Here is a 57671-nt window from a genome sequence, read left to right as displayed (position 1 = left end):
GGACCGTCCCGGACGCCACGGAAAAAGCGACGTCGTGCAGCGCGGTGACGCCGCCGAAGCGGAGGGTGATCCCCTCCCCGCTGAAAAAGGGTGCGGAAGAGGTCACGCGTCCTCCCTTCCGGCATCAGGCAAAACCGCGGCGTCGGCCTTCTTCCCTCGGAAGAGGCGCCGCACCCGCGACAAAAGTCGGCACGCCCCCTCGGCCAAGCCGCCCGGCAGGAAGCGCATGGTCAGGATGAGGATGGCGCCGTAGATGAGGATGTCGTAGTTCTCGATCGCCCGTAACCATTCGGGCAGCACGGTCAGGAAGACCGCGCCCGCCAGCGCGCCCCAGAGCGACGCCATTCCCCCCAGCACCACCATGGTCACGATCTGCACCGAGGCGTTGAAGCTGAACGATCCGGGCGATACGAAGGTGACGAAGTGGGCGTAGAGCGCGCCTGCGATCCCTGCGTAGACCGCCGACAGCACGAAGACGAACGCCTTGTAGCGGGGCACGTCGATCCCGAGGACCGACGCGGCCGACTCGCTCGTATGGATCGCCCGGAGCGCGCGCCCCATCCGCGAGTGGACCAGGTTCTGCGCAAGGACGAACAGCAGGAAGGCGATTCCCCAGACGATGAAATAGTATTCCCGGTCGGAGGTGAACGTCCGGCCGAAGGCGGAGAGGCGCGGGATCCCGGTGAAGCCCGACGGCCCGGCGGTGAGCCCGACCGCCTCATTGAGCACGATATAGACGATGACGCCGAAACCCAGCGTTCCCATCGCGAGGTAGTGTCCCTTGAGCTTGAGCGTGGGAATGCCGATCAGCGCGGCGGTGACGCCCGAGAGCAGGACGCCCGCGGCGACCCCGGCCGGCACGGGCCAGTGATAAGTGGCGGTGAGGATGCCGCTCGCATAGGCCGACAGCCCGTAGAAGGCGGCGTGCCCGAGCGAGATCTGCCCCGCGTATCCCAGGAGCAGGTTGAGCCCCATCGACAGGATGGCGAAGAAGCCGGCGACGATGAGTACCGACTGGTAGTAGTCGGGCAGTAGGAAAGGGGCCAGGACTATCGCGGCCGCGAACGCCGCCAGCCCGGCCAATGCCCCTTTCGACCCGATAGAGGACATTGCGCGGTCGCTCCTTAGACCCGGTCCGCCGACGCCTTGCCAAAAAGGCCGGAGGGGCGCAGGAACAGGAGCGCCAGCAGGATGACGAACGCGATCGCGTCCTTGTAGCCCGAGGACAGGATGCCCGCGCCCATGGATTCGAGGACGCCGATGATCAGACCCCCCGCGACCGCCCCGAAGGGATTGCCGAGGCCGCCGAGAATGCAGGCGGCGAACCCCTTGATGCCCAGCAGGACGCCGACATCGTAAGCGGTCAGCGTGATCGGCGCCAGGATCACGCCTCCGAGCGCCCCGACCAGCGCCGAGAAGGCGAACGACAGCGTCACCATGACGTCGACGTTGATCCCCATGAGCGATGCGGCCCTTCGGTCGCAGGCGCAGGCGAGCATCGCCTTCCCCGTGATGGTCCGGTCGAAGAACATCTTCATGGCCGCCACGACCGCGATCGTGATCCCGACGACCCAGAGCGTCTGGGGCAAAAGCGAGGCGCCGGCGATCGGGATCGCGGCCCCCTCGGAAAAGGGAGGAAGGGAGTGGGTGTCCTTGCCGAAGACGAGCATCGCGCCGCCGCGAAGGAGGATCGAGATCCCGATCGTGACGATGACCAGCGTGACGGGCGGGCGCCCGCGCATCGGCCGGATGGTCAGCCGGTCGACCGCGACGCCGATCGCGGTCACCAGGAGCACGGCGAGAGGAACCGCCGCCGGCAGCGGCAATCCTCCCCAGGTCATCGAAAACACGGCCAGCATCCCCCCCAGCATGACGAACTCGCCCTGCGCGAAGTTGATGATGCCGGTCGTGTTGTAGATCATCGTGAAACCGAGGGCCGTGAGCCCATACGTGGCGCCCACGGTCACCCCGGACACGAAGAACTGGAGCAGCGAGGAAAACGGCACTTACTTGAGCATCTCCCATCCGCCCTTGGTGATCCGGACCATCACGAAAGCCTCTTCGGTCAGCCCGTTGTGGTCGGCCGGCGTGAAGGTGAACTCGCCCGTCGTGGCCCAGAAACCCCTGGTCTTCTCGAGGGCATCGCGGACGGCGGCCGGCTCGGCCGACTTGCCCGCCTTGATGGCGTGCGCCAGCAGCGACAGGGCGTCGTAGGCGTAGCCGCCGAACGAGGAGACCGGCGCCTTGAAGCGTTTCTCGTAGTCGCCGGCGTATTTCGCGAGCAGCTTCTTCTGCGGGTGCTTCGCCGCCACCTGCTCGTCGACGATCAACCGACCGGCGGGGAGCAGGATCCCTTCGGCGTTTTCCTTGCCCGCCAACTCGATGAACTTGTTGGAGGCGACGCCGTGGCTCATGTAGAGCGGCATCGCGATGCCGAGCTGCGTCCGGTTGCGGGCGACGACCGCAGGGCCGGGGTTGGTCCCCCAGCAGACGATCGCCTGCGCCGGCGTCCCCTTGATCTTGGCGAGCTGCGCGTTCATGTCGGTGTCCTTCGGTCCGAACACCTCGTCCGCGACGATCATCATGTCGAACTTGCCCGCGAGCTCCTTGAGCTCCTTGCGCCCCGCCGCACCGAACGCGTCGGAGGCGGTCAGGATCGCCATCTTCCGGATGCCCGCCTTTTTCGCATGCCTGTAGATCTGCCGTACCGCGAGGACGTCGCTCTGCGGCGTCTTGAACACGAACTTCCGGACGGGTGAGACGATGTCGATCGCCGCAGCGCAAGAGACCAGCGGCACCTTCGCCTCCTCGGCCTTCGGCGCAATGGCCATCGTGCTGCCGGTCGTGCTGGGCCCGATGATCGCCGAGACCTTGTCCTTCTTAAGCAGCCGGTCGACCGCGATCACTGCCTTGGTCGGGTCGCTCTCGTCGTCGTAGACCACGAGTTCGATCTTGCGGCCCAGGAGACCACCCTGCCTGTTGATCTCCTCCTCGAGCATCCGGGCCGTGTTCCGTTCGGGCTCGCCGAGGAACGCCGCCGGCCCGGTCACCGAAAAGATCGCGCCGATCCGGATCGGCTCGGCGGCGAATGCGGCCCCCCCCGTCAGCAGCGCCGTCCCCAACAGCGCCGCCATGACCTTCCTTATCCCCCTCATGGTCCGTCTCTCCTCCCGGATACGGCTCTCCTTGCGGAATCGCCGTTTATTTCAACAGTTCCCAGTCCCCCTTGACGATCTTCACCATGACCATCGAGTCCTCGGTCAGCCCGCTGTGATCGACCGCCGACAGGTTGAACTCGCCGCCGATGCCCCAGAAGCCGCGGATTTTCTCGATGTTGTTGCGGATCGAGGCCGGATCGGCGGACTTGCCGTTGCGGATCGCCATCTCGATCAGTTTCATCGCATCGAAGGCGTGGCCGCCGAACGCCGAGACCGGCTGCCGGCATTTCTTGTCGAAATCGCGGCAGTAGCCGGACAGGACCTTCTTCTGCGGGTGCTTCGGATCGACCTGGTCCTCGACGAGGATCCGCCCCGCGGGCAGGAAGATCCCCTCGACGTTCTCCTTTCCGGCCAGTTCGATGAACTTCTTGGAGGCGACCCCCTGGCTCATGTAGAGCGGTGTCTTGATGCCCAGCTGCGCCCGGTTTCGGGCGACGACCGCCGGCCCCGGGTTGGTGCCCCAGCAGATGATCGCCTGCGCCGCGGTCCCCTTGATCTTGGCGAGCTGCGCGGTCATGTCGGTGTCCTTGGGCCCGAAAACGTCGTCCGCCACGATCGTGATGCCGAACTTGGGGGCAAGCTCCTTGAGGTCTTCCCGGCCCGCGGAACCGTACGCGTCGGAAGCCGTCAGCAGCGCCACCTTCGTCCAGCTGTTCTTCTTCGCATGCTGGTAGATCTTTTTCACGAAGATCGCGTCGCTCTGTGCGGTCTTGAACACGTACTTCTTCACCGGCAAGTTGATCTTTTTGGCTGCCGCGCAAGAGATGAGCGGAATCTTCGCCGCCTCGACCTTCGGGATGATCGCCAACGTGTTGCCGGACGTGCTGGGCCCGATGATCGCGACCACCTTGTCCTTCTTGATCAGCCGGTCGACCGCGGTCACCGCCTTGGTCGCGTCGCTCTCGTCGTCATAGACGACGACCTCGACCTTGCGTCCCAGGAGGCCGCCGGCCTTGTTGATCTCGGCTTCCATCATCTTGGCCGTGTTGCGCTCGGGCTCGCCCAGGAACGCGGCCGGGCCGGTCACCGAGAAGATCGCCCCGATCTTGATCGGCTCGGCGGCGAACGCCGTGCCCCCCAACAGCAGCGCGCCCCCCAGCAGCGCCGCACAAATCCCTTTCCTTCCCTTCATCGCCGTCTCCTTCCGTGCATTCCTGTTCGCGTTAAAGCGCGTAGACTTCCTCGCCCTTGAGCACCCGGACGCCCGCTCCGATCAGCGTCTCGATCGCCTTGTCGATGTCGTCGAAGCGGAAGATGATGATTGCGTTGTCGCCGGAGCGCTGGACGAAGGCGTACATGTACTCGACGTTGATGCCCGCCCCGTCGAGCAGCTTGAGGATGCCGGAGAGGCCGCCCGGGTTATCGGGCACCTCGAGCGCGACCACCTCGTTCTTGCCCACCGTGAAGCCGCCCGCCTTGAGCACTTCCTTCGCCTTCGCCGAATCGTTGACGATCAGACGCAGGATGCCGAAGTCGGCCGTGTCGGCCAGCGAGAGCGCCCGGATGTTCACGCCCGCCGCCGCCAGCGTCGCCGTCACCTCGGCCAGCCGCCCGGACTTGTTCTCGAGGAATATCGATATCTGCTCGACCTTCATCGCGCCACCTCCGTCATCATATGGGATCGTCACCGCTCCATTTTGGCTCGGCCTGTAGCTTCCCGGCTAGGCGCCACGCGGGGGCGCCCTTCCCGGGGGACGTCTTGTCGGCCCATCCATGGGCCGCCTGCAACTCCCTTCGGCGATCCTCCGGCATCCATGCCTCCCGGATCACCTTAGAGGCCCCCGTCCAGGGCCCCCGCTTTGGCGTACGCCGTGGAGCGTGAAGCCTCGGTAAAATCCACCCCGTTCCCCGCGCGACGGACATCCACAATCGGCGATCGGCTCGCCGGCGCGGAAGCGACCGTTGGCCGATCGCCCCCCGGCACCCTACAGCTTGCGGTTGTCGATCACGCGCTTGGCCTTGCCCTCGCTGCGCTGGATCGCCTTCGGCTCGACGAGCTTGACCTTGCACGAGATGCCGAGCAGGTCCTTGATCGTGTGCTCGACGCGCTTCGACAGCCCCTCGAGGCTCTTGACCTTGTCGGAGAAGATCGACTCGTCGATCTCGACCTGCACCTCGAGGACGTCGAGCGCCTCCTCGCGCGAGACGATGAGCTGGTAGTGTGGCTCGACGCCCTCGACCGCCATCAGCACCGACTCGATCTGGGACGGGAAGACGTTGACGCCCCGAATGATGAGCATATCGTCGGTGCGTCCGGAGACGCGCTCCATGCGCATGTGCGTGCGGCCGCAGCGGCACGGCTCGGGGATGAGGCGCGAGATGTCGCGGGTCCGGTAGCGGATGACCGGGAACGCCTCCTTCGTCACCGTGGTGAACACGAGCTCGCCGGTCTCGCCCCACGGGAGCACCTTGCCCGTCGCGGGGTCGATGACCTCGGGGATGAAGTGGTCCTCGAAGACATGGAGCCCGTGCTTCTCCTCGAGACACTCGGACGCCACGCCGGGTCCCATCACCTCGGACAGGCCGTAGATGTCGATCGCGTCGATCTTGAGCTTCTTCTCGATCTCGAGGCGCATCGCCTCGCTCCAGGGCTCGGCGCCGAAGAAGCCGACCCGGAGCGCGAGCGTCGCGGGATCGATGCCGTCGTCGGTCATCAGCTCGGCCAGGTTGAGCGCGTAGGAAGGGGTGGACATCAGCACGGTGGAACCGAAATCCTGCATGAGCATGATCTGGCGCTTGTTGTTGCCGCCCGACATGGGGATGACGGTGCCGCCCAGCATCTCGGCGCCGTAGTGGGCGCCCAGGCCGCCGGTGAACAGGCCGTAGCCGTAGGCGACCTGGATGATGTCCTTGCGGGTCGCGTGGCCGCACGACAGCGTCCGGGCCATCAGCTCGGCCCAGGTGTCGATGTCGCGCTTGGTGTAGCCGACGACCACCGGCTTGCCGGTCGTGCCCGAAGAGGCATGAACGCGGACCACGCGCTCGAGCGGCTCGGCGAACAAGCCGAACGGGTAGGTGACGCGCAGGTCTTCCTTGGTGGTGAACGGCAGGGCGGACAGGTCGGAAAGCGAGCGGATCGATCCCGGGGCATAGCCCGCGTCGGACAGCTTCGCGCGATAGAAGGGCACCGCGGAAAAGACGCGGTCGACCATGGCGCGCAGCCGCTTTAGCTGGAGCGCCTGGAGCGCCTCGCGGGGCAGCGTCTCGAACTCGTCGTTCCAGATCATGCGGTCCCTCCTTGCGAAGCCGGCAGCTCGCGCCCCGCCCGGAAGGCGGCCAGGTTGACATCGAGGATCTTCGGCGGCAGCCGCAGCCGGAGCGCGTCTTCGTAGGCCTCCGCCGGCAGCGGCAGGAAATGCGATGCGGCCCCGACCAGGGCGACGTTGACCGCGCGGACCTCCTTGAGCGCCAGCGCCGCGGACAGCGCGTCGACCAGATAGACCCGCCCGGCCGCGGCGCGCAGCCGCGCCTCGACGTCGGCGGGATAGGGCTCGATGCCCCGGAGCACGGAAGGGGGCTGGATCTCCTGCGTGTTGGCGACCACGACGCCGCCCGGCGCCAGAAAATGGACGAAGCGGAGCGCCTCCATCTTTTCGAATGCGATCAGCAGATCGGCTGTTCCCGCCTCGATCAGCGGGGAATACACCCGCGCGCCGAACCGGATGTGCGTGGTCACCGCGCCGCCCCGCTGTGCCATGCCGTGCACGTCGCTCTTCTTCACGTCGTAGCCGGAATGCAGGAACGCCTCGGAGAGCAGCTCGGACGCCAGGAGCGTCCCCTGCCCGCCGACGCCCGCCAGGAAGATGTTTCCGCTGGTCATGCTCACGACTTTTTCCCCACGATCGCCTTGAATTTGCACAACGGCGGACACTGGTTGCATCCGTCGCACATCAGCGGATTGATCCGCGTCATCCCCTGCTGCGTCGGCTTCTTGCCGGCCAGCGCCGCGTCCTCCGGGGTGAACGGCACCCACTCGATGGCGGGGCACCCGAGCTTCGAGCACGCCTTGCAGCCCACGCACAGGTCGGGAAGCACCTCGTAGACGTGCTTGACGCGGCGGCGGTGGTCGGGAAGCAGGACGCACGGCGCCTGGGTGATGACGACCGACGGCGCCTCGCGCGCAATCTCGCGCCGCAGCACTTCCTCGGTGGCCGCCATGTCGTGGGGGTTGACGGGGTAAACGTGCTCGACGCCGATCGCCCTGCACAGCGCGACGAAGTCGATCTCGTGCGTCTTCTCGCCCTGGAGCGTCTTGCCCGTCGACGGGTTCTCTTGCGCCCCGGTCATCGCTGTGATGTGGTTGTCGAGGATGATGACCGTGGAATTGCCCCGGTTGTAGACGATGTCGATGAGGCCCGTGATGCCCGAGTGCAGGAAGGTGGAGTCGCCGATGACCGCGACGACCTTCCCGTGCGCCTCCTTGCCCAGTGCCTTCTCGATGCCGTGCGCGGCGCCGATCGAGGCGCCCATGCAGACGCACAGGTCCATGCCGTTCAAGGGTGGCAGCGCGGCCAGCGTGTAGCAGCCGATATCGCCGGACACGACGGCCTTGAGCTTGTTGAGGACGAAGAAGAGCCCCCGGTGCGGGCAGCCCGGACAAAGGTTCGGCGGGCGGCCGGGCACGGTCTCGGGCGCGCGGAGGGCGGTCTTCACGCCGGTGATCCCCTCGCGGACGATCTTCGGGTCGAGCTCGCCGCAGATGGGGATGAGATCTTTCCCCTGCGCCTCGAGGCCCAGCGCCTTGACGTGCTGCTCGATGTGCGGGTCGAGCTCCTCGACGACGACCAGGCGGTCGACGGTCGACGCGAAGTCGCGGATCAGCTTCTCGGGCAAGGGCCACGCCATCCCCAGCTTGAGTACCGACGCCTCGGGGAACGCGTCCTTGACGTACTGGTAGGCGACGCCGCCGGTCACGATGCCGAGCTCACGGCTGCCGGGCTCGACCCGGTTGATCCCCGACGTTTCGGCGTATTCGACCAGCGCCTGCGTCCGCTCCTCGACGAGGACGTGGCGGCGCTTGGCGTTCATCGGCAGCATCACCCACTTGGCCGGGTCCCGGACGATGCCCGGCACGACCGGCGGTACCACCGGCAGGCCGAGCTTCACCGCCCCCTTGGCGTGGGCGATGCGCGTCGTGGAGCGCAGGAAGAACGGCGTGTCGAAACGCTCGGACAGTTCGAAAGCCAGCCGCGTGAACGCGAGCGCCTCGGCCGAATCGGACGGCTCGAGCATGGGGATCTTGGCGGCGACCGCGTAATGGCGGCTGTCCTGCTCGTTTTGCGAGGAATGCATCTCGGGGTCGTCGGCCGCGACGATGACCAGCCCGCCCCGGACGCCGGTGTAGGAGACCGTGAAGATCGGGTCGGCAGCGACGTTGACGCCGACGTGCTTCATCGTGGAAAGCGCCCGGACGCCCGCCATCGAGGCGCCGATCGCCACCTCGACCGCCACCTTTTCGTTGGGGGCCCACTCGGCGTAGACGCCTTCGTAATTCGCGAAATTCTCGAGGATTTCGGTGCTGGGCGTTCCGGGGTAGGCCGAGGCGACCTTGACGCCCGCCTCGAAAGCGCCGCGCGCGACGGCCTCGTTTCCCGAAAGCAGCACGAGATTTTCCCTGGACGGGACGGACACTCCCATTCCCCTTTCATGCCACAGATATTGTAAAAGCCTTAAACTATCATAACTTCCGAGCGCCTTCCAGCATCCGGAGCGCCATTATGGACCGGGCCTGTGCGATAATTCCTCTGAATTTTCGACACGGTAGTGCCGACCAGTTATTATGCGATTTTTACGTCTCGAAGGGAGCAATGCATGAAGATCGGCGTTTTGACAGGGGGCGGCGACTGCCCCGGGCTGAATGCGGTCATCCGGGCGGTGGTCCGCAAGGCGCACCGGTCCGGATCGCAAGTGATCGGGGTCCGGAACGGGTGGCAAGGTCTTCTCGACAATTCCTATATCGAGCTCGACAGCAAGACGGCATCGGGCATCCTGCATCTGGGCGGCACGATCATCGGAACTTCGCGGGCCAACCCCTTCAAGGATCCGGACGGCGCAGATACCGTCCTGCGTAATTTCCGGCTGATGGGGCTCGAGGGGCTCGTGGTCATCGGCGGCGAAGGGACGATGGGGTGCACCGCGCGGTTCGCCGAGCTGGGGCTGCCGGTCGTCGGCGTCCCCAAGACGATCGACAACGACTTGTTCGGCACTGACTTCACCTTCGGGTTCGATACCGCGGTCAGCATCGCCACCGAGGCGATCGACCGGATCCACACAACTGCCGAGGCGCACAACCGCGTCATGGTGGTCGAAGTGATGGGGCGGCATGTCGGCTGGATCGCGATGTACTCGGGAATCGCGGGCGGGGCCGACCTCACGCTCATCCCGGAAAAGCCCGTCGACATCGAGGTGGTCTGCGACACCATCCGTCGGCGCCACGCACGCGGCAAGAGCTTCAGCGTCGTCGTCGTGGCCGAGGGGATCGATTTCACCGAGGGGTCGGGACTGGAGGCCTCCAAGAAGGAAGTGGACGAGTTCGGCCACATCCGGCTGGGGGGCGTCTCGCAGATACTGGCACGGGAGATCGAACGGCGCACGAAGTTCGAGACGCGTTGCGTCGTCCTGGGCCACACCCAACGCGGCGGCACCCCCACCGCGCACGACCGGGTGCTGGCCACGCGTTACGGCGTCTTCGCGACCGAGATGCTTCTCCGGGGGGAATTCGGCAAGATGGCCGCGCTTCGAGGGAACGAGATCATCGCGATACCGCTTTCGGAGGTCGCCGGCAAGCTCAAGACGGTCGACCCGGCGCTATACGCGCTGGCCGAGACCTTTTTCGGCTGAGGACGACAGCGGCGGAATTCCGCCGTAGCGGAACGATCAAAGGGCCGACATCCGATCCGGATGCCGGCCCTTCCTGTTTCCGAAGAGGGCGGCCCGGGATCGGGCCGCCCTCGCGTTTTCGATGCGGAATGCGTGGGCGTCCTACTTGACCGCCTCGTGCGCGAAGTCGGGCCCCAGCAGCAGCCCGGTGCTGTGGCAGTTGGCGCACAGTTCGGTCGGGTTGGAGGCGCTCCCCGTGGTCTGCAGCAGGATGTGGGGCAGCGGGAACGTCGGGCTGTCGTGGCACGGGACGCAGGACGCCCGGATGGGGCCGATCTTGGTGTCGTCGGCGCTGTCGTTCTGGATCGCCCCCCGGGAGACGGTCACGGGGAGCATGCCCGCCTTCAGCGGAACGCCGAACGTGAGGGGCAGCGAATCGACATGGCAGAGGAGGCAATTGCGCGTGTCGCCCGGGAATCGGACGCTGCTCCGCCCCGGCCCGACCATGTACGGTTGCGTGGCGAGCGTCCCCCGGTGGATCCGCATGATCATGTACCGCAAGACGGCGGGATATTCCGGATACGTGGGCACGTCCACGTTGTCGGACAGGTTGGGGTTGTGGCAGACGACGCATTCCTCGACGTTGTAGCGGCTGCCGCTATGCCCGCGCAGGATCCCGTGGCAGTTGCGGCACTTGTTCGTATCGACCACCTGGCGCCGCATCCGGGCCGAGTCGGTGACGTGCGTCCCGGTGGCAAGATCGAAATACCATTGCGCCGCCGGGCCCGAGAAGCGGGTGTTGGCATTGCTGAGCGTCTTGCGGGGCGTCGTGATCGTGCCGGGCAATCCCACGCGCCCTTCGAGGGTGACGATGCCGACGCCGGCAGAGGCAGCCGCGGGCAGAACGCTCCCGATGCTGGAGAAGCGGGCGGTGTACGTCCCGTTGCCGTTGTCGACGAGATTGTCGACCGCCGTCGTGGACCCGGTGATCGCCAGCGACATCGCCTCGCCGGGCTTCGTCGGCGTCACCCCCCCGTTGAACATCAAGTCGTTCGAGAAGTCGATGGCGCCTGCCGGGATGTAGCCGAGCTTGAGCGTCAGGTTCGTGACGTTGGCGACGGTCGAGGGCGCGATGGCGGCGCCGTTGTCGTAGGCGACCTTGAAGGTGACCCTCGGCGACCGGTTGACGGCGTCGACGTTGTCGACGGCCAGAATCTGGAAGTGGACGGTGAAGTTGAAGCTCGACTCCTCGACGAGCGTGTGGACGCCCTGGATGTCGCCGAGCTTGTACTCGGTGCCCGCGAGCGCCGTCTGGACGTGGCATGTGCTGCACACGGCCGTGTTGTCGGCCTGCGCTCCCGTGACGTCGAGGTTGCGCTGCGCGTAATTGTAGTGCTTGACAATGTTGGGGTTGGTATCGGGCACCGTGACGTTGTCCTGGCCGGCGGCGCCGCCCTTCACCACGACCGACGCGTTCGCGCTGTCGAAGATCATCGTGTCATGGCAGGACATGCACTTGGCGGGCGTCGGATTGGCCTTGTAGCGGCTGGCATCACGGCCGAACGGCCGCCCCGCAGCGTCGGTTCCCGCCTTGTGGCACTTGATGCACTTGATCGGGGTGTTGGTGACCAGAGGGTCGCCCGAATTGAGCGGGAACTTGACGTCGGCAAAGCTGTCGCCGCCAATCACGAACTTGCCCCCTGCCTTGTTGCTCGGCAGGTTGACGCCATAGTGGATCTTGTGGACGAGGTCGCGCAGGTTGATCGAGTTGCCGGTCGCGGCCGCGCCCTTGATGTCGCGGACGCCGGCATAGTGGCACATGACGCACAGGGCGACGTCCCGCCGGGTGCCTCCGTGCGGAGCCAGCTTCCCGTGGCATCCGTTGCAGTTGGAGACGGCGACGATCTCGCGCGATGTGGTTACGGCGCCGCCGTCTGGGCGGAAGTGCAGGTACGGGTTGACCGCCTGCTGGAACGTCTTGCCCGTCGACGTGAGGACATTGCGGGCAGCGGTGAAGGCCACGGTGTGCGTGAGCGCCTCGTTGCCCGCGAGCACGATGCCGCCGAGCGTCTGGGACGCGTTGTCGATCGCGTTGGCGAACTTGTAGGTATAGACGCCGCCGCCGAGCGCGGCGAACTGCGACGCGGACGGAATCGCCACGTCGTAGCTCGGGAGCCCGCTGGCATTCTTGATGTAGTTCTCGTAGTAGCCGTCGGCCTTGATCCTGGCGATCTGGAAACGGAGCGATCCCCCGCTGCTTGCCAGGAGCACGGCCGGGTCGAGCGCGGCGCCGTTCTCGTCGTAGAGAGAGAAGGTCACCACCGGCTTCCCGTCGGCCGGGATGGAAACGGACGTGATCGCGGCATTGAGATTCCCGGTGGCCGCGGGCGCCGCTACGGGCGCGGTCGCGCCGATCGTCCGGTCCGATCCCCAACAGCCCGCAAGGAGAAGCGATGCGGCGAGCGATGCGACAAGGAAGAGCGCAGAGTGCCGTTTCATTCGGATGAATCTCCTTTCGGGCTGCGAAACTCGAAACGAATGGGCTACCACGGGATGACGTCGTGGCACTTGAGACAGGAGCGCTGCCCCGATGCCCGCTGGAGCTTGCCCTTGATCGAGCCCCAGTTGCCGGGGTGGATCTTGACCCGGAGGCCCGACCGGGCGCTGTGGCATTTCATGCAGACGTCGCCGTCGGGGTGGCAGGCCTGGCATGCCGCCAGGTTCCGGCGGGCCTCCTGGCGATGCGACGAAGTCCAGCGGTGGGTGGACAGGAGCGAATTGGGATGGCACGACCGGCATGAGCTGTCCGGGAAGGTCGCGTGCTTCGGGCCCACGGCGGAGGTCTGCAGGTCTGAGAATCCTTTCCGGTGGGACTGGAACGCAAGGTCGGCGGGCTGGTATTGCCGATGGCAGTCGGTGCAATAGGAAACCGGATGGCATCTTGTGCAGGAGGCCGGCTTTTCGGCCGCCTGGATGGGGTGCGTCTCCCGGAAGTCGGAGCGGTGGGAGCGGGGCATGTAATCGCGGCCGTCCCGGGTCGTGGGCGTTTGCAGCGTCGCGTTGACCCCGCCGCCGAAGTGGCAATCGGAGCAGAACGCCTGGGCGTGGCAGTGCGCGCAGTTGGTCCCGGAATCGGGCTTGACCGCGACCCGCCGATGGTCGGCGTTCCAGCCCGCCTGATGGTTGGGGACCACGCCGGAGTCGCGGTGGCACTCGTTGCATTCGTTGAGCTTCATGTCCTTGTAGTCGGCGTGGTTCACGAGCGCGTACAGCGGCTTCGCGCCGATCGCGGCCAGGACGACGAGGAGCATGGGGATGATTTTCTTCACGTGCCCTCTCCTCCTAGAAGTTGGCGTTCAGCGTCAGCCGCGCCCGAAGATCCTTGCTCGCGTCGGTCGAGATCGTGTCCTCGACCCGTGCCGAGAGGGACAGGTTCTTCCGCAGCTTCGACTCGACCCCGCCCCAGAACCGGGTGGCGTGGCGAGAGCCGGTCATCATGTCGGTCTGGAAGGCGTCCTGCTGGATGCCGCCGACGAGCAGCAGGGTCGGGGACCAGGCGTATTCGCCGGACAGCTCGAATCCCAGCAGGTCTCCGCCCGCGCCGGTCCGCCAGATCATCCCGCCGAAGACGGAGCCCAGCGAACCGTCGAACGGCTTGTAGCGAACGCCCAATTCGGCGCCGTTGCCGGTCCCGCCGTCGCCGTATTTCTCGCGGCGGAACTCGGCCGTGAAGGAAAGGTTCGAGTTCCAGTCGTACTGGCTCGTCAGCGAGGCGTAGTCGTACTTCTCGACGGCCATCGTCGCGTAGATCGAGGTGGTGTCGAATTCGGGGACGGTGCGCAGGAACTCGGCGCCGACCGTCAGGTTGGGCAGCGGCGTGGTCCGGATGCCCGCATCGACTTCGGTGAAGGTCTCGGTGACGAGGTCGGCGCGAAGCTGGGTAAAGACCTCGGCGTTCTTGCCGAGCTGCTTGGCGCCCTCGAACCCGACCGCGTCGCGGGCCAGGTCGCTTTCGTCGGTGGCCCTGTACCAGGAAATCGCAGCCGACCCGTCGGGAATAGAGTCGAAGCTGAGCTGTAGCGCGCCCGCGTAGTCGCCCCGGCGCGTCTCCTCGCCGGTCAGGTCGAACACGACGTGGCGCCCCCCGACCGCGGTCAGCGTCATCAGGCGGTACGGGTGGACGTCGACACGCCCCCCGTCGACGATCGCGGAGCCTGCGGCGTTCCAGAAAAACTGGCGCCCGACCCGCACGTCGGTGGCCGGAAGCATCTCCCGCTTGTCGAGATAGAGGTAGTAGAGCCGCCCCTCGAACGCTTCGCCGTTCCGGATGTCGCCCGACAGTCTCCCGTATCCGCTCACGGTGAGCGTTCCGTCGTTGTCGAGCCCCCGCACGAGCGCGCGCAGGTATTGCTGGGCCAGAACCCGGTCCTTGCCGGACTCGTCCGAGAACGCCATGATCTGCGTGGAGGATCGCCCGCTCAGGACGGGGCCCTCGGCGGCCGCGGGCGCGGCGACGAGCAGGACGAGCAACAGCGACGCCAGGCCCTTGCCCAGTTTCATCCGGATCGACTCCCTTGAGATCCCGGCCATCAGGCCTCCGCCTGCGCAGTTTGATCGGCCCGTTTCCGGAAGGCGGCGGCTTCCTGGCACAGCCCCCCGATCAACTGTGACAGCTCGCCTGTCGCATCCGACAACCCGTTCATCCCCCGGACCGAGGATTGCGCGATCTCGGCCACGTGGCGCATCGACAGCACCACCTGCTCGTTCGCGCTGGTCTGCTGGTTCGTGGCCATCGAGATCTGGGCGCTGGCCTCGGATGTGGTCTCGATCCGGTGGATGATCTCCTCGAAGGCGGAGGAGATCTCCTGCACCAGCTGCTGCCAGGATTCCATCTCGACGGTTCCCTCGCCCGTGACCCGCGAGGAATCGCGGGCCGCCGACTGGATTTCGGACACGATCGAGCGGATCGTCTCGGTCGATTCCCGCGTCTTCTCGGCCAGCCGCCGGACCTCGGAAGCGACGACTGCGAAGCGGCGCCCGTTCTCGCCCGCCGCCGCCGACTCGATCGCGGCGTTCAGCGCCAGCAGGTGGATCTCGCCCGCGATCTCCCGGATGATCGTCACAACTTTCCCGATCTCGACGGACTTCTCGTTGAGCAACGACGTCTTCTCGGAGATATTCAGGATCTTGTTACGGAGGCTGTCGGTGGCCGATACGCCCGCCTTCCCGAGCTGCGTCCCTTTGCGGGCGACGTCGACCGAGTCGGCCGCGGTCTTCTGGACGTCGCCGGCGTTCCGGGCGATCTGGTGCGAGGTCCGCGACAGCTCTTCCATCGTGGCCGTGATCTCGGAAACCGAGGAGGCCTGGGTCGTCGTGTTCTGCGCCTGGTCCCGAATGACCCCGGCGACTTTCTCGCCGAACGACCCGAGGCGGTCGCTGCTCTGGCCGATCCGGTCGAGGATCCCGCGCAGGCCGCCGGTCATGGCGTTGAACGCATGGGCCAGCTCCCGGATCTCCTCGATCTTCCCGTCGTCCTCGGGTACCTGGACGTCGAGATCCCCGGCGGCGATCTGACGGGCCGACGCAGACAGGCGCGACAAGCCGGCGCTGATCCGCTGCGACATTTTGTAGGCGACCAGCAGCGCCACCAGGAGCATCACCAGTCCGGCCAGCGCGATCTTGCGGGCAAGGTTCGCGAGGCTTGCCGTCTCCCGCGTGTAGTTGATGCCGAGCTGAAGCGTGCCGAGTTTCTTCCCTTCTTCTTCGACGGGAACGGTGAACTCGAGGACGACGCCTTTCTTCCAGGGAACCGTCCGCTCGATGATCTTCATGGTCCCCGTCCCCTTGCCCGGGGGCGGGGTCCACTTCTTCCCGTCGAGCTCCTGTTCGCTGTGGGCGATCACGGTGTCTTTGGCGTCGATGACGGCCGCGTAGGACACCGAAGGGTCGCGCCAGGCGAGATCCTGGAGGTACTTCGAGAAGTAGGCCTTGTCTCCTTCGGCGAACCGGTCCGCCGCATCGCCTTCGAACGCGGTGAGCAGCCCCCGTCCCCGCTCCCGGATCGACTCGACCAGCGTCTTGCGGGCAAGGTCGTAGGCCGCCCAGGACAGGAAGACGGTAACGCCCAGGATCAGGAGGGCGAACGCCGCCATCTGTCGTGCCGCCAGCCGGTTCCAGTATTTGCTGCTTGCCATGGTTTATCCCCGCATCGGCCGCTATTCGCCGCTGACTTTCCGGAAATAACTGCAGTAGTTCTTGCCGTCCCTGAACTCGTACTTCGCCCGGATTTCCGCACCCGCGGCGAGCTTGCCATACCGGAACTTGTCGATGACCAGTTCGTTCGTGACGTGCAGCTTGATCTCCTTGTCTTTCCGGAGATCCTTGACGGTGGCCTCGACCGATTTCCCGTCGGACGCGATATCGAAACGGACGACGACCCCGACGATCTTCTGATCCTCGAGGGCGGAAACCGTCCGGACGCCGCCCAGGAGAAGCGCAACGGACAGGAGGGCACACGCCAGCGGGGATTGGAAGGAGCGTTTCATCAGTCCGGATCCCGCCCTTCCACCATCACCTTGCGGATGACGTCGCGCCACACGACCGGATCGTCGACCGCTTTCGTGGAGCCGAAGGGAAGATAGACGAGCTTCGCCTCGACCTCGATCTCGCGCCGCCCATCCCCGGGAACGAGAATCTCGTAGCTCTCGGCCACCTGCCGGAGCGGGGGCAACGCCGTATCGATGATCATGGCCGCCTTCTGGAAGGGGCCCCTTCCCATCTTGTCGCCCCGCGCATAGTTCTGGGGGATCGGCATGTAGCTCTTTTCGCTGAAGAAGAATTCCTTGCCGTCGGGCGTCTTCGCCGTGACGTCGAGGATCAGCCGCGTCGTGGTCGGACAGCCATCGGGAATGGGGTGCCCGGCCCTGTTGGTCATCCGCACCGAGACCCGGATCTTCGGGGTAAGCTTTCCGCCGGTCCCGGCCTCGGCCTTCTGGTCCTCGACCATGAGCATCGGCGTGGCGTCGACGGCGAAATCAAGCGCAGCCTTGATCATGACGGGATTCCGGTAGCTCGAGATGTCGTGCCCGAGTTCGGAGCGCCGCATGTGGCAATCCTGGCAGCTCTCGTCGCCCCCCCGGGCCTTGTAGTCGAAGAGGTAGGAGCCGTAGACCGTGGGGCACTGGGTCGGGTTGTCGCGCTCGAGTTGCGGCCCGAGCCCGTGGCACTGCCCGCACTGGAGCGAATCGTCCTGGATCGGGCTCTGCTTGATGTAGGGAAATTTCCCCGCGGGGTGCGGCTTGTCGGCCGCCGCCCCGTAGATGGCCCGGGCAGGCGCATACCCGTCGGTCCACTTGTGGACGATGGCGTTCCGGTTATGGCAGATGAGGCAGTTGACGGACAACTGGGAAAGTTTGCCCTCGATGGCCTTCGCCTTCCGCTCGTCCTTGCGCTTGTTGGCGTCCCGCCAGGCGATGATATCGCCGACGAGCTCCCGCGCGACGCTGTCCTCGGCATCGGCGAGCTGGGGAAGGTGGCATTTCGCGCAGCCCATGAGGTGCTCGACCTTGACATCAGCGGGGCTCTCGAGCTTGGTGTAGGGCCACTCCTCCCGCGCGATGTCGAAGATCGTCATGATCGCCAGCGCCTTGCGCCCGACCCGCCTTTTCCCGAGGATCGGCTCGGAGTGGGCCGACCGGTCCCACGCGTGGTAGACCTTCGCGTGGCAGTCCTCGCAATGGCGCGAGTCGTACATCGCCGAAAGCTCGGCGATGGTCTTCGCCTTCCCCTTCCGGGCAACGAGCGTGTTGTCCCACCCGATCCCGGCCGGCTCCGGCCTGCCCGGCGCAGGCAGGAGGAGCAGAACGAGGCCGGCGAGAAGCGCCAGCTTTGCGATGCGTCCCGACAAAGACATGGGGCTACCGCTCCTCGATGGTCACGTCCCGGTTCGTCTCGTAGAGCAGGATGCCGCCGGTATCGGGCGAGTCATCGGCGCTCAACTGCCGAAGCGTCACATGCACCTCGAGCTCGGACAGGAGCTTGGCGCCCTTCCCCCTGCCGCCGGTATCCGCGTCGAGCGTGAAGTCGAATTTCTCGCGGATCTGGTCGTTTGGAGGCAGGGCGGTGTCCTCGAGGATGCCGGTCTTCTCGAAGGCCGCGCGTCCCATCTTGCCGCCCCGGCCGAAGCGCTGCGGGACCTGCATGTAGATCTTGCGCTGGGAGAAGAGCTGGTCGCCGTCGCTGTTCTTCGCCGTCACGGTCAGCACGAGCCGGTGGTTGGAGGAGATGCTGTCGGGGAGGGAATGCCCCGTCCGGTTGGTCATGCTCACGTCGACGACGACCCGCGGGACGTCCTGACGGCCGTCGCGCCAGAAGAAGCCGTGCGTCTGCGTCGTCACGTCGAGCGTCTGCTTGATCATTTCGGGATCGGACAGCGGCTTGGTCTCGTGCCCGATCTTGTTCTTCCGCATGTGGCAGTCTTGGCAGGTTTCCTTGCCCCCGTGCGACCGGTAAGCGTAGATATAGCTGCCGTAGAGCGTCGTGCACTGGTTGGGGTTGGCCAGGTCGAGGTTGGGGCCGAGCCCGTGGCACTGGCCGCACAGGATCGACTCTCCCATGATCGGGCTCTTCTTCAATACCGTGAATTCCTTGCCGGGGTGCACCCCGTCCTTGGTGCCGTAGATCTCGTTCGCCTTGGCGTACCCGTCGGCCCACTTGTGGATAAGCGCGTTCCGGTTGTGGCAGATCGTGCAGCCGACGTTCAGCGACTTGAGCGTGTCGGACGCCTTGTCGGCCGCCGCCTGGTCCTTCCGGTCGAGCGCGCCTTGCCGTTCGGAAAGCGCGGACACGATCTCCTGCGCCACGGAGTCCTCGGCTTCGGCCAATTGGGGGAGGTGGCACTTGGCGCATTCCATCAGGTGCTCGATCCGGACGTCGCCCGTTCCCTTGACGCCGGAATAGCGCCACTTCATCAGGCCGTCCTGGATGTAGGCCCAGAAGCCGTCAGCCGTGCGCCCCGAACCGAAGATGGCGGAGAAGTGCGACGACTTCCGCCACTGGTCGTAGATTTCCTTGTGGCACTCGGCGCAGGGGGCCGAGTCGTACATCGCGGCCAGCTCGGCGATCGTCCGTGCCTTGCCCTTCTTCGCCGCGATGCCCTCGTTCCACCCGATGCCCGCCTTTTCGGCATGCGCGGGCGACCAGCCGATGAGCCCGAAGGCAATCAGGGAGATAAGGACGATCCTTCGCGTCATGGCGCCATGCTCCTCGTCGTGTTCTTTTCGAATCCTGTCGGCTAGCATCCGTCGATCCCCTCCGCGGCCGTCGCCTGCTCCACCTCGACGGCGGTCCCGGCGGGAAGGCCGGTCGCCTTCCCCCTGATGATCGCGAACGTCGCTTCTTCCGGGCTCGAGGTCATCACCCGTCCGCGAACCACGACGACCCCGCCGGAGCGGATCTCGACGTCGCGCATTCCTGCGGGGAACGCAGACCCTTCTCCGTTTTCGAATCGGACAACCAGCTTTTCGGGCTCGGAGGAAATGACCTTGGCGGGAATCCCCCCGGCCAGAGCCGAACCGGGCGTCCAGGTGAATGCAAGCAACAGACTAGCAAACAAAACCGCAGCTCTTCCCATCGGCGTGCCCTCCCGATCGATTGCGCGACGTCCCGACAGGGGTATACATCGGACACGATCGTAATAAACTTTAGTGGGATTACAATAATGAGAACGCGGGATAATTATGCCAAACAATGAGGTTTATAGCACTTTGCCCCGGGCATCGAATGCTCCTTGGAAATGCCGGAGGGCGGGCGTTTCGCCGCCCTCGACCGCGACGACATCGAAGCGCGCCTCGGTCCAGCCCGAGGGTCCGATCTCGGCCAGGTAGCGACGCGCCGCCCGGGCGACGCGCAGCCGCTTGAGGACGCCGACCGAGTCCTCGGGCGTCCCGAACGCATCGCTTTCGCGGTAACGCACCTCGACGAAGACGAGCGTCCCGCCGTCGCGCGCGACCAGGTCGATCTCGCCCCCGCCCGTCCGGACATTCCGCCCGACGATCGTCATGCCGAGCGATTCGAGGTAACCTGCCGCCGCCCCTTCGGCTTCCCGTCCCGCGGCGTGGCGCGGATCGGGCGGCGCGCTCATGCGACCACCCCCCGGAAGGTGCGTCGGTGGATCGGGCAAGGTCCCAGGAGGCCGATCGCGGCGTAGTGATCCCGGGTCGGATAGCCCTTGTGGGCGGCGAAGCCGTATCCGGGGTAGAGCCGGTCGAACGCGCACATCGATGCGTCGCGCGTCACCTTGGCAAGGATGGAAGCCGCCGCCACCGACCGGCACCGCGCATCCCCCTTGACGAGCGGCTGTTGCGGAAGATCGAACGGGACGGGAAAGGTGCCGTCGACATAAAGGAAGTCGGGCACGACGGAAAGCCGCTCGACCGCCCGCCGCATCGCGAGCAGCGACGCCTGCAGGATGTTGATCGTGTCGATCTCTTGGGGGGAGGCTTCGGCGATCGCATAAGCGACCGCGTCGGCAACAATTATGGAAAAGGCCCTTTCCCGCGCTTTGGGGGAAAGGGCCTTGGAATCGCGAATCGCGGGGTGGTCGTACCCCTCGGGGAGAATCACGGCGGCGGCGACGACCGGTCCCGCCAGCGGCCCGCGACCGGCTTCGTCGACTCCGGCCGGCGCGAAAAAACCGTTCGCGCGCGCCCGGGCTTCGAAACCCTCGGGCAAGGAGCTTATGCTATTCGGCGCTTTCGGGAGCGGCCGGCTCGATCGTCTCCGTGGCGGTGCCCTGCGACGGGACGGCGACGTGCTTCTTGGAGAGCCAGTCCTTCTTTTCCTTGATGCGCGCCTTCTTGCCGGACACCTCGCGGAGGAAGAACAGCTTGGCGCGGCGGACGTCGCCCCGTTTCTTGATCTCGATCTTCTCGATCAGCGGGGAATGCATCGGGTAGGTGCGCTCGACGCCGACGCCATAGGACTCTTTCCGCACCTTGAAGGTGGAGGAGATGCCGCCGCGGTGGAAGCCGATGACGATACCCTCGAAGTACTGGATGCGTTCCTTGTCGCCTTCCTTGATGCGCGAGTAGACGCGAACCGTGTCGCCGGCGTTGAACGCCGGGAAATCGGTGCGCAGATTGGCCTGTTCGAGTTCCTGCAGGAGATTCATTGTCTTCACCTTCCTAGATTCGGTCACCATTCAAAATGAGACCTGTCAATTTATTACAGGCGGCTGGGAGTGTCAAGAGACAGAATGTATTTCCGGACGGTCCGGCGGTCGAGCCCCGTCTTGCGTGCGACTTCCTCGTAGCTCCCGAACCGGCGATGGAGCATCGCGCAGTAGCGCGCGAGAAGCGTCCCCGCATCGAGGGCCGCGTCCCGGACCCCGGCGAGGAGCGCATCGTCCTCCGTCCCGGCGGAGGGAACCGCCTCGCGCCCCTCGTACCGCCCCGTGAGGATCACCCGCTTCACCGCCTGCTCCAGCTCCCGGACGTTGCCCGGCCAAGGGTAATCGGGCGAAATCCCGTCCCGCAAGGCCGCCATGACCAGCCGCTCCTCCCGGCCCGACGCCGCCGGGTCCAGCCGGGACAGGATGCTCGACACCAGGCGCCCGAGCTCACCGGGATCCTCCCGAAGCCGCTGCCGGAGCGTCGGGAGCGTGATCTCGTCGGAGCAGAGCCGGTAATAGAGGTCTTCCCGGAAGCGCCCTTCCCGCATGAGGTCGCCCATCGGCCGGTTGGTCGCGGCGACGATGCGCCCCTCGAACCGGCACGTCTCGTGGCTGCCGACGGGGAAGTACGTCCGGTCCTGCAGGACGTGGAGCAGCTTGATCTGGACCGGCACGGCTGCATCGCCGATCTCGTCGAGGAAGATCACCCCGTTGGGCTGGCAACGTCCGAACAGCCCCTCGTGCGACTCGATGGCGCCGGTGAACGCCCCCTTGCGATGCCCGAACAGCTCGGACTCAAGGACGCTTTCCGCATACTGGGACAGGTTGATCGCCACGAAGTTGCGAGTGAAGCTTTCGGCGAAACGGCCCCGCGCGGCGTCGAACGGGATGAACCCAGAGCGACCGATCGCAGACGCCGCCGCCCCTTTCCCTGTCCCGGTCTCCCCGAGCAGGAGGACGGGAAACTCGGTCATCCGGTCGCGCAGCCCGGATTCAAACCAGCGGATATCGTGCGTGAACACGCAGTTCCAGAGCCGCTCGCGCAGCTTCCGCATCGCGGGCGATGAACCGACCAGTCCGTCCCGGACGAAGTGGAACGCCCGCCGCATCTGGTAGAAGAGCGCCAGGTGCCGCCCCGCCTCTTCCGGGTCGAACCCGAATCCCGACAACTCGCGCATCGCCTCGCCTGCGAACGGGGCGGCGACCGGCGCATCGCCCTTCCCGGACTGGGCGCGGATCAGGGCGTCGAATGCGTCGGCATGACGATGGAACAGGTGGAACAGGACCGCGGTCCGGATCGTCTCCCCGCGCGTTCTCCCATAGCCGCGAACGTCAGCGCACCCGGCCCGCTGCAGGCGGCCGATCCGCTCCCCGACCCGGGCAATCGCCGCGTCGAGCACCGCGCCGGGCGTCGCGCCGGGGTCCGCGCCGCCGATCCTGACGTCGAGGTCGTCGCGCGCCTGCCCGAAGGGGTTGGCGAAGGCCGCCTGCGCGACCATTTCCAGGAAGCGCCAGTCGTCCGGATCGAGCGGGTCTCGCAATGACATGCATTTCATGTACATCGCCTGGACATTCCATGTCAACCCGTTCTCCGGGTTGCAGGAGGCCCCGGCGGCTGCCAAAGACGATATTTCTTTGATAACAGATGGTTGCCATCCTCACGCACGATCCGGCACGTTCCGTGACTTATCCGGGACCAGAGCCCCGATCACGGGCTCCACCCTGGAAGCCGAGGAGACGAAACCGATGAAACGAGCGATCGCCGCGATCATGGCCGCCACCACGTTCGCGGCCCCCTGGACGACATGCACGGGCGCGGAGGCCGGGGCGTTCGGGGGGCTGGTCGACTTCCACTGCCACGTCGCCGGCATCGGCGCCGGCGGCAGCGGATGTTTCGTCTCCCCGCGGATGCGGCGCAGCTGGAAATACCGGATCTACCTGAAGGCGTTCGGGATCACGCAGGCGGATCTGCTCCGGGAGGGAGACGGCCTCGTGCTCCGGCGGCTCTCCGAAATGCTCGACGGCTCCCGCCGGGTTTCCGCTGCCGTGGTGCTTGCGCTGGACGGCGTCGTCGACGAACGCGGGGAGCTCGACCGCTCCCGGACCGAGATGTACGTCCCGAACGACTTCGTCCGGGACGGCGTTCGCCGCTACCAGAATCTCCTCTACGGGGCGAGCGTCAACCCGTACCGAAAAGACGCCATCGCGCGGCTGGAGGAGGCTTCCCGGGACGGCGCCGTCCTGGTCAAGTGGCTACCCTCGATCCAGGGGATCGATCCGGCCGACCCGCGCCTGATCCCTTTCTACCTCCGGATGAAGGCGCTCGGCCTGCCGCTCCTGACGCACACCGGCTCGGAAAGCTCGTTCACTTGTTCCGACGACCGGCTGTCCGACCCGGAGCGGCTCCGCCTCCCCCTCCGCCTGGGCGTAACCGTCATCGCCGCCCACGCCGGGGGCGGAGGCCGCAACGGCGGCGAGAAGAACGTCGACCGATTTCTCCGCCTCGCCCAAGAATACGCAAACCTGTACGCCGACATCTCGGCGCTGACCCAGGTCAACCGCGCTTCCGCGATCCCCCACCTCATGTCCCGGCCGGAGCTGCGCGGACGACTCGTCTACGGGTCGGACATGCCGCTCCCAAACACCGGGATCGTCACGGCCTGGGCCTTTCCGCTCCGGCTATCGCCCGCCCGGATTCGCGCGATCGGGCGCATCGAAAACCCATGGGACCGGGACGTCGCGCTCAAGGAGGCGCTCGGGATGTCTTTCCTTTCGGTCAATTAGGCAGGGGCGAACATGACTGCTTTCCGTTATCATTCCCCGATGGACGCAACGATCAATCAATCTTCCGCCAACCCGCGCGGCGCCTTCGCCGCGATGGGCGGCGCCTATTTTCTCGGCACCTATAACGACAACTTCTTCAAGCAGGCGGTCATGCTGATCGCCGTGGGGGCGGGGCGCACCGAGTTCCAGGGACGGGCTGCGCTCGCTTTCCTTCTGCCGTTCGTCCTGTTCGCCGCGCCGGCAGGCTGGGCGGCCGACCGCTTCGAAAAACGCAGCGTGGTCGTCATCGCGAAGGCGACCGAGCTGCTCGGCGCCGCGGTGGGCGCGGCCGGCCTGATCACGGGCAACCTTTGGCTGATGTCGGGCATGGTCGGGCTGATGGGGCTGCAATCGTGCTTTTTCAGCCCCGCGCTCAACGGGTCGATCCCCGAGCTGTTCGCCGGAGAGCGCGTCACGCGCGTCAATGCCGTCTTCCGGCTGCTCGTCACCATGGGCATCCTCGTAGGCACGGCGGCGGCGGGGATCGTGCTCGACCTTCCGGGCGCGCCGATCCTGGGTGCGGCCTTCGGGCGCGGGGCGCTCGCCGCCGCCATCATGGCCGTCGGCGCCATCGGTCTCGCCGTCAGCTTCGGCGTTCCCCGGCGCCCGGCTGCAGATCCGGCGCGTTCCTTCCCGTGGACGGGTCCGATCGATACGTTGCGCGAATTGCGGCGGGCGTCCGCCGACCGGCTGCTCGGCACGATCATCGGCGCCGACGTCTTCATCTGGTCGCTCGGCGCGCTCCAGCTTCTGCTGATCAACCCGATGGGGCTGCTCCAGTTCCACCTGTCGAAGCAGCACACGAGCTTCCTCGTCGCTTCCCAGATGATCGGCATCGGCCTCGGCGGGATGCTCGCGGCACGCCTCGCGAAAGGGGCACGCTGGCACCGGGTACTCGCCCCGGCTGGCCTCGCCATGGCGGTCTTCCTCGGGGGCATATTCTCGCTCCCCTCGCTGCCCGCCGGCTGGCAGCTCCCGCTGCTCTACCCGCTGCTCGCGCTCGTCGGCGCCGGCGGCGGCCTCGTCATGATCCCTTGCGAGAGCTTCCTCCAGGTGCGGCCCGCGCCCGAGCGCAAGGGCGCCGTCTGGGCCAGCGCCAACTTCGCGGTGTTCCTCGGCATGGCGATCGCCAGCGGCCTGTCCAACCTCCTCAACCGGGTGCTGCTCCCCACGCAGTCGTTCGGGCTCCTGGCGATTTCGGCGATCCTCTTCGCCCTCCTGATCGCCCCGGCGCTCCGGAAGGGGGAAGCCCGATGAATCGCCTGCTGCTTGGGCTCGTGCGCGCCATCCTCTCCCTGCGCTACCGGGTCCGGGTCGAGGGGCTGGACGCCTTGGAAGGAAAGCCGTTCCGCGGCTGCCTGATCCTGCCCAACCACCCGGCGCTGGTCGACCCGCTGATCGTGCTGTCCAACCTTTACCCAGCGCTGGAACCCGCGACGCTGGCCGACCGCGACCAGATGAAGGGGCGCCTGCTCGGGGCACTCGCGCGACGGCTGCGCATCCACACGATTCCCGACCCCGCGGTCTACGGCGAATCCTGCCGGGCCGATGTCGAAGCAGGGCTGCGCGCCTGCGCCGCCGACCTCAAGAGCGGCCGGAATGTCCTGATCTACCCCGCCGGACGCATCATGCGGAGCAAACGGGAAGAGCTTCGCGCCGCAAGCGCGGTCGACACCCTCCTGGCCGAAGTCCCCAACGCCCGGCTTCTCGTCGTCAAGACGACGGGCTTGTGGGGCAGCGGCTTCAGCTTCGCCGGCGGGAAATACCCCGACTTCGGCGCCGCCGTCTCGCGGGGGATCAAGGGCGTGCTCGCGGGCGGCCTCTTCTTCGCCCCCCGCCGCCCCGTCACGATCGCCGTGACCGAGCCCCCCCTCCTGCGCACCGAGGGGCGGCTCGCGCTCAACCAGGCGCTCGAAGCGATTTACAACCAGGACATTCCCCCCGCGACCTACGTCCCCTACTCGCCTTTCGAGAAAGGGGGCGTCCGGGAGATGCCCGACCTCGAAAAGTCACGGACGGCAGGCGACGCGAGCGGCGTGGCGACCGACATCCGGGAGAAGGTTCTGGAATCCCTTCGCGAAATGTGCGGCGTCGACGCTATCCGAGACGACCTGTCACTCTCCCGCGACCTCGCCATGGATAGTCTCAAGAAGCTCGAGCTGCTGCTCTTCATCGAGGGGGCGTTCGGGAAATCGGTACGCGACCCCGAATCGCTCCAGACCGTCGCCGATGCCCTGCTCGCCGCGGCGGGTCAGCTGGTCGAGGCGCCGCCGGAGCTTTCGCTCGTGCCCGGAAGCTGGTTCGCCAACGGCGACCGCGCCCCGGCCATCCCCGAGGGCGACACGATCCCCGAGGTGTTCCTGCGCATGGCCGCGCTTGGCCCGGACTGCCCTGTGCTCGCCGACCAGACCTCCGGCGTGAAGCGCTATCGCGACCTCGTCCTGGGCATTCTTGCCCTGAAGCCCGAGATCGAGAAGCTCGAGGGCGATTACCTGGGGCTCATGTTCCCGGCCAGCGCCGGCGTCGGCGTCCTCTATCTCGCGACGCTGTTTGCGGGCAAGACGCCGGTGATGCTCAACTGGACCGTGGGCGAGCGCAACCTGGCGCACGCGCTCGACCTGCTGAAGATCCGGCACATCCTGACCGCCGGTGCCCTCCTCCGGAAGCTCCGGGAGCAGGGGATCGCGCTCGACGGCCTGGCGGACCGGTTCCTGACGGTCGAGAGCCTCGCCCCGCGGATCGGCAAAGGCGCCAAGGTCAAGGCACTCCTTCGGAGCCGTCTCTCCTGGCGCTCCCTGCGGCACGCCAAGATCCCGGCGACGGCCGTCGTGCTTTTCACCAGCGGCAGCGAAAACCTGCCCAAGGCCGTCCCGTTGACGCACGGGAACCTACTCGCCAACCTGCGCGACGTCCTTTCCATCGTCGAAGTCACGCCGCAGGATCGGCTCCTTTCCATGCTGCCTCCCTTCCACAGCTTCGGGCTGACGGGCAACCTGCTGCTGCCGCTCCTCTCCGGCCTCCCCGCCGCCTTCCACCCGAACCCCACGGAAGGGCCGGCACTCTCGAAGCTGTGCGAGGCTTACCGGGCAAGCATCCTGATGGGAACCCCCACGTTTTTGAAGGGCATCGTCCAGGCTGCCGGCGACGCGCAGCTGGCGACGCTTCGCCTGGTCGTCACCGGCGCGGAAAAATGCCCTGAAGCGCTTTACGAGACGATTTCACGCCGCAAGCCAGATCTCGTCGTGCTCGAAGGGTACGGGATCACCGAGTGCAGCCCGATCGTCAGCGTGAACCGGGTCGAGGATCCGCGTCCCGGCACGGTCGGAAAGCTGCTCCCAGGCGTCGAGGGGGTGCTGAAAGATCCGGAGGGGAGCGGCCGGGCGCCCGAAGGAATGCCGGGGATGCTGCTCGTCCGCGGGAAGAGCATCTTCGGAGGATATCTGTTCCACGACGGCCCTTCCCCGTTCGAACGGTTTGAAGGCAAGGATTGGTACCGTACGGGCGACCTGGTCCGCAGGAACCCCGATGGCAGCCTCGTCTTCGCCGGGCGCCTGAAACGGTTCGTCAAGATCGGGGGCGAGATGGTGAGCCTGCCGGCCATCGAGGAAGTGCTGGTCGCCCGCTTCCAGGGCGCCGAGGCGTCGGAGCCGGAGATCGCGGTGGAATCGGACGGAAGCGAGGAACAGCCCGAGTTGATCCTGTACACGACCCGCAACGTCGATCGGGAAACCGCCAACGCCGCGATTCGCGAGGCGGGATTGAGCCCGATCCATCATGTGAGGAAAGCTGTGCGGCTCGAAAAAATCCCGCTGCTGGGCACGGGGAAGACCGACTACCGGGCCTTGAGGACGCAAAATTCCTGATGGAGACCGGCTCCGGTTACCCCCCCACGGGAAGCGTAAGGGAAATCGGCGGCGAATCGCTTCCGAAATATCGGTTCGCGAAGTCCGCCCTCCCCCGGGGAAGCCATCCGGGGACTGCGTAGTACCGGTCAAGGACCTGCCTGAGGACGACGTCCCGGTACCGATCGTAGCGAAACCCCCGGCCCATCACGAGGTGGAACATCGCCCCTTCCACCGAGACATCCGCCAGGGCAACCGAATCGAAATACGGGAGATAGTCCTCCCGCTTCTGCGGCCCCTTGCACACGACCAGGACGTTTCCGTGGTTGATCGCCCGGAAGTCCATCCAGAGATCATCCTGCCGCCCGTGGATCGACCCCGGTCCGAAAACGAACACGTAACACTTCATGTGGCTCCCGAGGATATTCGCAACTCCGTAGCTGGTGCTTGCCAGCCGGTAATCCCGTTCGAGCGGAGCCAGCCGCTTCCCGAGTTCGTCCGTGCGCAGGAGGAACACCATGTCCTGGTAGAAGGGCGCTTTTTCCCACGCCTGCAGGGGGATCGCCAATGCCACCGCCAGGATAACCAGGTGCAATGCGGTGAATAGCGCCACCCGTTTCGACATGCGGGAGAGCTCCTCCTTCTCCGGAAGCAGGAAGAGCAGCACAAACAGGAACGGGTAGAAGGCGAGCGCCCAGTGGAGGCCGACGCTTTGCGCGGTCGATACGCCCAGAAATACCGCCATGGCCGACAGGTAGAGCACCCCGAAGAGCGCCAGCCGGTCTTCCCGCACCCGGCGCGCCCAGCGCCCTCCCTGCCGAAGGAACACGGACACAACGGGCGGTGTCATCAAGTAAACCTGGATCAGCAGATGTGTGCCGATGGTCTTCGCGCCGAAATGGGCATCCCCGTTGCGGTTGAACAGATTGAAGACCAGGTTGTTCCAGTCGTGCGCGTGGTTCCACCAGAGGTTCTGGGCGACCGCGGGCAGCAGTCCGACTCCCATCATCAGCATCCCGGGCAAGCTGGGGCGGTCCTTCCGCGCCAGGCACCAGTAGGCCAGGTATCCGAAGCCGAGAAGGACGGCGATGTACTTCGACAGGAATGCGCCGCCGAGCGCGAGCCCGGACAGCAGGTAATCTTGGAGGGTGCCCCGCGTCAGCGCCCGGTAGAACAGGAATGCGGACAGGAACGAGAAAAAGAACAGCGGCGTGTCGGTCGTCACGATCACGAAAAGGACGTTCAGGGGGGAAAGCAGATAGAAGATCGTCACCAGGCATGCGCGCTCTTCGTCGCGGCCGCGCAGGAGCAGGTAGATCATGGCGCCGACCGCGCTCGACATCAGGATCGCGGGAAGACGGACCGCCAGCGGTCCGTCGCCGAGCATCAAGGCGAGCGACATCACCCACCCGATCATCGGCGGATGGTCGTAATACCCGGCGGCGACGACCTTCCCGAACATCCGATAGTACGCTTCGTCGGTAGTCAGCGGGACGACGTAGCCCAAGACGCACTTGACGACGAGCGCCCCGAGGAAGACCAGGAGAAGCGACGACTTTTTGCCGGACATTCCGACCTCCGCCGGATTCGGATGGCACGGCCTGCTTCACGACGTCTTGGATGCAGAATGGAGGAAAAGGTTCAGCGATGGTGGAGCGAGGTCAGGTCGGGGCGTTTCAGCGCCGTGCGGCGGGCGCTCTCTTCCGCGCGCCATTTCCGGATCGCCTGGTGGTTGCCGGAAAGCAGCACCTCGGGAACCGCATGCCCCCGGAAAACGGGAGGGCGAGTGTAGTGCGGCGCCTCGAGCAGGCCGTCGGAAAAGGAGTCGTTCAGCGCCGCCCCGGGATCGCCCAGCACCCCGGGCAGGAAGCGGGTCACCGCGTCGATCAGCACCAGCGCGGGAAGTTCGCCGCCCGTCAGCACGAAATCGCCGATCGAGATCTCCATGTCGGCCAGGTGGTCGGCCACTCGCTGGTCGACCCCCTCGTAGCGGCCGCAAATCAGGATGAGGTGGCTTTCCTCTTCGGCCAGCCGATTCGCGAGGGCGGGCGACAGCCGTTCGCCCGACGGGGACATCAGCACGACCTTGCCGGCGCCGAACCGCTCGCGGACCGACTCGACGGCCGCGAAGATCGGCTCGGGCTTCATCACCATCCCGCCGCCGCCCCCGTAGGGCGGCTCGTCGGTCACCCGGTGCTTCCCCTCGGCGAATTCGCGGATGTCGTGGAGATCGACGGTCAGCTGCCCCCGCTCGCGCGCCTTCCCGAGGATGCTGCAGTCGAGCGGCCCCGAAAAGATGGCGGGGAAAAGCGTCAGGACGTCAAACCGCATCGATCCACCCCTCGGGCGGCGACACCCGGATGCGCCGACTCGGGATGTCGACCTCCCGGACGAACGCCTCGATCAGCGGAAGGAACGCTTCGCCGCCGTCCGTGCGCCGCACCTGCAGCCAGTCGTGCGCAGGACCCGGCATCACGTCGGCCACCTTGCCGATGACGCCGCCGTCCTCGCCCACCATTTCGCATCCGATGAGGTCGTTGACGTAGTATTCCCCCGCGTCGGGCTCGGGCAGCTCGTCGCGCGGAACGGCCGCCTCGGCTCCCATCCAGCTTTGCGCCGCCTCGACGGAATCGATGCCTTTCAAATGAAAAACGGCGCAGCCGCGAACGCGCTGCGCCGAAATCACTTCGAACGTTTGTTGACGCCGGGCAGCCCCTTCGGTGGCGGGGGCGGACAACCGGACGTTCTTCACCTGCCGCATCCCGGACGGGTCGCCGGAAAACAGGTTGACCTTCAACTTGCCCGAGACGCCATGCAGCCCGACGACGCGCCCGACGGCGATCAAAGCATCGGTCACGGCGTCACGCGGGCGGGAATCAGGCCGACTTTGCCGCCGCCTTCGTCGCCAGCTTGGCGTCGATGTATTTCTTCCAGATGCCGGCCTTCTGCATCAAGGACTTGACGGTCTCGGTGGGCTGCGCGCCTTCGTTCAGCCACTTGAGGGTCGCCGCCTCGTCGATGAGGAACCCGGCAGGGTTATCCTGGGGGGTGTAGGTGCCGAGCCGCTCGATGAACCTGCCGTCGCGCGGCGAGCGGGAGTCGGCAACGATAACACGGTAGGAAGGGGACTTGGTGCGCCCCGTACGGGTCAGACGGATCTTGACGGACATGAAACAACCTCCTGGTTCATTTGAGAGTTTTCCAATCTATCACAAAAGCTACCGAAAGAATGGCATGTGACGGCCCAGGCGCCCCTTGGGCACCTTGGAGAGCCGCTTGATCATGTCTTCGGCCTGCTGGAAATTCTTGAGCAGCCGGTTGACGTCCTGGACGGTGGTGCCGCTGCCGGCGGCGATCCGCTTGCGGCGGCTGCCGTTGATCACCTTGGCGTTGGCGCGCTCTTCGCGGGTCATCGAGTCGATGATGGCCACGGTGCGCTTGAGCTCGTTCTCGTCGGGGGCGGCTTCCTTGAGCTGCTTGATCTTGCCGCCCAGCCCCGGGATCATCCCCATGATCTCTTCCATCGACCCCATCTTGCGCATGCGCTGGAGCTGGTCGCGGAAGTCCTCGAGCGTGAACTGGTTCTTGCGCAGCTTGCGCTGGAGGTCGCGTGCCTCTTTCTCGTCGATCTGGTCTTGCGCCTTCTCGACGAGCGTAAGGATGTCACCCATGCCCAGGATGCGCGAGGCCATGCGCTCTGGGTAGAACGGCTCGAGCGCGTCGAGTTTCTCGCCCACGCCGACGAACTTGACCGGGGCGCCGGTGACGGCCCGGATCGAGAGCGCCGCGCCGCCGCGGGCGTCGCCGTCCATCTTGGTCAGGACGACGCCGGTGAGCGACAGCTTGGCATGGAAGCTCTTGGCGACGTTGACCGCGTCCTGGCCGGTCATTCCGTCGGCGACGAGCAGGATCTCGGACGGGTCGACCGCGGCCTTGATGCGGGCGAGCTCTTCCATCAGCGGCTCGTCGATGTGGAGGCGGCCGGCGGTGTCGAGCAGCACGACGTCGTAACCGTTGAGCTCGGCGAACTTGAGGCCCGCCTTGCAGATCTCGACCGGGTCCTGGTCGGCCCGGGAATCGAACACCGGGATGCCGATCTGCTCGCCCAGGATTTTCAGCTGCTCGATGGCGGCGGGGCGGTAGACGTCGGCGGGCACCAGCAGCGGCTCGCGCTTGCGCTTCTTGAGCTGGAGCGCCAGCTTGCCGCACGAGGTGGTCTTGCCTGAGCCCTGCAAGCCCACGAGCATGATCGGGACGGGGGGCTTGTGCGACAGGTCGAGGTCGGCGGCCTGCCCGCCCATCATGGCGGCCATCTCGCCGTAGACGATCTTGATGAAGTGCTGGTCGGGCGACAGCGAGGAGAGGACTTCGGCGCCGAGCGCCTTCTCCTTGACCGCCGCCATGAAATCCTTGACGACGTTGTAGTTGACGTCGGCCTCGAGCAGCGCCAGCCGCACTTCGCGCAGCGCGGCCTCGATATTGGTCTCGGAGATCCGGCCCTGGCCGCGCAGGTTCTTGAGGACGCCCTGGAATTTTTCGCTTAAGTTCTCGAACATGGACACACCTTCACCGTCGTTGACGAAACGCGTATCTTACCGGAATCTCCGCTCCCGCGTCAATCCAACAGTTGCGGCCCCGCGAAGAGCGGATGCCCGCGATATCCTTCGTTCCGGGGCGGGGGCCGTTCACTCCGTAGGCAGCCGCAACACTTCTATCCATCGGCACTGCGTTCAGACCCCCATCCCCTTCCACTACGGAAGCGTCGGTCACCCGCGTGTCGGGGCGGATACCGCGTGCCCCTTGGTTCCGAGAGGGGGAGGGAGTGGGGATGGTTTTATTTCAACGCGGCGTCGGAGAGGTTGGCCTGGACCTCCTTGAAGAAGGAGGCGTAGAAGAGCTTGTCGTTGATCGTCTCGGTCGAGGTGATGGCCGTCGTGTTGTAGCTGCCATAGGGGATGGGGATGAACAGCAGCCAGAAATACTTGATGTGGGAGGAGGTCTCGGAGATCTCCTCCGTGGCGGCCACCTGGAGCTTGGTCCCCTTCTCGCCCATGCCGAAGAGGAAGCAGTTTATGTTGATGGTGCATGCCCCGTCCTTGGATTCCGCCAGGAATCCCTTCCCGGCCAGCGTCATCAGGAGCAACTTCTTGACTGCCGCAGCAAACAAAAAACCCCCGGGGGAGCGATCCCCCGGGGGTCGGGTGAAGCGGAATTGCCGATCGGAAGAGCTAGAACGCGTAGTTGGCCTTCGCGATGACGGCGTAAGGGTTCTTCGGGTCCATCGCAGCCGAGCCGTCCTTGGACTTGTCGTAGGCGCTGCCGAGGAACACGTAGGCGCCGGTCAGCGCGGTGTCGAGGCCCTTGGTCACGTTGTAATTGAGGGTGGCGTTGACTTCCGTGCCCATGTCGGACTTGTTGCGGAAGTTGAAGTATGCGGCGTTGCTGTTGCCGGAAAGCTTCTTGGCGGCGGCGAGGTAGCCCACGCCGAGCTTGGCGGTGGTCTTCGGCATGACGTCCATCGTGGCCCCGGCCGCAAGGTGGATGACTCCGAGGCCAAGGTTGTTGGCGTCATAGGCCAAGCCCGATCCGGTGTTGATGGAGTCGACAGCCGGGAACAGGAAGACCATGTCGGTGCGGGCGTAGGTCGAGGAACCGGAGTTGAACTTGAAGTCGTCCATCGTGACAACGCCCTTGAACTTGTCGTTGCCCCGATCGTAGTTGGTTCCGCTGACGTAGAGGCCTTCGACGAACACCTTGGCCGGACCGGCATTCAGGTCGGCGCGGAGGTCGCCCGCGTAGGCGCTGATCTTGGTCTTGGCCGCGCCGCTGAAGTAGGTCCGATCGCCGAACTGGCCGAAGACGAAGCCGGAGACCTTGGCCACGCCGGCGTTGACCGCGAAGTCGACACCGGGCATGTAGATCTTGGTCGTGCCGCCGGGGATTACCGCGTTGTCAAAGAGCGAAACGCCGGGAGTCCCGAAGGCGATGGCGCCGGGGTTGTACGACTGCCCGCCGTCCCGGACGAAGTACATGTTGGCGCCGACCTTCACATCCTGCGTCGGGGCGAACTTGGCCTCGGCCATGTAGAAGGTGGTCGAGGTCGACTTGTCGCGCGCCGGCTGGAAGGGAATAAGGTAGCCCAGGCGGAAGGTGACCGGCTCGAGCTTGAAGTTGGAGACGACGCCCGCGGCGTCGGCGGCGCCCATGAAGACGCCCGCATAGGAATCGGTCACGTTCTGGAGGCCGACGGTGAAGTCGACGGAGGTGTCGGGAATCTTGAACCAGAGGTAGACGTTCTTGGTCTCGAGGTTGATCGAGTCGCCCTGGAGGGCCGCACCCTGGTTACGACCGACCGTGGCGCTGCTGTCGCCCCACTGGGAATCGATCTCGAAGAAGCCGACCGCCTTCACGTTCTCGTCGCCCGCCGTGAACTTCGGGCGGAAGCGCTGATCGACGTAGGACTTTGACTTGGCTGTCGGAGCAGCGGTAGAGGTTTCAGGCACCGTGCTGGCGGACGGAAGGATCGTTCCCGCCCCGTAATCGAACGTATTGGTGACGTACCCGCGGGCCCGATAGAACCCGGTCAGGCTGACATCGGCCATCGCCGGCGCGGCCATCGCTGCGACCATCCCGAGCGCTGCGACCATCTTGAATGCTTTACGCATGCTTTCTCCTCCTGTTCGACAAATGTATTTGCTGCATCCCCTCCCCCTTCTTCTGGAAAGATCGGGGGTAAAACCCATGGTACGAATCCCAGGCCCGATTGCCGCCGCATCCCCCCCTTCGCTCGGCCGCCCGCATCGGGAAATCGCTTGCGGGACCGCCTACCTGACAAATATAAAAACCCCGTTTGGTTTCTACCGATAGCATCCGGGGATCATCGTGTCAACCGCAAAGTAGAACGATATTATTCGACGGAAAGGAGCAGCAGCCGGCTCACCCGGTCCTTGAAGAGGCCCGACGGCTGCTCGATGACCGATCCGACCACTTTCGCTCCGCGTTGCAGGCCCGTCGCCGACACCAGGTCGGCCCCCGTGATCTGATAATCGGTGTACTTGGAGACGGCCCGCTCGACGAACTCGCTGTCTTCCCACTGGAACAGCGTGACCCGGCTTCCCTCGATCTCGTTGCCCGCGATCCGGGACAGGATGCCGGGGTTCTTCATCTGGACGGCAAGCAGCATCGGCGCGCCTGCCTTCCAGCGCAGGACGCGGGGCGCCTCGCGCACCGTCACCTGGGCCCGCTTGCCTTCCATCTGGTTGTAGGGGCCCCACTCGAAGGCTTCGCCGGGCCAGCCGAATTTCGATTTTCCCTTGAAGACCGTCTTCCCGGCCTCGTCGAGCACCCGGACGTACCCGGCCTCTTCCGCATAGAGGAACCGGTCGGCGTCGCCGATCTTCGCGGCCGAAAGCCCCAGGATGCCGCCGCTCGACATCGGCAGGACGCCGGAGGCGACCGGAAGCGGCTCGCCCTCGGACAGATCCTTGCCGCCGGTCCAGTTCATGGTGACGAACTTCCCCTGGAAGGGGGTGTCGACACCGGCCCGCTGGCCAGCCGCGACCCGGTTTCCTTTCCGGTCGGCGAGGACCGTCAGGTAGTAAGGGATCTTCTCGGCCGCTTCCTCGTAGCTGTCGCCGCGGCGCTTGAGGACGAACGACTCGATCCGTTCGCCCACCCGGTCGGTGACCAGGATCTCGTCGGTGCCGTCACCATCGAGATCGACCGCGTCGACCTTGAGGAAGTGATGGTTGAGCTCCCGGGTGATGCGGGTCCACGGAACGAGCGCCGTCCCCTTCACCCGGTAGAAGTAGAGCGTGCTCTTGCCCCAGGCGACCACCTCGCCGTCGCCGTTGGGCTCGGCCGAGATCGCGACGATGCCGAACAGCTCGTCGGGGATCTTGTCGGACTGGGAGACCTTGTTGATGGCGGCGGGGACCCAGTCGGCGGCAAGGGCGACTGCCACAGGTGCCTGAGCTGGACCGGATGCAGGCGCAACCGAAGCGCCGGGGGTCGCCCTCAGCGCCATGGGAGCGGCCGGAGTCGCAGCCGCGGCGGGCGCCGGGCGGTAGGCCGGTTTCACGCCGAACAGCTTTTCGGAGATCTCTTCGGACAGCCGGCCGATCTGGGGGATGATGTCGTCTTCGGTCGCCGCGGCCGCGAAGAACGCCCCGGCGGACTTGCCGGAGGCCGTGTCGCTGGCGGCGATGTCGATGCTGTAGCCCTTGCCAAGCCGCGCGACGGTGCCCTGGAGCAACAACGGGGCGTCGGCCTCGCGGGCGGCCTCGGCCGCCGGCTTGTCGGAGGCCGGAAGCACCGGCGCGTCAACGCCCGCGAGCGCCATCAGCCGGGAGGCGAGCAGCCGCGGCAGCAGGGCGGCCACGGGGCGCACGTCGTCCTGGCCGATCACGGCGAAGGGAGCGATGGCGATGCGGCGAGGTTGCGGTTGGAAGGCATCGGCGGCGAAAGCCGAAGGCAGGGCGAAAAACGCCCAACATACGACGAGACAGAGGAAAACGCAGGTAGTCCGTTCCCGGGTACGCATATGGCGCAAATCTAACACCCGCGCGCCGGCAAGGTCAAATCAAAACGATGTCAACTCCGGATCAAGACGGGGTCAAGACGGCAGCTGCGCCGCCAGCTTCTGCTGGATTCCGCCGAAGCCGCCGTTGGACATCACGAGTACCAAATCGCCGGGTCGGCAATTTTCCGCAAGGCGTTTCACGATGTCGTCGACCTCGGCCACGAACGACGCCTCCCGTCCCAACGCCCGCACCGAGGACGCCAGCTGCTCGGGCGACATCCGCTCGGCCTCGGGAATCTTGCCCGCCCCGAAGACGCCGGCGACGATCACCGCGTCGGCCTCGGCCAGCGCGGCGGCGAACTCTTTCTGGAAGACGTTGCGGCGGCTCGTGTTGGAGCGCGGCTCGAACACCGCGATCACACGGCGGCCGGGCCAGCGGCCCCGCACCGCGCGCACCGTCTCGCGCACGGCAGTCGGGTGGTGGGCGAAGTCGTCGATGACGAGTACGCCGCCGAACTCGCCGACGATCTCCTGCCGGCGGCGGACCCCCTCGAAGCCCGCCATCGCAGCGGCGACCTTTTCGGGGGCGAAGCCGGCGCGGACCAGGGCGATCGACACGGCCGCGGCGTTGGCCGCGTTGTGACGGCCGGGCAGCCGGAGCCGGAAAACGGGACCGGCGGCATCGATCCGGAAGGCGCTGGCCCCTTCCTCCTCGCGCCGGTCGGTAACCCGGTGCAGCGTCGCCCCGGCCGGGAGCGGCGGAGGCGCATCGGCGGCGGAATAGAAGACGACCGGGCAGCGCGCCTCTCCGGCCACCTCGACGACGTCCGGATAGTCGCCGCACGCGACGAGTAGCCCGTCCTCGGGGATCAGCCGGGCCAGCTTCCGGAACGAGTCCTTGACGTGGTCGAGATCGCGGTAGATGTCGGCGTGGTCGAACTCGATGCTGGTCAGCAGCACGGTCTTGGGCCGGTAATGGAGGAACTTGGGCCCCTTGTCGAACCAGGCCGTGTCGTATTCGTCGCCCTCGACGACGAAGCGCGGGCCCTGCCCGATCCGGTAGCTGACCGGGAAATTCCTCGGGACGCCCCCCACCAGGAACGACGGGTCGTCGCCCAGCGCAAACAGCGTCCAGGCGGCCAGCGACGTCGTCGTGGTCTTGCCGTGCGTGCCGGCGACGACGAGCGATTCGCGCCCCTCGATGAAATATTCGGCGAGCGCCTGCGGCATCGACAGCAGCGGCAGGCCGCGCCGGACCGCCTCGACGCACTCGGGATTGTCGCGCGACACCGCGTTGCCCACGACGACGAGCTCGGCGTCGGACGGAATGTTTTCCGCCCTGTATGGAGAGGACAGCCGGATGCCGAGCTTCTCGAGCTGGGTGCTCATCGGGGGATAGACGTCGTTATCGGAGCCGGTAACGCGGAACCCCTTTTCCTGGAGCATGCCGGCAAGGGAAGCCATGCCCACCCCGCATGCGGCGATCACGTGGATGTTCTTCAACGGATGATGCCCTCCATGACGGCGTCGTGAATTCCGGGCCGGAAGTTGCGGATCAGCCGGTTGTCGGGGCCGAAGACGACCCGGTTGGTCAATAGGACGACCGTGATCTCCCGGTCGAGGTCGATCCAGAGCGAACAGCCGGTGTAGCCCAAATGTCCGATCGAATGCGGGGAAAACAGCGTGCCGGCCTGCGACGACGGCTCGGGAGTGTCCCAGCCCCGCGTCCGGGGACAGCCGGGCGGCTGGGACACGCGTTCGCACATCGACAGCGCCGAGGGACGGTGCAGCACCCGCCCTTCCCCCTTGCGGGCGCGCAGGATCTCGCGGGAAAAGCGGAGCAGGTCGGGCGCGGTCGAGAAAACCCCCGCGTGCCCGGCGACGCCCCCCATCGCGGCCGCGTTCTCGTCGTCGACCTGGCCGACCTTCTCGATCTCGCGGGCGTCGGACCAGCCGGTGGGGACGATTCGGAGCGCCGCATCCTCGGGCTGCCGCTCGAGCGGCAGATAGCCGGTGTCGGCCATGCCGAGCGGTCCGGCGAGCCGCCGCGCGAGCAGCCGGTCGAGCGGCTCGAACGCCGCCAGCTCGAGCGCGCGCCCGAGGACGATGAACCCCAGGTCGCTGTAGAGCCACTTCGTGCCCGGCGGCGCCTCGATCCGGGAGTCGAGCACCGCCCGGATGATCCGGTCGTGCCCTTCGGCCGTCCCGGTCAGCGTGCGGTTCTCGAGCATCTCCTCGGCGCGCAGGTCATCGAAGAACGGCCGCCAGGCGGCCAGCCCCGCGGTGTGCGACAGCAATTGGGAAAACCGGACCGTTTCGCCGGCCGGGTCGGAGAAGCGGAGCGGCACGGTCTCGTGCACGACGCCGTCCTGCGGCAGCTTCCCGTCCTCGACGAGCGCGTGGAACAGCGTCGCCGTCACCGGCTTGGTGAGCGAAGCCACGTCGAAGATCGAATCGGGGCGGGCGCCGCCCGCGGCCGCGTGCAGCAGCAGCTCGTCGCCCTTCGCGGCCAGCAGCACCGCCGCCGACCAGGCGCGCGCTTCGGTGCCCTGGTCGAGCAGCGCCAGCGCGCGGTCGAAGCGGGGCTCGCGATCCCCGGCGGCGACGATCATCGATCGGCCACCGGCGACTCGCACAGGAAAAGGCGGCCCTTCGTGTCGATCCGGGCCGGCACGCCGAACGGAAGCGCATAGTTCGGCCCTTCGTGGCCGGCGGGAAAGCCGTACCAGCAAGGGACGCCCAGCGTCTTCGCGGCCCCGGCGAACAGCCGACGGAGGTCGTCTTCGGACTCGCCCTTGACCGGCGCCGTCCGTCCCACGACGATCCCCTGCACGCCGGACCAGCGACCGGACTGGAGCCACTGCGTCAGCGACCGGTCGATCCGGTAGGCGGGCTCGCCCACGTCTTCGAGAAACAGGAGCGCCCCCCGGAAATCGGGGACGTACGGCGTGCCCAAAAGCGACGTCAGCACCGACAGGCAGCCGCCGGACAGGATGCCCTCCGCGGCGCCGCCGCGCAGCCGCTCGCACGGCAGCCCCCACGCCTCTTTCGGCGAAACCGCCCCCGCCGCCAGCCGGACGAAGGCGTCGAGCGCCTCCGCGTCGAAACGGTTGGCGAGGTCGGCCGCCGGCATCGGCCCGTGGATCGCGGGGACCTTGAGCCGCGTCGCCAGGTACGACAGGATCGCGGACAGGTCGCTGTAGCCGACGACGAGCCGGCGCGCCGCCGTGGCCCGTTTCCAGTCGATCCGCGGCATGAGACGCGTCGTGCCGAAGCCGCCCCGCGCCGCCACGACGGCGCGCACGCCGGGCGCCGCCAGCGCGTCGTTGACCTGCGCCGCGCGATGGGCATCGTCTCCTGCGAGATAGCCGCCATTCTCGTAAACGCCGTCGGGCACCTCGACCGCGTATCCGGCGGCGGACAGCCGGGCGACGCCCCGGTCGAGCTTGTTCCGGTCGACCGGCCCGGCGGGCGAAACGAGGCGAACCAAATCGCCCTGGCGCAGCGGGAGCGGCTTACGAAGTCGGGTCATCTTTTTTCCTCGCGGGGAGAAGGTAGAGGAGGTTCGCGACGGTGAACAGCAGGCACGAGAGCAGGATCGGGAGCGCGCCCGGGTCGCGGTTGGCGTCGAACTCGGCATACGGCGCCCCCCACGGCGTCGGACCGAACGTCTTCAGGTAAATGGCATACCCCTCGTGAAAGAGCGGCGCGTTGGCCCGGACCCAGCCGCGGGCGACCGTCGCGTTGCCCCGGTAGAGCGACACCGCCGCCCCGAAATCCTTGGGGTAACCCTGCGGCGCCATCTCGACGTGGATCTTGTCGACCCCCAGCACCAGCCCCGTCGCGCCCACCGGCGCGAAGCGCCCCTCGGGCACCTGGATCCCCTTGATCCGGTCGCCGCTCGTCGCGCTCACGAGGTGCGACAGCACGACGCCGAGAAAAGCGACGTGCATGACGTGCGGCAACAACCGCCGCAGGTTGAACTTCCCGCGGAAGATCTGCACCAGCCGCTCGGCGGTGCAGCACGCCGCGTTGAGCGCGAGCAGCCCGGTCGCCAGCACCAGCCCGTAAAGCCACGACGTCGCGACGGGCGCGACGAACCCCTTCTGCGCGCACCAGCCCGAAAAGACCTGCGCGTCCATGTCGCCGAACAGGTCGGGGTACCACCCCATTACGACCGACCCGACCGCACCGGACACGGTGAACAGCAGCCCCATCCACGCGCACGTCTTGAGCGACGTCAAGACCCGCCAGAGGCTTTTCATCGCGCCCTCCCGGGACAACTCCACAGGCTTCCGGCACGTCGCACAAACCCACACCGGATGCCCTCGCCTTCCGTAGCGGAAGGGGATGGGGAGCGAGAATCCGTCCGAAGAGATATGAATCGGGGATTCGAGCTCCGGAGCGAACGCCGAGCGGATAGCGAGGAAGAGGCGCCATGGATGGCGCCGGAAGTGAGCGCAGGCCGCCGGCGGCAGCGAGGACAGGAGGTCCGAGCGTGAGCCGGTTGGCGGGTGCCGGTGGATAGAAGTGTTGCGGCTGCCCACGGAGTGAACGGCCCCCGCCCCGGAGCGAAGGAATTTCGGGGCATCCGCTTCATCGCATCGAGTGGGAGCTGCGCAGCAGCAGCGAGACGCCGAGGAAGGTGAGGAGCATGACCGCGTAGCCGCCGACCGTGGCCCACATCTCGAGGCGGCGCGTCCAGCCGGGCCAGCCGGGCTGGACCGGGATGTACTTGAGGTGGGTCAGCGCGGCGAAGTAGAGCCAAAGCACGACCGACCAGATCTCCTTGGGCGTCCAGATCCAGTAGGAGCCCCAGGCGTAGTAGGCCCAGATGCCGCCGCACACCATCCCGGCCGAGAAGGCGGAGAAGCCGTAGAGCGCGGAGAGCGATCCGGCGCGATAGACCGCGTCGTCGCCGTTGCGCAGGTAGACCCACGCGAGCGCGAAGCCGACGGCGAAGAATCCGTAGCCCAAAAACGAGAGGCCGACGTGGGTGGCGAACCAGGGGGTGTCGAGCGCCGGGAAGAGGGGGCTCGTCCCCTTGTCGAGCAGCGCCGCCGCAACCTGCGGCAGCAGCACGAGGATCGACAGGGGGCGCCACGCGGGGCGCAGCGCCTCACCGCGGCAAAGAAGCAATCCGGCGACGGCGGAGCAGAAGGAAAACACGGTCAGCGATTCGAACAGCCCCGCCATCGGGGCATGCCCGGAGATCCACCAGCGGATCGCGAGAAACAGGGCATGCAGCACGACGCCGCCGAACAGCGCGGATCGCAGCGACGACTTCGGCACGACACCGCCCAACCGGAGGCCGGCCTCGGCTACGTAGGCGGCGAGCGAAAGCCAGAACAGGACGATGTGGATGCCGGTCAGGACGGCCAAACGGGGCCTCTTCAGTGGATTGAAACGCCTATGCTACCATGAACCCGTGTCGCCTCCATCGCTCACATCGGCCCTCGCCGCGCTCGAATGGGAAAAGATCGTGGCGCGGCTTTGCGCCCACGCGTCCTCCGGGCCCGGCCGGGATCGGTGCGCCGCCCTGACGCCGTTCGTCGATCTCGACCTGATCCGCGCCTCGCTCGAAGAGAACCGCGACGCCCGGAAGCTGGTCCTCGCCGAAAACCCGCTGCCGCTCGAAGGCCTGTCCGAAATCGGTTCCCAGGTCGAGCAGGCGCACAAGGGCGCCGTCCTGTCGCCCGCCGACCTGCTTCAGATCGGAAAGACCGCCCGCAACGGGGAGCGGATCCGCAAATTCTTCGACGAGCGAAAAGGGCGCTATCCGCGTCTCTCCCGTTACGCCAACGCCTTGCCCCCCCTTCGCGAGCTGGCCGAGGAGATCGACTGGAAGATCGATCCCGCGGGCCTGGTTCTCGACCGCGCCTCCGCCACGCTGGGGAAGTTGCGCCAGCGACTGGCCTCGGTGCGCCTCCGGCTGCAGGAGAAGGCCAACGAGATCGCGACCAGCCCGAGATACCAGCGCCACGTCCAGGAATCGTATACGACGCTGCGATCCGGCCGCGTGGTCATCCCGTTCAAGACGGCAGCCAAGGGCCTTTTCCAGGGCATCGTCCACGACACTTCGCAGAGCGGGCAGACGATCTTCTTCGAGCCCGAGGAGCTGGTCCACCTCAACAACGAAGTGAAGATGGCCGAGATCGAGGTCGACCGGGAGGTCGCCCGCATCCTGGCCGAGCTGACCGCTTCCGTGGCGTGCAAGGGCGAGGAGCTTCTCGAGTGCCGTGACGCACTCGCCGCGCTCGACTTCATCCAGGCCCGCGCGCTGCTCGCCGAAGAGATGGCGGCGGCCGAACCAACGGTCACAGACGGCGGGGAAACGGCGCTCGTCTCGGCGCGCCACCCGCTGATGGTGCTCGGAAAGAAGGTCGTCGTGCCCAACGACATCCGGCTGGGGCGGCCGTACCAGTGCCTCGTCCTGACCGGCCCCAACGCCGGCGGCAAGACGGTGGCGCTGAAGACGCTGGGAACCCTCACGTTGATGGCGATGGCGGGGTTGTCGATCCCCGCCGAGGGCGAATCGACCGTCTCGATCTTTCCGCACCTCTTCGTCGCGGTGGGCGACGAGCAGAGCGTCGAGCAGGACCTGTCCACCTTCTCCGCCCACATCCGGCGGCTCAACGGCATCCTCTCCGAATCCGGTCCCGGCTCGCTGGTGCTGCTGGACGAAGTCGTTTCCGGAACCGACCCGCGGGAAGGCGCCGCGATCGCCCGGGCGTTTCTCGAGGCGCTGGCCGACCGCGACGTGCGCGTGGTCGCCACCACCCACTTCGAGGAGCTGAAGGCGATCGCATTCCAGGACAAGCGGTTCGAGAACGGCTCGATGGAATTCGATCCCGAGCATCTTCGCCCCACCTATCGCCTGCGCATCGGCATCCCGGGGCGGAGCATGGGGATGGAGATCGCCCGGGGGCTCGGATTCCCGGAGGAGGTGCTTGCGCGTGCGGCGACCTACCTTTCGGCCGAGGGGCAGAAGCTCGCCGAGGTGCTCGACCAGCTCGACCTCGAGCGGGCGAAAATGCGGGCCGAGGCGGCCGAGCTGGCCGTCCGGCGGCGGGAAGCCGAGGAGGCGAAGCGGAAGTTCGACGCCGACCGGGCCAAGGCGCGGGACGACGAATCGAAGGCGCTGTCGAAGGCGCGCGACCGGATCCGGGAGGAAGTCCGCAAGGCCGAGGCGCAGATGCGGTCGGTCACGGAAGAATTGCGCAAGGATCGCAAGATCGAGACGGTGCGCAAGGCGCAGACCGTCCTGCGGGAGTGGAAGGAGAAGGCGGCCGTCGCGGAGAGCGAAGACCCGGTGCTGCGCGCGAACATCAGCAGGACGATGCCCGTCGCCCCCGACACGGTGCTGCCTCAAGGCCGGAAGGTCTTCGTCCTGTCGTTGAAGAAGGAAGGCGAGGTCGCCTCGGTGGTTTCGCCCGGAGACCGCGAGGTCGAGGTCAACGCAGGGGGGATGAAGGTGCGGATCGGGCGCGACCAGCTCCGCGTCTTCCCCGCACCCGTTGCCGCCCCTTCCGCGCGCCAGCGTCCTTCAGGCGGGAGCACCGGGGGCGTCGACGGGCTTTCCGGAGACATCTTTCCACAGACGGCCGACAACACGATCGACCTGCGCGGCGCCTACGTCGACGACGCATTGCCCGAGATCGACGCCTTCCTCGATCGGCTCGCCATGGCGCACGCGAACCACGCTTTCATCATCCACGGCCACGGCACCGGCGCACTGAAGGCCGGCGTCCGGCGCCACCTCAGGAACTCGCCCTACGCCAAGCGGTTTCTTCCCGCCCCCCGCGAGCAGGGCGGGGACGGCGTCACGATCGTCGTGCTCGCCTAAGCCGTCCCGCCCAGCCTGGAAGCCGCCCTGGCTACGGGCCGACCCCGTTGATGACGGGCGTCGCCGGCGTGCGGCTGGCCACGTTGACGACTGTGACCGCCTGCGAGGCCGTCTTCGTCACGCCGCCCCCCACGTAGCTCGCGCTCACCGTCACGGCCTGGTTCGCCGTCACCGTTCCTGCGGTCAGCACGCCCGCGCTGCTGATCGTCGCGTAGGTCGTCGTCACGCTCCATGTCGGCGTCACCGGCGTCGCCGTGTTGTCGCTCCAGGTCGCCGTCGCCGTGTACGTGACCGTCGTCCCCTCGTTGACCGACGCCGGGCCGCTGATCGTCAGGCCCGTCAGCGTCGGCGCGACATAGGCGATCGTGACCGCCTGCGAGGCCGTCTTCGTCACGCCGCCTCCGACATAGCTCGCCGTCACCGTCACGGCCTGGCTTGCCGTCACTTTCCCGGCGGTCAGCACGCCCGTGCTGCCGATCGTCGCGCCCGTTCCGGTCACGCTCCACGTTGGCACGACCACCGTCGTCGTGGTGTCGCTCCAGGTCGCCGTCGCCGTGTAAGCGCCCGTCGCCCCGCCGTTGACCGACGCCGGGCCGCTGATCGTCAGGCCCGTCAGCGTCGGCGCGACATAGGCGATCGTGACCGCCTTCGACGCGCTCTTCGTCACGCCCCCGCCCGTATAGCTCGCCGTGACCGTCACGCTCTGGTTCGCCGTCACGTTCCCGGCCGTCAGCACGCCCGTGCTGCCGATCGTCGCGCCCGTTCCGGTCACGCTCCACGTTGGCACGACCACCGTCGTCGTGGTGTCGCTCCAGGTCGCCGTCGCCGAGTAGGCGCCCGTCGTCCCTTCGTTGACAGAGGAAGGACCGCTGATTGAAATCCCCGTCAGCGTCGGCGCGACGTAGGCGATCGTGACCGCCTTTGACGCGCTCTTCGTCACGCCCCCGCCCGTATAGCTCGCCGTGACCGTCACGCTCTGGTTCGCCGTCACGTTCCCGGCCGTCAGCACGCCCGTGCTTCCGATCGTGGCGCCCGTTCCGGTCACGCTCCAGCCCGGCGTGACCGACGTCGTCGTGTTGTCGCTCCAGGTCGCCGTCGCCGAGTAGGCGCCCGTCGTCCCTTCGTTGACAGAGGAAGGACCGCTGATCGAAATCCCCGTAAGCGTCGGCGGCGGAGGCGGCACGGGCGTCGCGGCGGGAACCAGCCAAGCGAACGCGGGCGCCAGCAGCGATTCCATCCCGTCGCTCAGGACGGTCTTGATCGTGAAGTAGACGGTCGTTTGACGAACCATGCCCTTGAGATCGGGGTCGAACGTGGCCGACGTCGTCGCCACGTTGTCCGCAATGGATTTGAGGGAGGCCGTCGCAAGCGTGTTGTCGGTCGTCCAGTAGACCGTGTAGTCGATGCCGACCCCGGTGGGGATCGTGGAATTGTCGGTGTATTGCGTCACCGGGCTCCACGAGATGGTCCGGATCTCCGCCTTCGCGGAGCTTGCCGCGAGAAGGGGGATCAGGAAAAGGGCTACGACCAGGGAATTCCGGAACCGATGTTCTCTCATTTTCGCATCTCTTCTGTAGGGGGCGTTCTTGCTTCGCCCGAAGGTTCAGGCAATCACGCAGCGTGCCACGAATCGCGCAAAAAGGGGGCGGCGGCGGATATTCCTTCAAGCATTCGATAATGTTTGGTTATTTGCGATCGGCGGCCCGGGGGCCGAAAGACGTTCCCGCGGCGGAGGAACGGCGGGGATTACCAATATGGAAATACAAATTACGTAATTGAGGCCGCCGCCCGCCTAGACGGGACGTCCCCTGAACGCCTTCCATGCGTCCCGGACGCGGTCGGGATCGGCGAACAGGTCGGCGGCGGTGATCGACATCGCGCGGATGCCTTCCATCATGCCGGCGATGCCCGAGGGCGAGCAGGTGGCCTTCTCGAAGGGGCGGGTGTGGATCTCGACCCGCTCCCCGTCGGAGATGGGGATGTTGGGCTGGATGGTGGGCAGGATGCGCGAGACGTTCCCGATGTCGGACGACCCGCGGTTCTTGTCGGTCGGCGCTTCGCTTTCTTGCAGGCCGAGCAGCGCGATCGCCTTGCGGTAGGAGGTCGCGATCACCGGATTGACCGCCATCGCCGAAAGCCGGTAGACGCCCGGCTCGGCCTCGAGGCGGCACCCGGTCGCCGTCGCGGCGCCCTCGGCGCACGCCATCACCTTCTCGACCGCCTCGGCCAGGTCGCGGTCGTTTTCGCCCCGCACATAGAAATAGGCCTGCGCCCGCTCGGGAATGATGTTGGGGGCCTTGCCCCCGTCGGTGACGATGCCGTGAACCCGGACGGTGTCCTTCAGTTGCTGGCGCAGCATCCCGATCGACTGGAACAGCAGCAGCACGCCGTCGAGCGCGTTGACGCCGTATTCGGGGTAGGCCGCCGCGTGCGACGCGCGGCCGTGGTAGGTGAAGCGCAGCCGGTGGAGCGCGAGGTAGCCCTTCGCGACGTGCCGGCGCGAGGACGGGTGGACCATCATCGCCGCGTCGACGCCCTTGAAGATCCCCTCCTCGATCAGCTTCGCCTTTCCGTACCCCGTTTCCTCGGCCGGGGTGCCCAGGGCGATCACCCGGCCCGACTTGAAGCGCTCCCGCCCGAATTCGGCGACCGTGGCCGCGGCGCAAGCCGACGCGACGCCGACGATGTTGTGCCCGCAGGCGTGCCCCAGCCCGGGCAGCGCGTCCATCTCGCACAGGAAGGCGACGGCGGGCTTTCCTTTCCCGAAGACGTAGGTGGCGCGGAAGGCGCTCTTCATGCCGGCGATGCCCCGCTCGACGCGGAACCCCCGCCCCTCAAGGAACGTGGAGAGCGTCGCGGCGGTGCGCACCTCCTCGAGCGGCAGTTCGGCGAACGCGGTGATGTTTCGCAGCATCCGGACGGCGTCCGGCTTGAGGGCGTCGGCGAGGGAGAGGAGGCGTCGGGTTGAAGAATCCATAAGAGGGGGTCGGTCCTTTTGCCGATTGCCCTTCATATTAACGTAAAGCCGCTCCCCCGTATACTTTTACGCCCGGGAGGACTACAATCTCTTCCCCTATGACTAAATGGAAATCGTTCTCCGTCGAAACGCGCCGCGAGGCCATCGACGCCCTGACCCGCTTCCTCGTCGACTGCGGCTCCATCGGCACCGCGCACGACGAGCAGATCCTCAGCCCCGAAGGCGACCCGGCCGATCCCATCCCGCCGCCGCCCGAGATCGCCAAGCTCACCGCCTACTTCCCGGCGGACACCGACCTGCATGCCCTCAAGGCCGAGCTGCTCGCATTCATCCCCGTGCTCGAGGAATCGTTCGGCAAGGACGTCGCCAGGTTCGGCGGGGCCACCGAGATCACCGACACCGGCTGGGCCGAGAAATGGAAGGAGCACTTCAAGCCGGTCAGCGTATCCCGCCGACTGGTGATCCGCCCCTCGTGGGAGGCCTACGAGGCCGCTTCCGGCGAGACCATCCTCATCATCGACCCCGGCCAGGCGTTCGGCACAGGAACGCACGAGACCACCCAGATGTGCCTCCAGATCATTGACGACCTCTACAGCGGCGAGGTCCGCCCCCGCCGCGTGCTCGATGTCGGCACCGGCACCGGCATCCTCGGGATCGCCACCGCCAAGCTGGGCGCCACCGAAGTGCTCGGCCTCGACAACGACCCGCTCGCCGTCGAGGTCTGCGTCGAGAACGCGACCGTCAACGGCGTGCAGGACGTTTTCCGCGCCGCAGCGACCCCGGTCCAGGAGGCGGAGGGCACGTTCGACCTCGTCATCGCCAACATCATCGCCGAGATCCTCATCGACATGAAACAGGCGCTGCTGGCCCGCCTGGCCCCCGGCGGCAGGGTGCTGCTCTCCGGCATCCTCGACGAAAAGAGCGGCATGGTCCGCGAAGAGTTCGAGGCCGAGGGGGCGAAACTGGTCGAAGAGCGCCGGTCCGGCCAGTGGGCCGCCCTGCTGCTTTCCAGGTAGCCCCGCGGAAACAGAGACCGTGCCCACCTTCTTCGTCGACCGGAAGAACATCTCCGAAGACACCGCGATCCTGACCGGTACCGAGGCGGGGCACATGCTCAAGTCGCTTCGCCTGCGGGCCGGAGACGCATTCCACGCTTTCGACGAGGACGGCACCCGCTACCGGATGCGCATCCTCGAGGCGACCTCCGGCTCGATCCGCGCCGAGATTCTCGAGACATCGCCCCCCGAGCCGCCGCCGTCGGTCGCGATCACGTTGATGGTCGGCATGCCAAAGGCCGACAAGATGGACTTCATCCTCGAGAAGGCGACCGAGCTGGGATGCTCACGCGTCGTTGTCTTCCGCTCTTCCCGCACGATCCCGCGCCTCGACGCGCAGGACCAGAAGAAACGGCTGCTCCGGTGGGAGCGGATCGCGCTCGCGGCCGCGAAGCAGTGCGGCTCGGGCCGGGTCCCGCGGGTCGAGGGCATCCTCCCCTACGCCGATGCGCTCCGGATCGGCGCCGGGTGCGACGGGCGGGTTGTATTCTACGAGGGCGTGGGGTCGTTCGGGCTCAAGCGCGTGCTGGGGATGATGGCGGCCCCGGGGAGCATCGCCCTGCTGATCGGCCCCGAAGGGGGCTTCTCCGAGGACGAGGTCCGGGAGGCCGAGGCCGCGGGCTTCGTCCGGGCGGGCCTGGGAAGCCGCATCCTCAGGGTCGAGACCGCCGCCGTGACGGCGCTGGGCATGGTAACATACGAGTTCGAAAACGAATGAGGGGCGAGATCGCCATGCACCAAAACGGGTATGCGGGGTTCTGGATCAGAGCCGCCGCGCGCATCATCGATTTTTTCGCCATCATCACCGCCTATTACCTGTTCTATCTCGTCAACCAGCTCGGGGCGAAGGCCGGCTTCCTCCCCCCCATCACCGTCGATGCATCCTCGGCCGGCGAGGCGGCCCTGTCCGCGATCAGCGTCCTTCGCGGGCTGTTTCTCTTCAGCTTCCCGATCTTCTACTTCACCTACATGCACGGCTCCCACGGCCAGACCTTCGGGAAAATGGCCATGGGCGTCCGGGTGATCAACGTCGACGGCTCGCCGCTCAACTACTGGCAGGCGTTCCGACGCTGGATGGTCGAGATCGTCTTCGGCTCGGTGCTCGTCTTCGTTCTGCTCTTCCTGCTCCTCATCGCGATGATCGTCATCCAGTTCGTGCTCTCGAAGATCTCCTCGGTCCTCTCGATCATGAACTACCTGCAGGACGCGATCGACTGGGTGGCGGGGCTCGCCATCGTCCTTTTGTCCAACATCCCGCTCGGCATCATGTTCATCCCCGCGGCGTTCGACCCGCGCAAGCAGGGGCTGCACGACCGGATCTGCCACACGCTGGTCGTCCGGGTCGACCGGCAGCCCAGCGGCGCCCCTGCGGCCCGGATCGATCCGGCCATGCCCCCGGCTCAGCCGCTTGACAAGGAACAAGGGAACGACCTATAATTCCGGTTTCTTTGCGCAGGTGGCTTCTTAGCTCAGTTGGTAGAGCAGAGGACTGAAAATCCTCGTGTCCCCAGTTCAACTCTGGGAGAAGCCACCATTGAAATGACAGGGGCCGGGCGATCATCGCCCGGCCCCTTTTTCTTTCCGCCGGCCCGCACCCTGTTCCGGATCATGCTCGTGATCCCTTTTCCAATAATAGGATTGTTGCTATCTATTGATTTTTGTAATTTCGTCGTATAGCATGTCCCCACTTTACCCCACAGGTTTATGCCTCAATCCCCGCTTTTCTGCCAAGGCAGCCGTCCGCCTTCACTGGCAGAAACGATGTGCCCGCACCAAACAGTCGTAAAAAAACAGCCGCAAAGAGGAGGAATTCCGTGAAGACGAGAACTATCCTTGGCTCGATGTTAGCCGCGCTGCTCCTGAGCATGGCCCTCGCGAACATCGCGTCGGCCACGACTCGGTACGTCGACAATAACGCCGTTCCGGGCAACGACGGCCTCTCGTGGCAGACGGCATTCAGCAACGTCCAGGCCGGAGTCGATGCCGCCGCCCCCGGCGACGAGGTGTGGGTGAAACAGGGGCTCTACGTCGAGAATGTCGTTATGAAGGACGGCGTAGCGCTCTACGGCGGGTTCGCGGGCATCGAGACGGGACGTAATTTTAGGGATCCGGAAAACAATCCGACGGTCGTGTCCGGAGACAACATCCCCGGGACGACCTTTGCCAGCGTCTTCTCGATCCGGAATGCCGGTTCCGGGAACAACATCCTTGACGGCTTCACCATCCGCAATGGCAACGGGACGATGGCGGGCAACACGTTCGGGGGCGGCATCTACTGTGACAACGCGACGCTCATCGCCACCCATAACATCATCACCGGCAATCTGGCCTCGAGCGGCGGGGGAATCTACATCGGGAACTCTCCCGCAGTGATCGAGGGCAACGTGATCGAAGGCAACAACGCGTTGAACGGCGCCGGGATCTACCTGGTCTATGCCGGAACTTACTTCGGTGGCTACGCGACAATCGGTTACAACCGGATCGAGGGCAACGAAGGCAGTGTCCAGTACGGTGCCGGCATCTGTTCCGAGAGCTACTCCCGGACGCTGATCCACAACAACGTCATCGTGCGGAATAACGGTACCGGCATCCGCACCGGATATTCGGACAATCCGGTCATCGTCAACAACACGATCGTGTCGAACCAGGGGGCGGGAATCTCCAGCGGATACGGCAACCCGACGGCGGCGAACAACATCATCGCCTTCAACCTCTACGGACTCCAACGGTCCGACATGCGGGCGGTCAGGCCCTTCAACAACAATATCTTCGGAAACAGCGCCGCCGATTATTACTATTATCCCGGGGCCAATTGGGGTCCCTTCCCCGATTTGGGGAACATCTCGGCAGACCCGCTCTTCATCGACCCGGAAGGTGGCGATTACCACATCAAGACGACGTCGCCCTGCGTCGATGCGGGAGACAACACGTACGTTTCCGCAACAGAGGACATCGACGGCGAGGCCCGGATCCAGCAAGGGCACGCGCTTTCCGCGAATGCGATCGTCGACATAGGGGCCGACGAGCTCGACGCCCGTCCCCCTTTCACTTCCTGTATCGTCATCGGAAACCACGCCGCCAATGGCTGGTACCCGACGCCTCCGACGGTGACACTCTCCGCGACGGATTACGGGATCGACAACACCTTGACCGGCACCGGTGTGGATTACACCGAGTACAGCTGGGACGGGGTCAACTGGACGATGTACACCGGCCCCTTTACCTACCCCCACGAGGGGGAGAGCAATCTGCGTTACCGTTCCGTGGACAAGGCGGGCAACTTCGAGACGGTGCAAACGCGGCTTTACAGGGTCGACCAGACGCCGCCACAGGCCTCGATCGTCCTCACCGGCACGACCGGCGACAACGGCTGGTACCGGTCCGCCGTCACGGTCACGCTGTCGGGAACCGACAGCATCAGCGGGATCCTTTCCAAGGGATATTCCTTGGACAACGTCACCTGGACGGGCTACGCCTACCCCTTCGTCTACTCCATCCCGGGGGCAACCACGCTCTACTACCGCGCCATGGATTATGCGTACAACTTCGGGTTTAACGCCCAGCCGATCAAGATCGACACGGTGGCACCGTCGAAGGTCGCCACAGACCCTGCAAATCTGGCGACAGCGGTTTCCCGCGGCGTATCGATCGCGATCACGTTCAGCGAGAGCATCGCGAAGGGGAACAACGTCGGCGGAATCACGCTGACCTACGTCAACAACAAGAACCAGACGGTCCCGGTGGCCATAACGGCAGCGGTGAGCACGACGAACCCGGCCGTCCTGCAGGTCCGGCTCGCCTCGACGGGAGCCCAGCTTATCGCTTTGACGAAATATACGGTGACGGTGCCCGCGGGTGCGGTGAAGGACCTGGCGGGGAACCCGACCGCGGCCGCCCTGACGTTCAGCTTCACGACGGGCAAGAAGTAGCAAAGGGTCAGGTTCAGGAAAGCGCAGCCTCTCCCCTTCGCGGGGGAGAGGCTGCGCCTGTATCAGCCGGGCGGGCTTTCCCGGTTCGCGCCCTTCTCGCCCAACTCGAGCAGCGCGTGGAGCATCCGTACCCGGGCCATCTCGACGCCCCGATCCGCCGCGTGCTCGAGGGGGATCCGGTAGATCGCGTCGAGTTCGAGGGGTCGACCCGCGAGCCGGTCGACCAGCATGCTGGGGCGATGCTTCCCCGTGTGCCGCTCGGTCGTCGATACCATTTTCGCGACGAACGCTTCCGGGATCGGATCGCGGAACCCCTGCGCGTTCCCGCCCGCGACGACCTCTCTCATGATCTCAGTCACCAACCGACGCATGTCCGGACGGGCGAGCAGGACGGAGGGTGTTTCCCCCGTCACCGTGCAAAGGCCGTTGAAGGGGATGTTCCAGACCAGCTTTTCCCATCGGATCTTCCGGAGGTCGGCGACGGCCTCGCAGCGGATTCCGGCCTCGCGGAACACGGCCGAGATCGCCTCGGCCCGGGCGGAGAGCCCTCCCGCGAACTCTCCCAGCCGGATGGCGCCGAGCGCCATGTGGTTCACGATGCCGGGGGACGTGCGCCCGACGCCGATCATCGCAACCCCGCCCAGGACCTTCGATGCCCCGAACGCATCCGCCAGCAGCTCCTCGTTGCCGAGGCCGTTCTGCAGCGTCAGGACGGCGGCATCGCCCTCCATCAGCGGCCGGACCATCTCGACCAGGTGCGCATTGGAGAACGCCTTGAGCGCCACGAGGACCAGGTCGACCTCGCCCATGTCGGCGGCATCGCGGAAGCCGAGGACCCGGTCGAGGCGGAAGTCGCCGTCGATCGAATGGACGGTCAGCCCGGATGCGCTCACCGCCTCGTAATCGGTGCGAAGGAGGAAACGGACGTCGTGGCCCCCCCGCTGCAGGACGGCGCCGTAGAAGAGCCCGACCGCGCCGGACCCGATGATCGCGATGCGCATCCGGGAAACTACTTGTACTTCGCCGTGCGCTTCCCGATCTCGGCGGCGGCCTTGGCCATCTCGGCCCTGGCCGCGGCCGGGTCGCGGGCGAAGTCGCTCTCGGCGCGCGCCATCAGATCCTGGCATCCCTGGCGGTCTTCGCGAAGGCGGGCGACGAAGGCGTTGAATACGTCGGCAAGCACCGCCGCCTGGTCGCCCTGCCGGAAGAAGACGGCCCGGATCGGTTCGCCGGATACGTAGTTGTCGACCACGCGGTCCATTCGGTAGAGCGGGCCCGCCACCTTGTGGATGGCATAAACGCACAGGACGACCGTGACGATGCAGACGACGAGCGCGTAGACCAGCACCGGAAGGCCGACGATCGGAAGCAGCAGCCACGGCTCGGTCAGGCTGTTGAGCGCCTGGTAGGCGGAACCGTAGCCGCCCCGGAGCGGGCGGGAAAATAGCAGGTACAGCGACCCGAAGACCAGCGTGAGACCGCCGGCGACGGTGATCGCCAGCTTGACCAGGAAGCGGGTGCCGTACCGGCCTTCGGTGATCCTGACGTTGTCGGTGCTTATGTCGGCGCTCATGGGGCCAGCCTCCCGAGCTTCTCTTTCAGCGCGTTCCAGCGCGCCTTGTAATCGTCCCCGGACAGGGACGCCGATTCGAGCGCGGCGGCGTCGCCGCGGATCTCCTTGATGAGCACGAGCGTCGTCCCGCGGATGCCGTCGAGCCGCTCCCCGAACGCGCCGATCTCGGCGGGGCCGGGCGCATCGGTGGGCGTCGACAGGTCGCCCTGCGCGGACTTGAGCAGCACCTCGACCAGCCGCAGGATGCCCGCGTGAATGCGCCGGAGCAGGAAGGCGAACAGGACGAAGGTCGCGACCAGCAGCCCCCCCGCCATCACGAGAAGGTCGCGGACGATGACGTCCGAGACGAGCATGAACGGCGTCAGGTCGTTGTCGAAATGGCCGCGGGCCGTCGCCTCGACGAGCACGCCCTGGACGTCCCGGAAGATCTGGAACGCCAGCAGCGCACCCCCCAGCAGGATGATCGCGCAGAAAAGCATCGCGACCCGGAGCTGGAACCGCGGGTTGATAAGGACGATCCTTCGCATGTTGTACTGCGGCATCGTGTTCATATCTTTTTGTGGCACCCGTCGCACAGCGCCGCGATCCCGAGGGTTCTCGGGTCGGTGCGCCGCAGGTAGAAGGTTTTGAAATAGCGGCCGGGGATGTTGCTCTCGGGCTGCTGGGTCGGCCAGGATTTTTCCTGGGAAAGATAAGCTTTCTTGTGGGCGAAGTGGCAGGTGAGGCACATCATCTTCCCGTCGTCGTTCAGCGGAAACTCGTCGGGCACGTTCATCTTGTGCCCGTACTTCGCGGCGGGACGGGATCCCACGGGATGGGTCCGACCGAGGTGCTCCTTGGCGTGGCAGTCGTAGCAGAGCGTGTCGGCGTCGGCGGCGAAGCGGTCGGCCTCGAAGCGGGTGCCGCCGGAGTAGAAGTGGCAGCGGGGGCACAGGGGCGCCTCCTTCCGCTGGAACGAGGCGTGCGGATTCGTGCGGGGAAAGTTGTCGACGGCCGCAAGGAGGGCCGATGCTGCCCCGAGCGTCAACAGCAACAGATACGGCCAACGCCTCTTGGGCACGGATTCCGGGATCATCGATTCCGTTATACATTTTTTGGGGATCAATTCAAACCCTGCATTTCCCGGTTTTCCGCGCGTCCCGCATGGTGTAGTCTTGCGGGGTAGTCTTGCGGGAGCGGGAAAATCCGGAGGATCATTGAACAACATATCGGCATCTCGCATCCTGGCCGCCCTTGTCCTGTTGCTGACAGCGGCTCCCGTCGGCGCCGGCATCGACAATTCCCATCACGACATCCGGCAGTACCTCCCCGACAAGGACGCATGCCTCGTCTGCCACGCACGCAAGGACACCAACTATTACGGCGTGATGGAAAACGAGCTCGGGACTTACGGCGGGCAGTGCGTCTTCCTGTGCCACTCCGGGAAGGGGATTCTCCCCGAGACCGACACCCTGGTCCCGGAACCGGGCCCGAGCGTCAGCATGACGGATTACGGCACCTCCCAGACGCCCGACTATACCGCTGTGTTCTTCACGCGCTCGCACGGCCGCTGGCCCGACAATCTCAAGAGCGGCAGCGGGCGCCCCACGTCCTGGCCTCCCCCCAACATCTCCTGGCCCGGGGTGTCCACGGGAACCCCGCTCGAGTGCACCTCGTGCCACGCGGTCCACGACAACAGCTACCCGCCGTTCCTGCTCGCGCCGCTCGCCGCCGAATACCCTAATTTCGACGGCTTCTGCGACCGGTGCCACGTCGAGCGGGCGACCGGGAACCTCAGCTCTCCCCCCGACGGCAACCATCCGGTCGACTTCCTCGTCGACAACGCGATCGCCGCGTCCCGCTCCGAGAACGGGCGCTTTCCGCGGCGCATCCTCATCCAGCGCTACGGGCGCGAGGACGGCAGCGGCACGGTCAACGTGTTCGACGTACCGGCCCCGGCCGCGAAATCGTTGAACGACAAGTCCGTCTCGTGGAATATGGGGGGGCACCTGACGTCAGGCCCCACCGAACCCATGAGCGCCTGGACGCCGCGCGGCGGCCGCCAGCAGATGGGCTGCTATACCTGCCATTCGGCGCACCGCCCCAACATCAACGGGGAGCGGAACCTCAACGTCGTCAAGACGATCGACGCCGACAGCGGGTGGAACCCGATCTGCGTAGGCTGCCACGGGAATGCCACCTCCCTCCAGGCCGACCGCGAGGACTGGAACGTCGGCTTGACCGCCTGGGGGCACCCCGCAGGCACCAGGACAACGCTGGACAAGGCCGGCCAATACACCACGACGGTTGGCGGCTTCAAGTTCAAGGTCGCCCCGATCAGCTATCTCAGCCGCCAGGCCGGAAACCAGTTCGGAACCGACGGGGAGCTGCTCTGTACGACCTGCCACCGGGTCCATTTCGGCGTCTCGGGCTCCAAGGGACTGGTCGACATCGGCCAGCACGGCAAATCGATCTGCAAGAAGTGCCACAACGGCGTCGGTCTCCCCAACGAGGCCGACTGGTCCAAGGGCGGGACCGTCACGAGCGGGCACAACCTGCCCAACGCCCATCACGTGACGACCGGCCCGGTCAAGGTGTCCTCCCCAGGGAGCATTCAGTCCCACCCCAAATCCAATGAGCCGGTCACGACGAATCTCCGGGTGAGCCTGCCATCGTGGGCGAACAGCAGCACGGGGCTCGGCGATATCGCGATCAGCATGGACTGCCCCGACTGCCACATCTTCAACGGCACCGCCCACAACTGGTGATCAATTGATGTCAACCCGACGATATTCCTCCCTTTTCCTGGCGGTGCTCGCCCTCCTGGCGCTCTCCGCTCCCGTTCGCCTCGAAGCCGCCCCCCCCGGCCCCAAGTGGCTTTCCGGCTTTCCCATCCGGGCCGGAAATTCGATCATCCTGATGTGGACGCCGATCCCGGGCGCAACCGGGTACCGACTCTTCCGGAAAATGGGCGATGCGCCGTTCAAGGAGATCTACAGCGGCCCTGCGAACACGTACAGCGACACCTCTGTCGCCCTTCCCGACACCGTCACCTACAAGGTGGCCGGCATGATGAAAGACGGCGAATCCGAGACTTCCGCCCCGGGCACGGTCAAGGGGATCGAGCAGATGCAGCCGCCTTCCTTCACCGGCGCCATCGGCTCTACGACCGCCATCACAGTTCGCTGGTCCTCTCCCCAGGGGACGATGTTCTCCAACATCTACCGGGCCGAGTCCGAAAACGGGGCATATATGCTCCAGGAGTCGGTCCAGATCGAAACCTTCACGGACCGGAAGGTCGAAAAGGGAACAACCTACTTCTACCGGATCGCTTCCGTCGGGAAAGACGGCAAGGAATCCCCTTGGTCCGCCCCGATCCGGGCCTCCTTGCGCCGTTCGCAGGCCGAATCGGCCGGCACCGCCGAGAAAACGATCCCCCGGAAACTCGCCGCCCGGGGATTTTTCCGGGGGGAGGAGATCTACGAGCTCAACCAGCCCTCCATTGCCGGCCTCACGCACGATCGCGAGCTTTATGTCCTCGAACGTCGCGGTATCCAGTTCTTCGATGCCGATGGAATCTATAAAAGCCGGATCACCTTCGACAAGGGCTGGGGGCTGCCGGGAAGCGTCGTCGAGGATGGTGACGGCACCTTACTCGTCCCGTTCTTCTCCGAACAGGTCATTCGTCGCCTCGATCGCACGGGAAAGCTCGTCGGCGAGCTGCGCTACCCCCCGTATGTCGACCGGAAAATCGCGCCGCCCAACAAGAAGAAGGGGCCGGCCGAGCCAGCCGACGTCGAGCCCCCCGAGGGCACCGCGCAGAAGGCGCCCAGGTTCCGCAACAACCCCAACCAGGTCGCGGTCGACGGAACCGGCTACTACTGGATTCTCGACGGCGTCCGCGCTCAGGCAATCAAGA

50 protein-coding genes, 1 tRNA gene and 1 pseudogene (2 of these 52 cut by a window edge) are annotated in these 57671 nt (G+C 66.2%); 12 read left to right on the top strand and 40 right to left on the bottom strand.

The features are described from left to right. The 9 genes from VGK27_10865 to iorA form a co-directional block, all read right to left on the bottom strand. Positions 1-106: the start of an ABC transporter ATP-binding protein gene (locus tag VGK27_10865; GenBank protein ID HEY3490604.1), read on the bottom strand. 668 nt of this gene lie to the left of the window's left edge; 106 of the gene's 774 nt are visible here — the first part of the coding sequence; the start codon lies at positions 104-106; its stop codon lies off the left edge, out of view. Further along, positions 103-1110 (bottom strand): branched-chain amino acid ABC transporter permease, encoded by a 1008-nt coding sequence (locus tag VGK27_10860; GenBank protein HEY3490603.1) that lies wholly within the window; start codon positions 1108-1110, stop codon positions 103-105. The genes VGK27_10865 and VGK27_10860 overlap by 4 nt, the downstream gene beginning before the upstream one ends. Before the next feature lie 14 nt (positions 1111-1124). Next, on the bottom strand, positions 1125-2006 hold the full coding sequence (locus VGK27_10855) for a branched-chain amino acid ABC transporter permease (protein HEY3490602.1): 882 nt from the start codon (positions 2004-2006) through the stop codon (positions 1125-1127). Next, positions 2007-3155 carry an ABC transporter substrate-binding protein gene (locus tag VGK27_10850; protein HEY3490601.1) on the bottom strand — a complete coding sequence of 383 codons (1149 nt, stop codon included), beginning with the start codon at positions 3153-3155 and terminating at the stop codon, positions 2007-2009. Positions 3156-3201: 46 nt separating this feature from the next. After that, positions 3202-4350: an ABC transporter substrate-binding protein gene (locus VGK27_10845; GenBank protein HEY3490600.1), complete on the bottom strand. Its 1149-nt coding sequence runs from the start codon at positions 4348-4350 to the stop codon at positions 3202-3204. A 31-nt stretch (positions 4351-4381) separates the two neighbouring features. Next, entirely contained in the window at positions 4382-4813 is a 432-nt protein-coding gene (locus VGK27_10840) for an ACT domain-containing protein (protein HEY3490599.1), read from the bottom strand. Between the two features lie 330 nt (positions 4814-5143). Beyond that, positions 5144-6445, bottom strand: a complete 1302-nt coding sequence (locus VGK27_10835) for a phenylacetate--CoA ligase (protein ID HEY3490598.1) — start codon at positions 6443-6445, stop codon at positions 5144-5146. Continuing rightward, entirely contained in the window at positions 6442-7038 is a 597-nt protein-coding gene (locus VGK27_10830; protein HEY3490597.1) for an indolepyruvate oxidoreductase subunit beta, read from the bottom strand. Before VGK27_10830 ends, VGK27_10835 begins: the two co-directional genes overlap by 4 nt. A 2-nt stretch (positions 7039-7040) precedes the next feature. After that, positions 7041-8849, bottom strand: a complete 1809-nt coding sequence (gene iorA, locus VGK27_10825) for an indolepyruvate ferredoxin oxidoreductase subunit alpha (protein ID HEY3490596.1) — start codon at positions 8847-8849, stop codon at positions 7041-7043. A 180-nt stretch (positions 8850-9029) separates the two neighbouring features. On the opposite strand from iorA, the gene VGK27_10820 reads away from it, so the two are divergent. Beyond that, positions 9030-10058, top strand: a complete 1029-nt coding sequence (locus tag VGK27_10820) for an ATP-dependent 6-phosphofructokinase (protein ID HEY3490595.1) — start codon at positions 9030-9032, stop codon at positions 10056-10058. Positions 10059-10199: 141 nt separating this feature from the next. Here VGK27_10820 and VGK27_10815 read toward each other — a convergent pair whose 3' ends face one another. From VGK27_10815 to VGK27_10760, 12 genes and pseudogenes are all read right to left on the bottom strand, one after another. Next, positions 10200-12536, bottom strand: coding sequence for an OmcA/MtrC family decaheme c-type cytochrome (locus VGK27_10815; GenBank protein HEY3490594.1), 2337 nt, complete (start codon positions 12534-12536; stop codon positions 10200-10202). 44 nt (positions 12537-12580) lie between these two features. Further along, on the bottom strand, positions 12581-13366 hold the full coding sequence (locus VGK27_10810; GenBank protein ID HEY3490593.1) for a hypothetical protein: 786 nt from the start codon (positions 13364-13366) through the stop codon (positions 12581-12583). 13 nt (positions 13367-13379) lie between these two features. Further along, positions 13380-14627, bottom strand: coding sequence for a hypothetical protein (locus VGK27_10805; GenBank protein HEY3490592.1), 1248 nt, complete (start codon positions 14625-14627; stop codon positions 13380-13382). Next, on the bottom strand, positions 14627-16231 hold the full coding sequence (locus tag VGK27_10800) for a methyl-accepting chemotaxis protein (GenBank protein ID HEY3490591.1): 1605 nt from the start codon (positions 16229-16231) through the stop codon (positions 14627-14629). Before VGK27_10800 ends, VGK27_10805 begins: the two co-directional genes overlap by 1 nt. Before the next feature lie 21 nt (positions 16232-16252). Further along, complete coding sequence (locus VGK27_10795; protein ID HEY3490590.1) at positions 16253-16582, bottom strand: hypothetical protein; 330 nt, start codon at positions 16580-16582, stop codon at positions 16253-16255. After that, positions 16582-17949, bottom strand: a complete 1368-nt coding sequence (extKL, locus tag VGK27_10790; protein ID HEY3490589.1) for a multiheme c-type cytochrome ExtKL — start codon at positions 17947-17949, stop codon at positions 16582-16584. The genes VGK27_10795 and extKL (VGK27_10790) overlap by 1 nt, the downstream gene beginning before the upstream one ends. Before the next feature lie 4 nt (positions 17950-17953). Continuing rightward, on the bottom strand, positions 17954-19288 hold the full coding sequence (gene extKL / locus VGK27_10785) for a multiheme c-type cytochrome ExtKL (GenBank protein HEY3490588.1): 1335 nt from the start codon (positions 19286-19288) through the stop codon (positions 17954-17956). A 41-nt stretch (positions 19289-19329) separates the two neighbouring features. Next, the gene (locus VGK27_10780) at positions 19330-19668 is read right to left on the bottom strand and encodes a hypothetical protein (GenBank protein HEY3490587.1); all 339 of its coding nucleotides are present in this window, start codon (positions 19666-19668) and stop codon (positions 19330-19332) included. 123 nt (positions 19669-19791) lie between these two features. Then, positions 19792-20178 (bottom strand): YraN family protein, encoded by a 387-nt coding sequence (locus tag VGK27_10775; GenBank protein HEY3490586.1) that lies wholly within the window; start codon positions 20176-20178, stop codon positions 19792-19794. Beyond that, the gene (locus VGK27_10770; protein ID HEY3490585.1) at positions 20175-20768 is read right to left on the bottom strand and encodes a ribonuclease HII; all 594 of its coding nucleotides are present in this window, start codon (positions 20766-20768) and stop codon (positions 20175-20177) included. Before VGK27_10770 ends, VGK27_10775 begins: the two co-directional genes overlap by 4 nt. Before the next feature lie 106 nt (positions 20769-20874). Next, positions 20875-21207 (bottom strand): annotated as a pseudogene (gene rplS, locus VGK27_10765) (50S ribosomal protein L19). A 53-nt stretch (positions 21208-21260) separates the two neighbouring features. Continuing rightward, entirely contained in the window at positions 21261-22763 is a 1503-nt protein-coding gene (locus VGK27_10760) for a sigma 54-interacting transcriptional regulator (protein ID HEY3490584.1), read from the bottom strand. A gap of 190 nt (positions 22764-22953) precedes the next feature. Here VGK27_10760 and VGK27_10755 point away from each other — a divergent pair, with 190 nt between their 5' ends. From VGK27_10755 to VGK27_10745, 3 genes are read left to right on the top strand one after another with little or no spacing between them, the layout of a single operon-like run. Continuing rightward, on the top strand, positions 22954-23991 hold the full coding sequence (locus tag VGK27_10755) for an amidohydrolase family protein (GenBank protein HEY3490583.1): 1038 nt from the start codon (positions 22954-22956) through the stop codon (positions 23989-23991). 12 nt (positions 23992-24003) lie between these two features. Then, complete coding sequence (locus tag VGK27_10750; GenBank protein ID HEY3490582.1) at positions 24004-25287, top strand: MFS transporter; 1284 nt, start codon at positions 24004-24006, stop codon at positions 25285-25287. Then, positions 25284-27893 carry an AMP-binding protein gene (locus tag VGK27_10745; GenBank protein HEY3490581.1) on the top strand — a complete coding sequence of 870 codons (2610 nt, stop codon included), beginning with the start codon at positions 25284-25286 and terminating at the stop codon, positions 27891-27893. Before VGK27_10750 ends, VGK27_10745 begins: the two co-directional genes overlap by 4 nt. A gap of 16 nt (positions 27894-27909) precedes the next feature. Here the strand turns inward: VGK27_10745 and VGK27_10740 are convergent, their stop codons facing one another. From VGK27_10740 to ccsA, 13 genes are all read right to left on the bottom strand, one after another. After that, positions 27910-29442, bottom strand: a complete 1533-nt coding sequence (locus tag VGK27_10740; protein ID HEY3490580.1) for a glycosyltransferase family 39 protein — start codon at positions 29440-29442, stop codon at positions 27910-27912. 71 nt (positions 29443-29513) lie between these two features. Next, positions 29514-30203 carry a tRNA (guanosine(37)-N1)-methyltransferase TrmD gene (gene trmD, locus VGK27_10735; GenBank protein ID HEY3490579.1) on the bottom strand — a complete coding sequence of 230 codons (690 nt, stop codon included), beginning with the start codon at positions 30201-30203 and terminating at the stop codon, positions 29514-29516. Beyond that, complete coding sequence (gene rimM, locus VGK27_10730) at positions 30193-30729, bottom strand: ribosome maturation factor RimM (protein HEY3490578.1); 537 nt, start codon at positions 30727-30729, stop codon at positions 30193-30195. Before rimM ends, trmD begins: the two co-directional genes overlap by 11 nt. A gap of 19 nt (positions 30730-30748) precedes the next feature. Further along, on the bottom strand, positions 30749-31042 hold the full coding sequence (rpsP, locus tag VGK27_10725; GenBank protein ID HEY3490577.1) for a 30S ribosomal protein S16: 294 nt from the start codon (positions 31040-31042) through the stop codon (positions 30749-30751). A 48-nt stretch (positions 31043-31090) separates the two neighbouring features. After that, positions 31091-32428 carry a signal recognition particle protein gene (ffh, locus tag VGK27_10720; GenBank protein ID HEY3490576.1) on the bottom strand — a complete coding sequence of 446 codons (1338 nt, stop codon included), beginning with the start codon at positions 32426-32428 and terminating at the stop codon, positions 31091-31093. A 278-nt stretch (positions 32429-32706) separates the two neighbouring features. Beyond that, the gene (locus VGK27_10715) at positions 32707-33039 is read right to left on the bottom strand and encodes a hypothetical protein (GenBank protein HEY3490575.1); all 333 of its coding nucleotides are present in this window, start codon (positions 33037-33039) and stop codon (positions 32707-32709) included. Positions 33040-33100: 61 nt separating this feature from the next. Next, positions 33101-34537, bottom strand: a complete 1437-nt coding sequence (locus VGK27_10710) for a hypothetical protein (GenBank protein ID HEY3490574.1) — start codon at positions 34535-34537, stop codon at positions 33101-33103. A gap of 242 nt (positions 34538-34779) precedes the next feature. Next, the gene (locus VGK27_10705) at positions 34780-36423 is read right to left on the bottom strand and encodes a VCBS repeat-containing protein (GenBank protein HEY3490573.1); all 1644 of its coding nucleotides are present in this window, start codon (positions 36421-36423) and stop codon (positions 34780-34782) included. A gap of 63 nt (positions 36424-36486) precedes the next feature. After that, the gene (locus VGK27_10700; protein HEY3490572.1) at positions 36487-37896 is read right to left on the bottom strand and encodes a Mur ligase domain-containing protein; all 1410 of its coding nucleotides are present in this window, start codon (positions 37894-37896) and stop codon (positions 36487-36489) included. After that, the gene (locus tag VGK27_10695; protein HEY3490571.1) at positions 37893-39005 is read right to left on the bottom strand and encodes a serine hydrolase domain-containing protein; all 1113 of its coding nucleotides are present in this window, start codon (positions 39003-39005) and stop codon (positions 37893-37895) included. The genes VGK27_10700 and VGK27_10695 overlap by 4 nt, the downstream gene beginning before the upstream one ends. Next, a complete protein-coding gene (locus tag VGK27_10690; protein HEY3490570.1) occupies positions 39002-39925 on the bottom strand; it encodes an LD-carboxypeptidase in 924 nt (307 codons plus the stop codon). Before VGK27_10690 ends, VGK27_10695 begins: the two co-directional genes overlap by 4 nt. Beyond that, entirely contained in the window at positions 39909-40658 is a 750-nt protein-coding gene (locus VGK27_10685) for a cytochrome c biogenesis protein ResB (GenBank protein HEY3490569.1), read from the bottom strand. Before VGK27_10685 ends, VGK27_10690 begins: the two co-directional genes overlap by 17 nt. 331 nt (positions 40659-40989) lie before the next feature. Then, positions 40990-41775, bottom strand: coding sequence for a cytochrome c biogenesis protein CcsA (gene ccsA / locus VGK27_10680; protein HEY3490568.1), 786 nt, complete (start codon positions 41773-41775; stop codon positions 40990-40992). Between the two features lie 19 nt (positions 41776-41794). Here ccsA and VGK27_10675 point away from each other — a divergent pair, with 19 nt between their 5' ends. Continuing rightward, on the top strand, positions 41795-44239 hold the full coding sequence (locus VGK27_10675) for an endonuclease MutS2 (GenBank protein HEY3490567.1): 2445 nt from the start codon (positions 41795-41797) through the stop codon (positions 44237-44239). A gap of 31 nt (positions 44240-44270) precedes the next feature. Here VGK27_10675 and VGK27_10670 read toward each other — a convergent pair whose 3' ends face one another. Both VGK27_10670 and VGK27_10665 read right to left on the bottom strand, forming a co-directional pair. Beyond that, positions 44271-45797 (bottom strand): hypothetical protein, encoded by a 1527-nt coding sequence (locus tag VGK27_10670; protein HEY3490566.1) that lies wholly within the window; start codon positions 45795-45797, stop codon positions 44271-44273. A 234-nt stretch (positions 45798-46031) separates the two neighbouring features. Beyond that, a complete protein-coding gene (locus VGK27_10665) occupies positions 46032-47216 on the bottom strand; it encodes a M20 family metallopeptidase (protein ID HEY3490565.1) in 1185 nt (394 codons plus the stop codon). A gap of 98 nt (positions 47217-47314) precedes the next feature. On the opposite strand from VGK27_10665, the gene prmA reads away from it, so the two are divergent. From prmA to VGK27_10640, 5 genes are all read left to right on the top strand, one after another. Beyond that, positions 47315-48232 carry a 50S ribosomal protein L11 methyltransferase gene (gene prmA / locus VGK27_10660; protein ID HEY3490564.1) on the top strand — a complete coding sequence of 306 codons (918 nt, stop codon included), beginning with the start codon at positions 47315-47317 and terminating at the stop codon, positions 48230-48232. 19 nt (positions 48233-48251) lie between these two features. Beyond that, complete coding sequence (locus VGK27_10655; protein HEY3490563.1) at positions 48252-48989, top strand: RsmE family RNA methyltransferase; 738 nt, start codon at positions 48252-48254, stop codon at positions 48987-48989. Further along, on the top strand, positions 48986-49708 hold the full coding sequence (locus VGK27_10650) for an RDD family protein (protein ID HEY3490562.1): 723 nt from the start codon (positions 48986-48988) through the stop codon (positions 49706-49708). Before VGK27_10655 ends, VGK27_10650 begins: the two co-directional genes overlap by 4 nt. Positions 49709-49729: 21 nt before the next feature. Further along, positions 49730-49805: transfer RNA gene (locus VGK27_10645), tRNA-Phe, on the top strand. Positions 49806-50085: 280 nt separating this feature from the next. Next, positions 50086-52200: an Ig-like domain-containing protein gene (locus tag VGK27_10640; protein HEY3490561.1), complete on the top strand. Its 2115-nt coding sequence runs from the start codon at positions 50086-50088 to the stop codon at positions 52198-52200. Between the two features lie 62 nt (positions 52201-52262). Here VGK27_10640 and VGK27_10635 read toward each other — a convergent pair whose 3' ends face one another. Genes VGK27_10635 through VGK27_10620 form a run of 4 tightly spaced genes read right to left on the bottom strand, consistent with a single transcriptional unit; the run spans position 52263 to position 54848 of the window. Next, positions 52263-53201 carry a 2-dehydropantoate 2-reductase gene (locus VGK27_10635; protein ID HEY3490560.1) on the bottom strand — a complete coding sequence of 313 codons (939 nt, stop codon included), beginning with the start codon at positions 53199-53201 and terminating at the stop codon, positions 52263-52265. Positions 53202-53209: 8 nt separating this feature from the next. Beyond that, positions 53210-53773: a hypothetical protein gene (locus VGK27_10630; GenBank protein ID HEY3490559.1), complete on the bottom strand. Its 564-nt coding sequence runs from the start codon at positions 53771-53773 to the stop codon at positions 53210-53212. Then, complete coding sequence (locus VGK27_10625; GenBank protein HEY3490558.1) at positions 53770-54324, bottom strand: methyl-accepting chemotaxis protein; 555 nt, start codon at positions 54322-54324, stop codon at positions 53770-53772. Before VGK27_10625 ends, VGK27_10630 begins: the two co-directional genes overlap by 4 nt. Continuing rightward, positions 54321-54848, bottom strand: a complete 528-nt coding sequence (locus VGK27_10620; protein HEY3490557.1) for a hypothetical protein — start codon at positions 54846-54848, stop codon at positions 54321-54323. Before VGK27_10620 ends, VGK27_10625 begins: the two co-directional genes overlap by 4 nt. A gap of 121 nt (positions 54849-54969) precedes the next feature. Here VGK27_10620 and VGK27_10615 point away from each other — a divergent pair, with 121 nt between their 5' ends. Together VGK27_10615 and VGK27_10610 are read left to right on the top strand one after the other, a co-directional pair. Continuing rightward, positions 54970-56520, top strand: a complete 1551-nt coding sequence (locus VGK27_10615; GenBank protein HEY3490556.1) for a hypothetical protein — start codon at positions 54970-54972, stop codon at positions 56518-56520. 7 nt (positions 56521-56527) lie between these two features. Continuing rightward, positions 56528-57671 carry the 5' portion of a hypothetical protein gene (locus VGK27_10610; GenBank protein HEY3490555.1) on the top strand. Its footprint extends 536 nt past the window's final position, so only the first 1144 of its 1680 coding nucleotides appear in the window; the start codon lies at positions 56528-56530; the stop codon falls past the right edge of the window.

The sequence above is a fragment of the Candidatus Deferrimicrobiaceae bacterium genome (assembly GCA_036504035.1).
GTDB lineage: Bacteria > Desulfobacterota > Deferrimicrobia > Deferrimicrobiales > Deferrimicrobiaceae > JANXPS01.
Note: the sequence above shows the minus strand (reverse complement) of the source record. Positions and strands in the feature narration are given on the sequence as shown.

Excerpts from the sequence above, each read along its gene's own strand:
- VGK27_10745 (HEY3490581.1), top strand. The coding sequence starts at position 25,284 with ATGAATCGCCTGCTGCTTGGGCTCGTGCGCGCCATCCTCTCCCTGCGC.
- VGK27_10650 (HEY3490562.1), top strand. The coding sequence starts at position 48,986 with ATGAGGGGCGAGATCGCCATGCACCAAAACGGGTATGCGGGGTTCTGG.
- VGK27_10795 (HEY3490590.1), bottom strand. The coding sequence starts at position 16,582 with ATGAAACGCTCCTTCCAATCCCCGCTGGCGTGTGCCCTCCTGTCCGTT.
- VGK27_10840 (HEY3490599.1), bottom strand. The coding sequence starts at position 4,813 with ATGAAGGTCGAGCAGATATCGATATTCCTCGAGAACAAGTCCGGGCGG.
- VGK27_10820 (HEY3490595.1), top strand. The coding sequence starts at position 9,030 with ATGAAGATCGGCGTTTTGACAGGGGGCGGCGACTGCCCCGGGCTGAAT.
- VGK27_10755 (HEY3490583.1), top strand. The coding sequence starts at position 22,954 with ATGAAACGAGCGATCGCCGCGATCATGGCCGCCACCACGTTCGCGGCC.
- VGK27_10815 (HEY3490594.1), bottom strand. The coding sequence starts at position 12,536 with ATGAAACGGCACTCTGCGCTCTTCCTTGTCGCATCGCTCGCCGCATCG.
- VGK27_10780 (HEY3490587.1), bottom strand. The coding sequence starts at position 19,668 with ATGGGAAGAGCTGCGGTTTTGTTTGCTAGTCTGTTGCTTGCATTCACC.
- VGK27_10670 (HEY3490566.1), bottom strand. The coding sequence starts at position 45,797 with ATGAGAGAACATCGGTTCCGGAATTCCCTGGTCGTAGCCCTTTTCCTG.
- VGK27_10690 (HEY3490570.1), bottom strand. The coding sequence starts at position 39,925 with ATGACCCGACTTCGTAAGCCGCTCCCGCTGCGCCAGGGCGATTTGGTT.
- VGK27_10625 (HEY3490558.1), bottom strand. The coding sequence starts at position 54,324 with ATGAACACGATGCCGCAGTACAACATGCGAAGGATCGTCCTTATCAAC.
- rpsP (HEY3490577.1), bottom strand. The coding sequence starts at position 31,042 with ATGTCCGTCAAGATCCGTCTGACCCGTACGGGGCGCACCAAGTCCCCT.
- trmD (HEY3490579.1), bottom strand. The coding sequence starts at position 30,203 with ATGCGGTTTGACGTCCTGACGCTTTTCCCCGCCATCTTTTCGGGGCCG.
- VGK27_10695 (HEY3490571.1), bottom strand. The coding sequence starts at position 39,005 with ATGATCGTCGCCGCCGGGGATCGCGAGCCCCGCTTCGACCGCGCGCTG.
- VGK27_10805 (HEY3490592.1), bottom strand. The coding sequence starts at position 14,627 with ATGGCCGGGATCTCAAGGGAGTCGATCCGGATGAAACTGGGCAAGGGC.
- extKL (HEY3490588.1), bottom strand. The coding sequence starts at position 19,288 with ATGACGCGAAGGATCGTCCTTATCTCCCTGATTGCCTTCGGGCTCATC.
- VGK27_10845 (HEY3490600.1), bottom strand. The coding sequence starts at position 4,350 with ATGAAGGGAAGGAAAGGGATTTGTGCGGCGCTGCTGGGGGGCGCGCTG.
- extKL (HEY3490589.1), bottom strand. The coding sequence starts at position 17,949 with ATGTCTTTGTCGGGACGCATCGCAAAGCTGGCGCTTCTCGCCGGCCTC.
- VGK27_10630 (HEY3490559.1), bottom strand. The coding sequence starts at position 53,773 with ATGAGCGCCGACATAAGCACCGACAACGTCAGGATCACCGAAGGCCGG.
- ffh (HEY3490576.1), bottom strand. The coding sequence starts at position 32,428 with ATGTTCGAGAACTTAAGCGAAAAATTCCAGGGCGTCCTCAAGAACCTG.
- VGK27_10775 (HEY3490586.1), bottom strand. The coding sequence starts at position 20,178 with ATGAGCGCGCCGCCCGATCCGCGCCACGCCGCGGGACGGGAAGCCGAA.
- prmA (HEY3490564.1), top strand. The coding sequence starts at position 47,315 with ATGACTAAATGGAAATCGTTCTCCGTCGAAACGCGCCGCGAGGCCATC.
- VGK27_10800 (HEY3490591.1), bottom strand. The coding sequence starts at position 16,231 with ATGGCAAGCAGCAAATACTGGAACCGGCTGGCGGCACGACAGATGGCG.
- VGK27_10850 (HEY3490601.1), bottom strand. The coding sequence starts at position 3,155 with ATGAGGGGGATAAGGAAGGTCATGGCGGCGCTGTTGGGGACGGCGCTG.
- VGK27_10760 (HEY3490584.1), bottom strand. The coding sequence starts at position 22,763 with ATGAAATGCATGTCATTGCGAGACCCGCTCGATCCGGACGACTGGCGC.
- VGK27_10620 (HEY3490557.1), bottom strand. The coding sequence starts at position 54,848 with ATGATCCCGGAATCCGTGCCCAAGAGGCGTTGGCCGTATCTGTTGCTG.
- VGK27_10665 (HEY3490565.1), bottom strand. The coding sequence starts at position 47,216 with ATGGATTCTTCAACCCGACGCCTCCTCTCCCTCGCCGACGCCCTCAAG.
- VGK27_10635 (HEY3490560.1), bottom strand. The coding sequence starts at position 53,201 with ATGCGCATCGCGATCATCGGGTCCGGCGCGGTCGGGCTCTTCTACGGC.
- VGK27_10685 (HEY3490569.1), bottom strand. The coding sequence starts at position 40,658 with ATGAAAAGCCTCTGGCGGGTCTTGACGTCGCTCAAGACGTGCGCGTGG.
- VGK27_10830 (HEY3490597.1), bottom strand. The coding sequence starts at position 7,038 with ATGACCAGCGGAAACATCTTCCTGGCGGGCGTCGGCGGGCAGGGGACG.
- VGK27_10835 (HEY3490598.1), bottom strand. The coding sequence starts at position 6,445 with ATGATCTGGAACGACGAGTTCGAGACGCTGCCCCGCGAGGCGCTCCAG.
- VGK27_10710 (HEY3490574.1), bottom strand. The coding sequence starts at position 34,537 with ATGCGTAAAGCATTCAAGATGGTCGCAGCGCTCGGGATGGTCGCAGCG.
- VGK27_10860 (HEY3490603.1), bottom strand. The coding sequence starts at position 1,110 with ATGTCCTCTATCGGGTCGAAAGGGGCATTGGCCGGGCTGGCGGCGTTC.
- VGK27_10740 (HEY3490580.1), bottom strand. The coding sequence starts at position 29,442 with ATGTCCGGCAAAAAGTCGTCGCTTCTCCTGGTCTTCCTCGGGGCGCTC.
- VGK27_10750 (HEY3490582.1), top strand. The coding sequence starts at position 24,004 with ATGACTGCTTTCCGTTATCATTCCCCGATGGACGCAACGATCAATCAA.